Raw genomic sequence first — 57,671 nt, 5'->3', positions numbered from 1 at the left:
CCTCCGCGCAACGCTTCCTTATACACTTCATACACCTGCGCCGCTTACGCCATACCGGGCGTACCGCTCCCCGCTATCCCGTTCGGACCGCGTCATCCCGCCAACTGCACGTCCACGTTCACCGTCAGCGTCTGCTCCCCCGTGCCCCGGTATACGCCCTTGACCGGCACGATGTCCAGATAATCCCGGCCGTGCGCCAGCTTGACGTACCGCCAGTCCACGAGCCCGTTGTTGGTCGGATCGAAGCCCTGCCAGCCCATGCCGGGTACGTACACCTCGACCCAGGCGTGGGACGCCTGCTCGAAGTCCGCGTTGCGACCCTGCAGGTCGCCGACGAAGTGATACCCGCTCACGTACCGCGCGGGCACGCCGCGCATGCGGCAGATCGCGAGCAGCAGATGCGCGAAATCCTGGCAGACGCCCGAGCCGATGGCGATCATCTCGTCCGCCGTCGTGTGGACGGCCGTCGACAGCGGCTTGTACTCGAAGTCGCCGAAGATGCGGCCGGACGCGCATTGGACGAAGTCGAACACGCCGACCTGCCCCGCGCCGCATACCGCGTCGTTCGCGTACCCGGCCACCGTCGGATGGAAGGTCGCGAACGGCGTCGGCAGCAGGTACTCGGCGTTGGCGTCGCGGAACGCATCGGTGCGCAGCCGCGCCCACGACTCGGACGGCTCGGCCTCGGGCTTGCGCTTCATCTCCGAATCGCGCGTGACGACCGTCGACTGGGAGGTGATGACGAGCTCCCGGTGCGGATAGTTGGCCGTGAAGGCGTGCACGCGATTGCCGAAGTAATCTTCGTACGACATCAAGGAAACGTTGGGCTCGATGATCAGGCGGTGCTGGTAGCAGGCCTGGCGCTCGTCGGTGCGCGGGGCGAGGCGCAGCTCATTGACACTGTCCGTCACCGGCGCGCCGTACCGGTAAGTCGTGACGTGGGTAATGTCCAGCTTCATGCCGTAACCTCCCGTCCGGGGGAAAAAAACGCCTTCGCCATCGCTTCGCCGAGCTGCCTGTTCGTGACGAGCAGCTGCTGCAGAACGGCGTCCAGCGAATCGGCGTTAATGTCCGGACGTTCAAGCCAACCCAGATCGGAGCGCGCCTTGTCGGCGGTCCGGACGATCCTGTCCAGTCCGGAACCCGAACGGCTCGCGCCGGCCCGCAGCGTCTTGAGATGGTCCGAGAAGCTCGCGAGCGCATAGTGGACCGAGCGCGGGAACTGTTCTTGCGCCAGCAGAAACGCCGCCACCTCCTCCATGCTCAGCTCCTCGACGCCCAGCCTGCGGAAGGCTTCGTATCCGCCGACCGACTTGAGCACGGCCATCAGGTAGGCGTAGGAGGAGCTTCCCGTCTCTGCCGTGTACCTGAGTACGGATTGAAGCAGCCGTACGATATTTTCGGAGCGCTCGAGATGCCTGCCGCTCTCCATCATGCTGTACGCGTCGTCGCGCAGCGCGATCGACACCGCCGTTCCCTGGAACGCCGCCAGGCCCTCCTTGATGCGCTGGTAGAACCGGTGAGGCGAATCGCCGAGCACCTCGGCCGTGTCGCAGCTTTTCAGCCACAGGTAAAAGCCGTTAAGCAGATTCCACAGCTCGGAAGGGAGCCGGTCCCGAATCTTCCTCAGGTTGTCGCGCGCCTGGGCGACGCAGACGACAAGCGAGTTGGCCTGCGTCGCGTCCAGCGTCAGGAAGTGGATGACGTCGCGTTCGCCGTAGGCGGCATGCTTCTCCTCGTAAGCCGAGATATCTCCGATCGCGCCTACGATGCGGCGCCACACCTGTTCATCCGGCCCCTGCTCGTCCTCGCGAAGGTGGTAGTACACGTCGATGAGCCGCGCGTGGTTCTCCGCCCTCTCCGTATAGCGTCCGATCCAGAACAACGATTCCGCGATGCGGTCCAGCATAGCGTTCCCTCCTCGTCAACGAATCAAGCTAATACCCAAGTATCCTTGCAGCCGCCCCCCTGGGACGAATTGACGACCAGCGAGCCTTCCTTCATGGCGACGCGGGTGAGCCCGCCGGGCAGCACATGCACTTGATTGCCGTTCATGAGCGCGAATACGCGAAGATCGATATGCCGCGATACAAGACGTCCGTCCATGCAGACCGGCGCGGTGGACAGCTTGATCGTCGGCTGCGCGATATAGTTGTCGGGATCGGCCATGATCTTCTGCGCGAACGCCGCGCGCTCCCCTTCGGTCGACGAGGGACCGATCAGCATGCCGTAGCCGCCCGACAGCGACGTTTCCTTGACGACCATCTCGTCCAGCCGCTGCAGCACGTATTCCCTTTCCTCCGGTCGGCTCATCAGGTACGTAGGAACGTTGGAAAGGATCGGCGTCTCGTTCAGATAATAGCGGATCATGTCCGGCACGAAAGTATAGATCGCCTTGTCGTCGGCGACGCCCGTGCCCGGCGCGTTCGCGATCGCGATGTTGCCGAAGCGGTACGCGTTCATCAACCCGGCGACGCCGAGCATCGAGTCCGGCCGGAAGGCGAGCGGGTCGAGAAAGTCGTCGTCGATCCGCCGGTACAGGACGTCCACCCGTCTCTTGCGCCGGGAGCTGCGAATATAGATCTTGTGGTCCTCGCATACGAGGTCGCGCCCTTCCACCAGCTCGATGCCCATCTGCTGCGCCAGAAACGCATGCTCGAAATAAGCGGAGTTAAAGCTGCCCGGCGTCAGCAGCGCGATGACGGGATCGCTCTTGTCTGTCTGGGCCATGGCCCGCAGGGAGGACCGGAAGGCGTCGAGCGTACGGTCGATGCCGCGGACGGCGTGCGAGAAGTATAGCTCCGGGAAATCGTGGGTCATGATGGATCGGCCCTTGAAAATGTAAGAGAACCCCGAAGGCGAACGCAAATTGTCCTCCAGCACGAAGTAATCGCCCTTCTCGTCGCGGATCAGGTCGATGCCCGACGCCGTCACGTAGGCGCCGCCCGGCACGGACAGACGCATCATCTCGCCTCTGAAGTAGCGATTGCCGAGGACCATGCGTCTTGGAATCAGTCCGTCCTGGAAAATATGCTGTTCGTGGTAGACGTCCTTGAGGAACGCGTTCAAGGCGCGCACGCGCTGCGAGACGCCGCGCTCGATCTTCTCCCACTCGGCGCCCGGAATGATGCGGGGCACGAGATCGAACGGAATCGTGCGCTCCAGCGCCTCGGATTGGCCGGGCTGGGACAACGTGAAGGTGATGCCTTCCTCCAGCAGCCGGCGGTTCATCTGCCGCTGTCTCGCCGCGCGCTCGTCGATGCTGAGCCGCGAGAGAATGGCTTGAACTTTTTCGTAATGCCCCCTGACCTGCGTCCCCTCGAACATCTCGTCGTAAAATTTGGAGGCGGGAGGCGACAGCGAGGTGATCGCATTCCATAGTTCCATGACTGCGGCTCTTCTTCGCTCAGATGCGCGAAGGAGAGCCATTCCTCCCTTCGGGCGGGGTCCGGCGATAGGCGCTTGCCTGTCGGCAACCGTTGTTACATGAATCATATTCCCGCGCGCATTACATGTCAATGTTTTTTTACATAAAATAAACAATTTTAACGAATGATCTAACGCATATCTCCCTTAAAACGTTATAAATGAGTGGATTTTATACAACAAAACGAAACCTAAGCACGAATTTACGATCCGAAACCGAACTTTGTGTACATGATCTCACTTACATAACATAAACATAACACAAACTTGATCGCGATCCCGCCATTCAGCTTCATCCTCAATCGCAAATCGTTCCGAGCCTCCACCTGCCCGGGACGACTCTTTATTTTCGCGCCGGATTCGTCCCGGCACGCCTCCGATGCAAGCTTCGTTTTGCGAATTAGGCATGGCGCGCGGCGCTATGATAAAATATCGGAACAATGATCGGCAAAAGGAGCCATCGCCGTTGACCTCTAAAGCAAACGCAGGGCTGATCTCCATCTGGATCAGCCTTGTGAGCAATATCGCGCTCACCATCCTCAAGATCGTCGTCGGCCTGTTGTTCGCGAGCCCCGTCCTCGTCGCGGACGGCATCCACAACGCCGGCGACATCATCGCCACCGTGGCGGCGCTGACCTCGTCCATGGTGTCGAAGAAGCCTGCGGACGACGAGCACCCCTACGGACACGGCAAGGCGGAGGTCGTCGCCTCCGCGCTCGTCGCCGTCATCCTGGCGATCGCCGCGCTATGGATCGGCTATCACGCCGTCCTGACGCTTCGCGAGCCGCCGGAGAGCGTGAGCCTGCTACCGCTGACAGCCGCCGTCGTATCGCTCGTCTGGAAGCAGGCGCTTTACGTTTACACCATTCGCGTCGGGCGCGCGGTCAACAGCAAAAGCGTGCTCGCCACCGCCTACGATCATCTTGCGGACGTATACGCCTCGCTGGCCGCCGTGATCGGCCTCGGACTGGCTTATATCGGCGAACGGCTCGATTGGTCCTGGGCCGCTTACGGCGACCCCGTGGCGGGCATCGTCGTCTCGCTGCTCGTTCTCAAGCTGGCCTACGAGATGGGCACCGACGCCATCGACATCCTGATGGAGCGGAATGTCGCGCCCGGCAAGCTCGCGCTGTACGAGAAGGTGATCGCCGGCGAGTCCGAGATCCGCCGCATCGACCGCGTCCGCGCCCGCGAGCACGGCCACTATATCATAGTCGACGTGCGCGTGGGCATTCCGAGCCATTACACGATCCAGCAGGGCCACGATATCGGCCGCGCGCTCAAGCGCCGCATCATGGACAGCGATCCCGACGTCGTCGAGGTGCTCGTCCATATGAACCCGTGGAACGAGGGAGAATAGCGCGCAAGCGAACAGGCCCGACGCCGACTTAAGCGAAAAGCACAGACCCGCGAAATACGCTGGCGGCTGTGCTTTTTTCGTGCGCCGTTGCGTCTCCTCCGCCGGATCGGGCGTTCGCAAAACATTGCGATAATATTCGTCTACTATAATAAAGCCGGCCCACACGCCAACCTTTATGCGGATAAGGGAGAACGCGCCATGAACTGGAAACACGGAATTCGCTCCCTCTTCGCCAGCTGGAAGCTGCTGCTCTTCATCCTGATCTCGCTGTTCCTGCTGTTCCTGACTTCCTTGCAAGGCTATATCGTCAGCAGGCAGTCGACCAGGACGATCGAGGACCAGTACGCCAAGCTGATCGCCGAGAACATGGATTCGGTATCGGTCAACTTGTCCAACTACCTGAATTATATCGACGACTTTGCCAGGACGCTCTCGAACCATCCCGCGCTGATCGAATCGCTGCGGTCCGACGCGAAATCGAATACGGAGCGGCAGCTGAGCGCGTTCGCGGAATATTACCACCTCCGGCTGCCCGTCAACATCCAAGTGTTCGACAGCCGGCAGCGCGTCTACGCCTATCCCGCGGTCAATGCGGAGGAAGAACAGCAGCTCCTTCGCACCGTATCGAATTTCCCCTGGTTCGAAAACCGCGTCGCCCTCGACAACAACTTTCTTCACTGGAACGTCTCTTCCGACTACCACATCGCCTCGCACGCCGAAGCCGCCCTGTACGTCAGCAAAAACATCATTCAAAACAACCGTTCGCTCGGCCTGCTCGTGATCGAACTGAACGGCACGCTTATCGAACGTCTGCTGGACCGGGCGCAGATCAATGCGGACAATCCGATATTCCTGTTCTCCGGCGACGAAGAGACGACGCTCTTCCACAGCGAGCGGCTGACGGGCGATATCGCCGCTCGTCCCTCTTCCCTTCGTGACATCTACCGGACGATCAAAGACACCCGCGCGGACGAAGGAACCGTCGATATCCGCCTATCCGGACGCCCGTATCGCCTGCTGTACATGCAGGTCGCCTCGACGCCCTGGACGATGGCTTCGCTTCTCCCGCCGAACGCGCTCCATGCGAGCAGCGTCGGCACCTGGCGCATCACGGCGCTCACGACGGGCGTCTCGATCCTGTTCATCGCCGTCTTCTTCGCCGTCCTGCACAGGAAGGTGACGATGCCGATCCGCCGGCTGTCCCGAATCGTCGAGCAATCGGACGGCGATGGCATGCAGCCCGATATTTACCGCTATCACGGCTTTAAGGAGATCGAGACGCTGAACAGCGGCATTCACCGGTTTCTCGGGAAAATCCGGGAGCAGGTCGAGACGATCCGGCGCGGCGAAACGGAAAAAAGGATGCTGGAGCTGCAGCGGCTGCAGGAGCAGATGCGCCCCCACTTCTGGCACAACTCGCTGAACGCGCTGCGGTTCATGGCGATGCTGCGCGGCGACCCGACGATGGCCGAAGCGCTCCTCTCCCTGACGCGGATGCTCGACTATACGCTGCGCAACACCGACGTGCTGTACAGTACGCTCGAGGATGAGATCGAATATGCGATGAGCTTCGTTAAATTCCAGGAGATCCGCGCCATGCGGACGTATCGCGTCGAGCTGGACGTCGATGCGGCCGCGCTGCGCGCGGAGATCCCGAAGTTTACGGTGCAGCCGCTCTTAGAAAATGCGATCGTGCACGGGTTTGCCGCGCCGTTCGAGGGCGAGCCGCTGCTGCGGATCGAGGCGCGCGTCCGCGGAGGCGACCTCGCGCTCATTATCGCGGACAACGGCAAAGGCATCGGCCCCGCAGCTCTCGCCGGCGCCCGCGGCCCGGGAAGGCGAGGCGGGCGCGGGAGCCCGGGCGGGCTGAGCCTCGCCAACCTGCGGCAGCGGCTTGCGGCTGGAATACGGTTCGCCATACGGCCTTGAGATCGACAGCGCGCCCGGCGCATACACAACAGTGAAGCTCTCCCTGCCCTATCGGCCGGCCGAGCAGAAGATGGAGGGAATGCCGTCATGAAAGTCATGATCGCCGAAGACGAAATTCTGGTCAGGCTAGGCCTGCGCAAAACGATCCCGTGGGCCAAGCTCGGCATGGATCTCGTCTGCGAGGCGCAGGACGGAGAAGAAGCCTACGAGCAGTTCCAGCGCCATCTGCCCGATATCGTGCTGGTGGATATCGAGATGCCGAAGATGGACGGCCTTCAGTTCGTGCGCTACGCCAAAGGAAAGCGGGCGGACGCACGGTTCGTCATGCTGACGTGCCATCAGGACATGAAGTATATGCGAGAAGCGATCCAGCTTCAGGTGCACGACTTCATCCTGAAGTCCACGCTGGATATGGACGAGCTATGCGGGATTCTGCAAAGCCTGGCGCTCGACCTGGCGCGTGAAAAGGAAGCCGCCGCCGCGCTTGCGGGACGGACCGCGATCGAGGCGCCTGCGCCGGACGCGGCCCCTGCGCGGGAAGCGGCGGAGCGCGCGTTTTACGGCGCGCCGGAGGGGACGGGCGACGCGGCGACGCTCGAGGCGCTGCCGGAAGCGGCGCTGAAGCGGCGCAAGCCGCTGGCCGCCAGCCTGGAGTCGCTGCGCTTCGCCGATGCCAGGCGGCAGCTCCGGGAGCTCGAGGAAGCGCTTCGCGAGCCGCCGTTGGCGCACCCCCATGTCGTCAAAAACATGATGACCGAGCTCTTGTTCCGCTCCTGGTCCGCCTGCGACGAGCTGCTCGCCGGCCAACAGGCGGCGGATCATCTGCTCGTCGACCGGATCTATGCGTCCGAACGGCTGGAGGATGCCGCAGCGCTGCTGGCCGCGGAGCTGGAACGGCTGGAACAAGCGCTCGCGCTGACGAACTCGGACGGCGACAAAGCCAAGATCGTTTTGCTGATCAAGCAATATATCAAAACCCACCTGGACCGGGACATCACGCTTGCGGAGATCGCGAACGCCTTTTACATCAACAGCAGCTACTTAAGCAGACTGTTCAAAGAAGTCAGCAGCATGAGCTTCACCGAGTTCGTCGTGCACGAGAAAACGGAGCAAGCCATCGTCATGATGAGAAACGGGAAAACCCTGACCGAAATCTCCGAAAAGCTCGGTTATCTGAACCTGAGCTCATTCACCCGCATGTTCAAAAAAGCGCGCGGCACCTCTCCCTCCCGCTACCTCAAAGGATAAACGAAAAGGCATGTCCGGATAAACGGCGCGACGTTCTTTAACCCCCCGTTGACATTCGCCTTACAGGCGCTTAATGCGCGGCGATAGCCGCACGCCGAAGATAAACGACCTCGTCATATGCTGTAGTCCTCGAAAGGCGCCCCGCCTCCTATGATGAAGATAGCAAAATATCATCAATGCGGGAGGAATGGATATGACAGTCGGCAATACCGCCGCGCGGCCGGTTCGCCGTCTCGCGGCAGCGGCCCTGGCGGTCGCCCTGATCGGGGCGGGACCTGCGGGCTCCGCGCTGGCAACCCCTGCGCAAGCCTCCGACATCAAGGGCAATTGGGCGGAGAGCACGCTGGAAAGCTGGGCGCAAAGCGGGCTGCTGAAAGGGGACGCGAGCGGCAAGCTGGAGCCGAATCGCCCCGTCACCCGGGCGGAATGGATGGCGCTGGCGAATCGGGCGCTCGGCTATGCCGATGCAGGCGAGGCGAGCTTCACCGACTTGTCTCCGGCCAATTGGGCATACAAGGATGTCCGAATCGCGGTCAAGGCCGGCTACATTTCGGGTTACGAGGACGGCACGATTCGCAGCAAAAACACGGTCAGCAGGCAGGAAGCGGCGGTCATGCTCGCCCGCATATTCGGGCTGGACACCGCCTCCGGCGCGAGCGTCGCGCTCCCGTTCACGGACAAAGCCTCCATCGCCGGCTGGAGCCGCGGAGCCGTGGGCGCCCTCGTCAAGCTTCGTCTCATCGGCGGCTATGCCGACGGCTCGTTCAAGCCCCTCGCTTCCCTCACACGAGCAGAAGCGGTCGTCCTGCTTGAAAAAGCCAGGATGGAAAAAGGAACGCACAACGGCTCTAACCCGGGAGGTTCGACGCCGGGGAACGGCGGATCGACGCCAGGCGGCTCGGGCAGCAACGGGGGGATCGAACGGCAATGGATCTAATGGCAACGGGTCGAACGGCAATGGATCGAACGGCAACGGATCGAACGGCGGCGGCAACACTCCTGACGCCGAGCCGCTTCTGACGTTCCCCGTCGTGAGCGATACGCATGTCGGGATCGAAGACGTCTCCGTGGACGGAGCCGGCAAGTTCGAGCAGGCGCTTCAGACGTACCGGTCGCTCGGCGGCTATGACGCGATCGTCGTCGACGGCGATATGACGGATGCGGGCACGATTGCCCAATACGACAGCGCGATGCGCATCCTGAACGCCAACAAGCCGAAGGGCGCCAAAGCGATCATCGCCCCCGGCAATCACGAATATTATGCGGCGGGCGACGAGCTCGGCGGCGACAAATACGCCGCAGCCAAACGTTTTTACGAGAAGACAGGCATGGACGCGAACGGAAATATCGTGGAAAACGTCGACAAGGCGACTGAAAATGCAGGCGTCTTTTACGATACATGGGTTAAGGGCTACCACTTCATCGTCGTCGACCACGACCGGAGCGCGATGTCGGACGCCAAGTACGCGTGGCTCAAAAAAAGAGATCGCGACGGACGAAAAGGGAAATCCGGCGGACCCCAAAAAACCGGTCTTCGTCCTGATGCACTATCCGTACAAAAACACCACGTACGGCAGCGAAGGCGCGGGCTGGAACAATCCGGCCGAATACGCCAAATTCAAAGCCGTCATGGCCGCCTATCCGAACGCCATGCTCTTTACCGGCCACACGCATTACACGCTGGAGCATCCGAACACGATTAACGCGGACGACGGGTTCATTCGGGTGAACGACGGCTCCACCGCCTTCGTCCAGGCCGGCGGCTACGGCAACGACAGCGACATTTACTTGGATAAGACCGTATCCCAGGGCTTGCTGGTCAAAGTTTACGACGACAAGGTCGTCATCGAGCGAAGAGAATTGGACAAGCAGGGCGCGGTCATCGGCACGCCGTACGCGATCGATCTGGCTTCGCCGGTTCAATCCGCGCGGAAATATTCGACGGATACGGCGACGCCCGCATTCGCCTCCGGCGCGAAGCTGAATGTCTCTTCCGTCGGCGCCTCTTCAGCCACGCTGACCTGGCCCAAGGCAGCCGACGACACCAAGGTCGATTCGTATATCGTCACGGTGAACGGCAAGCTCCTCGGCGCGCCTTCGGTCATCTCGCCGTACGAAGAGGCCTCGACGCACGCCTTCTCGGCGAAGGGTCTCAAGCCGAACACCGACTACACGGTATCGGTCAAAGCGCTGGACGCTTACGGAAAGGAATCCGCAGCGCTCGTCTCCACATTCAAGACGGCAAGCGCAGGAACCGGATACGACGCAAGCGCCCCGGACGTGCTGAACATCGACTTTACGGATGTGGCCGGCACGTCCGTCAAGGATAGCACGCTGAACAAAAACGATGCCGTACTGGAAAACCACGCCAAGGTGCAAAGCGACTCCCTGTTCGGCAAGCAGGCGCTCGTGCTGGACGGCGACGGTTCGAGAGGCAAGCCAAGCTCGGTGGCGCGCGTCGGATACAACAGCAGCCTGTTCACGCAGGATGCCTTGACGATCGAAGCCGCGGTCTCGATCTCGAATGACAGCGACTTGTCCAAGGACGAGTACCACATCCTGGGCACGTACGAGGATGGCGGCTACGCCCTCTACTATTCGGCCGAGGACCGCAAATTCGTGTTCGACACCCAAAATTCGAAGGACCCGGCGGAATCGGGCGCGATGGCCGATGTCAAAGGCAAGCTCGTCTATCTCACTGCCGTCTACGAAGGGGACGCGGCGCACGACTATGCCGGCGGCACGATCAAGCTCTACGTTAACGGGACGGCCGCGGGCAGCAACGCGACTTCCGGGCCGCTGCCGATCAACGAAGACAACGACCTGATCATCGGCGGCGATATCGAAGCTTACGGCGACGTGATCCACGACTTCGAGGGCACGATCGGCGAAGTCAAGATCTACTCCCGCGCACTCGGCGCAAGCGAGGTCGCCGCGCACTACCAGGCGTTCCAAAAAACGCTGCCGATCGGAACCGTCAAGTTCTACGACACGACCGACGCCACGGTGCCGCAAGCGCTGCGGGAGTATGCGCAGGTACTGGCCGGCACGAAGACGGTCGACTATACGTACGGCTATCAGCCATCCGCGCTGGCCCTCGCCGGAACGAGCGGCAGCGTCAACCTTTTCGACGCGGCGGGGTACATGTGGACAGCCTCCGGCACGACGCTGAAGCGGTTCGACGTATACGCTTCGGACGCGAGCCAGACGCAGATTTATGCGGAGGACAAGTACTTCAAGGGTACGATCCGGGCGCTGCTGGCTTCCGATCGCGAGCTGTGGGTACTGACGGACCAAGGCGTCTCCAGCATTCGCTATCAGTAACAATCAACCGACAGGAGGATGGAACCGTTGCGCGTGAAAAAGTATGCCGGAAGCTTAAAAGCCATTCCCGCCGTTCTGCTGTTCGCCCTGGTCTCTCCGCTGCAGGCGCTCGCCGGCAGCGGCGGCCCGCCGCCGACCGCTGCCTACACGGCCGCCGTCATCGGCGATACGTATCAGAAGCAGATGGACTATTACAGCTTCGCCGAATTCAATGCGACGACCGACTTGAACGACACGCAGCGGGCGGCGGTGCTGAGCGGCCTGGATGCCTCGCTCGCGATTCCCGACCAGCTTGAGATCGTCAAGACGATCGGCGCGGACAACGTGACCGCGTTCGCCCGGGACGGCGATACGCTGTGGATCGGCACGAAAAAGGGATTGCAGCGCATCAATGTCAAGGAGCGCGACAGCCGGGACTACACGCAATACTTCACCGGCCCCCGCTACCTTTATGGAGGCGACGATCAGGTCGCCGGCTTGTATGCGGACGGCGACCACGGCGTCTGGGTACGCAACGGCAAGGGCATCGTGCATATCCGGATGACGATGCGTTCGCTCAAGGACAAGGCGGATACGTACGAGCAGTGGACCAAGGCAGTGAACGACCGCTACGGCATGATCGGCGAGGACGTCGCGTTTACCCGCAGCGGCCGGACGTATACCGGCTCACCGACGACCAACGACAACGACGGCTTGTGGACGAGCGAGTACGCGATCGGCGAGATCTATCGGTATTTGACCGCCAAGCAGCTGGGCGACGCGGCCGAGACGGCTGCGGCCAAGGCGGACGCGACGCGCGCGGCGAAGGCCGTCATGCTGCTCGCGCAAGTCTCCGGACGCGGCGACGGCTTCATCGCCCGCTCCTATATCATGGAGGGCAATGCGCAGCCGAACGGCTTCTGGTTCAAAAAGGAGTCGGTGAACGGCGCCGTTTACGGCATCGCCGTCGACACGTCGGACGCCCAGAAAAAAGACGAGCTTGAAATTACCGATCCGGCACTCGTCGCCGAAGCCAAGGCGGCGTACCTGGCCGCCACGGGCCGCGCCTACGACGCCGACTACGGCGACAAGGGCACCTTCCCGGTCATCAAGAGCAAAAGCGACGGCAGCGTCGTCTGGCGGCTGAAGTCGCCGATCGTCGAGGAGGTCGACCCGGCGCTTGCGGAGCTGTACGGCGGCAACCAGAACGACTACAAGGTCATCTACAAGGCGGACACATCCTCCGACGAAGTGAACGGACAGATGGCGCTGCTCTACTTCGCCGCGAACTATCTGTTCGACGGCACCGGCGCCGAGGACGATCATCTCAAGGCGCTGGCGATCAAGTTCGCCGACCGGATCGTCAAGGGCATCGTGACGCACGGCTTCGCGATGATCGACGCGACCGGCAATCCGACGACCTGGGCGCGGTGGAACGCCACTTATTTCGCCCCGCAGATCGACTACACCCTCAACACCGAAGGCGTACCGCCCGGCGAATACGAAGGCGGGTACGAGAGCGACGTCAATGCGGACGAGATCGTGAGCTTCGTCAAGACGGCGATCCATCTGACCTCGCTCGATCCGGCGAACTACGGCGCAGACAACGCGCTGTTCCAGGAAGTCTACCGCAAGCTGTGGGAGCCGCGCGCCGACGGCGGCAGCTACGACAACAACGACGCCAGCTACTTCGACGCGACGAACGGCATCGGCTACGTCGATATCATGAAGCAGTACATCGAGCGCAAGAAAAACGTGCTGTCGAGCGACTTCGACGATTACCCGGACATCAACAGCGCCATCCATGCGAGCGGGAACTGGAGACTAGCCGTCAACTTTTCCGACGAGAATCTGTTCGCGATGGCGTACCTGCCGCTCATCGACATCGAGATGAACGAGGATCCGAACTCCGATCGGGTCAAGACGCTCCGCGAAGTGTTCGATCAATGGTGGGCGAACATGAAGGACGAGCAGAATCCGTTTTACATCTATCTGTATCAGAAAACGTATCCGGAGCGGACGGACGCACAGCTGGATACGGCCGCGTGGGCGCTCTCCCGCATGCCGCAATACCCGATCAATTTCCCGGTCAACAACAGTATGCGCGCCGATGCGCTCCTCGTCCAGTACTTCAACTATCGCGACTATACGAAAATCAGCGGGGACCGCAAAGGGGTCGTATCGACGAACCGCCCGCTGCCGCCGGACGAGCGCCAAGTTCACAAATTCAATTCGAGTCCGTTCGCGGCATTCACGAATTACACGAACGCGACCGTGCTGAACAACGACTACGTCGACTACACCAAGGTGCAGTACAATCCGGTCAGCTATGCGTCCGGCTCGGCGCTGAGCGGCACGTGGTTCCTGCTCCCTTACTGGATGGGACGCTACTACGGCATGCTGGAGCAACAACAATAAGCAGATAAGGGGCGAAAACAGAACCATGCAGAGCAATCAACGCAAGGCGCTGGCGCTGCTGCTGGCCGGCAGCCTCGCGCTGCTGTCCGCTTGCGGCAGCAACGACGCGAACGGCTCGAACGGCACAGGCAGCGCAAGCGCCAGCGGCGGGACCGCTTCGGCTTCGTCGGCTTCGGCAGGTGCAAGTACCGGGGAGAAAACCAAGCTCGTCTTCTGGAACACGTCCTATCCGACGATCGACGAGAACGACAAGACGAAGAAGAAGGAAGACTTCTACATCTATAAAGCGATCGCGCGCTATGAGGCCGCCAACCCGAACGTCGAGATCGTTATCCAGGACATTCCCGACGGCACGAACGCGATGACGAAGTTCCAGACGGCGGGCATCGCCAACAACGGTCCCGACGTCACCAATCTCTGGTCCGGCAACTATACGATGGACTTGAAGTCGTTCATCCAGCCGCTCAACGACTACTTGAAGCCGTCGGATATCGACGCGATGACGGGCTGGAATGCCGTTACCGAGAACTTCGCCGATAAGGGTACGATTTACGGCGTCCCCGACGGCAGCGACGGCACGATCGGCATTTTGTACAACAAGAAGCTGTTCGCGGCCGCGGGCCTCGATCCGGAGCAGAACCCTCCGGCCACCTACGACGACTTCGTGGCGATGCTGCAGAAGCTGAAGGACAGCGGCGTCACGCCGATCGGCTCCGAGCAGGACGGCGACTTCGTCTACTTCCTTGACTACTGGTTCGCCCAGACGGTCGGCACGCCCGGCATCAACGATATCGTCAACGGGAAGATGAACTTCAACAACCCGAAGCTGCTCCAGGTGATGCAAGGCTATGTCCAGCTGTACAAGAACGGCTTCGTCACGAACGACCAGCCGCAGACGCAATTCTACAACCGCAAGGTCGCGCTGATCTTCGGCGGCTACGGCTACCTGAACGACGCCCGCGCCGCGCTCGGCGACGACCTGGGCATGATGAAGATCCCCGACTTCAACGCCGAGGTCCTCGTGAAAAACGGAGGCATCGGAGGCACGGGAGCGGACTTCGTCGTCTCGAAGTCGTCCAAGCATCCGGAGGAAGCGGTGAAATTCATCCTCTTCCTCGTGAGCAAGGAAGAGCAGGTCGCGCGGTTCAAGGACGGCTACGGCAAGCTGCTGAACCTGAAGAACGTCGACCCGGGCGAATTCACGAACGACCCGTACGTCGTCAAGCAGCAGGAGTGGGCCGGCGAACCGTCCACCATCTTCTGGCCAGACAACATCTACCCGTCGGAGCTGTCCGATTATATCAGCTCGATGAACGAGCTTGTCGTCAAGCAGCAGCTGGACGTTCGCGATTTTCTCGTCAAGCTTGACCAGAAGCGAGACGAGATCAACAAACAAAGATAGGCTTGCCGTCCGCTCTGCCCAGGCCTTCATTCCTTTCCGTGAAGGCCTCATTTTTTTATAAAGCGAGGCTTGCCGCCGATGCATTTTCGCACCAAAGAGTCCATGACAGGCTACCTGTCGCTGCTGCCGGCTTTTGCGGCACTGGCCGCGATCGTGTTTTACCCGATGGTCAATACGTTCTTCCACAGCTTCACGAAATGGAACGGGGCCGAGTCGCATTGGATTGGCCTACGCAATTATACGTTTATATTCACCAATGGCGAGCTATGGACGCTGCTGCGGAACAACGCCGTATTCCTGCTGTCGATTCCCGGCATCCTGCTCTTGTCGCTCGTCGTCTCGGTGCTGCTGTTCGAGGAAGTCCGCGGCTGGCGCTTTTTCCGCTCGCTCTACTATATCCCGACGATTCTGTCGTCCGTCGTCGTCGGCATGCTGATGAAGATGATGTTCGCCCAATCCGGCGTCGTCAATCAGCTCTTGCATGCGCTCGGGCTGACCGACGGCAAGACGGAATGGCTGACCCAGGTGCCGACCGCCTTTATGGTGCTCATCTTCTGCTTCTACTGGCAGACGCTCGGGCAAGGCGCGCTCATCTTTTTATCAGGCCTGTCCGCCATCTCGCACGAGATCTTCGAATCGGCCGATCTGGACGGCGCCGGCTGGTGGCAGCGTCTGTTCCACATCACGATACCGTCGCTCGTGCCGACCATCGTTTATTTTACCGTGACCAACGCGATCTACTGCTTCATCGGCCTCTTCTCGCTCGTTTATGCCGTCACGCAAGGCGGCCCCGGACGCGAGACGACGCCGATCGATTACATGATTTATATCAAGGCGTTTCAAACGCCCGACCAACTGGGCTATGCCAGCGCGCTGTCGATCGTGCTGTTCGCCATCGCGCTATTGGCGTCATGGGTGCAAATCCGGTTGTCGAACCGTTATCAAGACTAGCCAGACAGGAGCGGTTAGCGATGGCCAGCCGAAAAGCTTTACCCGTTCGTTTGATCGTATACGCCGTTCTCGTCGCGATCGCGATCGTCGACTTTTATCCGATCGTCTATATGGCCGTGAACAGCTCGCGGACCTCGGTCGACTTTTTCCAAAATCCCGGCGGGCTGCCCGACGCGTGGCACCTCGACAACTTCAAAGCGCTGTACTACCGCTTCGACGTCCTTCGCCTGTTCGGCAATACGCTGCTGGACGCGCTGCTCGCGTTCGCCGTGACGATCGTGCTGTCCGTCCCCGCATCCTTCGCCTTCGCGAAGCTGCGGTTCCCCTATCGGTCCGGTCTGTACATGATCGTCATCGCGACGATGGCGATACCGGGCATCACGTTCGTCATCCCGAACTTCGTGCTCATGTCCCGGCTCGGGCTCGTCGACCACCCGGGATCCGTCATCCTCATCTGGGCCGTGACCGCCGTCCCCTCGAACATCTTCCTGCTTGTCGCGCTCATGCGCGGCATTCCGAACGAAGTGCTGGAGGCAGGCAAAATCGACGGCATCTCCTATGTCCAGACGCTCGCGCGGATCGTGATGCCGCTGTCGGTTCCCGGAATCGTCACGCTGGCCATTTTCAATACGACAGGCTGGTGGAACGATCTGTTCACGCCGCTGATTTTCCTGCAGTCCGACGACCTGAAGACGATGACGGTCGCGGTGGCAACGATTCTGAAGCGGTTCGACACGGACTATCCGCTGCTGCTCGCCGGGCTGTTCATGACCTCGATCCCGCCGATCGCCATCTATGTCGCGCTGCAGAGCCATATCAAAAAAGGACTCGTCATCGGGTCCGTCAAATAAGGAACGGAGGCTGTAACGATGGATGCGAAGCCATTGCGCCTGGGCATCGTGGGCGGCAACCGGGGCGGCAGATTCAAGGCGACGATCGAGGCGCTGTCGCACCTCGTCCGGCTGTCCGCCATCTGCGATCTGCGGGAAGACACGGTACGCTTGTGGCAGGCCGAATATCCCGAACTGAAGGGGTATACGGATTATGATAGGCTGCTGGAGGATCCCGATGTCGACGCCGTATTGCTCGCAAGCCCGATGCTGCTGCACGCTCGCCAGGCGGTACGGGCGCTGCGGGCCGGCAAGCACGTGCTGAGCGAAGTGACCGCCGCGCACACGCTGGAGGATGCGTGGGAGCTGGTCGAGACGGTGGAGTCGACCGGATTGACGTACATGATGTCCGAAAATTATTGCTTCGAGCGCGCCAGCATGACGGTCCAGCGCATGGCGGAGGCCGGCGTCTTCGGCGAGATCACGTACCTGGAGGGCGGATACATTCACGACCTGCGCCATGCCGTCCATACGGAGGACGGCTCGCTGACCTGGCGGGGCGAGCTTCATCGCGATTACGACGGGCTGAATTACCCGACGCATTCGATCGGCCCGCTCGCCAAATGGCTGTGGCTCGGACGCGAAGGCGGGGACAGGCTCGCGAGCTTGTCCGCCTTCACTTCTAATTCGCGCGCGCTGCAGCACTATTTTCGCGACAAATTCGGCGCCGATCATCCGGCTGCGCAGGACGGCTACTGGAAGCAAGGCGATTCGGCCGTCGCTCACCTGACGACGGAGGCCGGCGTGCTCATCGCCCTTCGGGTCGACTGGACGTCGCCGCGCCCGCATAATATGCACAGCTACTCGCTGCAAGGCACGAGAGGCGCATACGCGTCGCGCCGTCACGACAACGAAGAGGACCTCGTCTGGCTTGAAGGCCGCTCCCCCGATGCGGACGCCCTCTTGGGGCGGCGCGCCGGAGGGCGTATGGGAGCCGCTCGGCAGCTATGCGGTCGCGTTCGATCCGCCAGCCTGGGTCCGTCTCGACCGCGAAGCCGCCGAGAGCGGCCTCGCTGGCCACGGCGGCTCCAACCATCTCGCGCTGGAAGAATTCGCGTTGGCCGTCCGGGACCGCAGGCAGCCCCTCATCGACGTGTACGACGCGGTCGAATGGAGCGCCGTCTTCCCGTTGTCCGTGCAGTCCCGCGCCAGAGGCGGCGAGCCGGTGGCGATGCCCGATTTTCGCAAGTTTCGCAAGCATATGAAGCCGACGAGGAGACCGTAACGATGACGCAACAGAGACAGCTTCCGCAGCTTGTGATGCGCAGGGCGAGCTTGGCCGATCTGCCCCCTTTCCGGCTGCCGGAAGGATATACCTGCCGCAGCTTTCAGCCGGGCGACGAGGCGCATTGGGAGCGGATCGTCAAGCTCGCGTTCGGCTGGGAGCGCAGCTTCCGCGAACGTATTCAATCGCATTTTTATTACCGGCCGGGCAGGGTGCTGTTCCTGTGCCGCGATGGAGTCCCCGTGGCGACCGCCTGCGCCTGGCAGGAACCGGAATGGGGCGAGGACTGGGGCTACTTGCATATGGTCGGCGTCGATCCCGCGTTTGCCGGGCAAGGACTCGGGTACGCGGTGAGCCTGGCGGCGCTGAACCGGATGAAGGAGGATGGCAAGGAACGCGCCATGCTCGAGACGGACGACTTCCGCCTGCCGGCCATCCTTACGTACCTGAAGCTCGACTTCCGGCCGGACGTTCCCGACGAGGCGCTGCTGAACCGGTGGAAGCAGGCGTACCGGGAGCTGGGCTTGCCCTACGGCGTGAAGGTCATGTCCGCGACCCGCCCGGGCAGCGCCGCTTCGGCGAACGAGGACGCGCTCGTCGTCGATCCGGAAGCCCATGTGTACGGCGTCGTGGACGGCGTGTCCGCGATGCTCCCATACGAGGATGAAGCGGGCTTTACGGGCGGCCGCATCGCCGCCGCGCTGCTCGTCGAAGCGCTGGGCGCTGGTACCGGCGCTGACGCCGATTCTGGCGCTGGTGCTGGTGCTTGCGCTGACGTTGGTGCTGGCGCTGGCGCTGACACTGACGCTGGCTCTGGCGCCGGTGCTGGTGCTCTCGGGGCAGATTTCGATCTGGCCGAAGCCGTCCTGCGCGCTAATGCGTCGCTGATGCAGCGCATGCTCGCCGCGGGCGTCGACGTCGCCGCCAAGTGGAAGCGCTGGGGCGCGGTGTTCGCGATCGTCCGATGGCGGCACACGCACCTCGAATACGTGCAGGCCGGAGACTGCATGCTGCTCGCGCGATACAGCGACGGAAGCGTCCGGACGCTGACCCGCAATCAAGTGGCGGCGTTCGACCTGAAGGCGCTGCAAGCCAAGCAGCAGCTGCTCAAGAACGGCACGCCGGCGGAGAAGGTATCGCATCGGCTGAAACCCGTGTTCAAGTGCAATCGCGACAAAGCCAACGCGCCGGACGGCTACGCCGTTATGAACGGGGACCCGGCGCTCGCATATACGATGGAATACGGGCGCATCTCGTGCGCCAACGTCGTCCGGATTTACGCGATAACCGACGGCATGTTCCACTTCATCGAGAATGACGAAGATTCCCGCAAATGGGAAAAGCTCGCCGACGCGCTCGACGAACGCGGCATCGACTCTTACATGGACGAGCTTGAACGCGAGGAGGCGCTCGATCCCGACTGCGAACGGCATCCGCGCCACAAGAAATCCGACGACAAGTCGGCCGTCATTGTGGAGCTGCCGAGCGGGCCGGAGACGGATCTCGCAAGATCATGAACGTCCCGTCCCGAAGTACCTGCAGCCCTGTTTCTATGGCTTGCGGCACGCTCCGGCGCCCTTGTCGCTTCAGTAACGTTGCTTTTATCGCATGCAGCGCCGGCTTGCTCCAGCAGCCATATTTTCCCGCCGCCCCCCTCAACCCCCCCGCCTTATCGGTTTCAGGAAGACCGTCGTGGTGATCGCAGATCGCCCTGACGGTCCTTTTCAAATCGGCGGATCTTAGAAATTCAGTTAACGCACACAACGCCTGTCGGCGGCTCATCCGCCAGCCGTTCCGACGGGCCCGCCTATCGCCCCCTTTCGTAACGCCTTCGCTATAATGCCTGCAAATATACATCTATTTCGACCGATATCTGCCTTTTTTATATAAAATAGCTGCATATGCGCAGTTATTTTCCTTCATTGGCTCCATTTCCGGCTTATAACTAAAATATACCTTCATATTTGCAGGCTTTACATCGAGTGTCGCTGGTCAGCAGATCATGCATGCACATATGCAGGTTTTTCGACCACCGCAGCTTCCGAGAGGCTCCGGCCCTGCGAACAAACGGTTCCTTTCCACAAATCGCCGTCGGCCAGGATCGCATGCAAAGAGAGAGCAGCCCGTCGGGCTGCTCTCTCAATAGCTATGCGTGTGTTTCATTTCCCGCAAAGGGGATCAATGCGCCACCATATTGTACTTCATGATCCAGATGGAGCCCGCGACGATCGTCACGACGATGACGAGGCCGAGCAGCAGCGTCATCAGGTTGTAGCGCGGCTTCTTCTCTTCCTTCAAGTGCATGAAGAAGAACAGCTGCACGACGAACTGCAGGACGGCCGTTACGAGCAGGACGACGTCGGCGGCATTGCCGGTGACGATATCGTTCAGCACGAGGATCAGCGGGATCGCCGTCAGAACGAGCGACAGAACGAAGCCTAGCACGTAGGACTTGAGCGAGCCGTGGGACTCGTGCGCGTCGGCGCCGTGCGAGGCGTGCGTGTCATGATGCTGCGCCATCTTACCTCACCCCCATCATGTACACGATCGTGAAGACGAAAATCCAGACAACGTCGAGAAAGTGCCAGTACAAGCTGATATTGCCGATCTTGCGCTTGGTCACCGGCGTGATGCCGCGCTTCGCTACCTGCAGCATGAGCGCGACCATCCAGATGAGGCCGATGGAGACGTGAAGACCGTGCGTCCCGACGAGCGTGTAGAAGGCGGACAGGAAGGCGCTGGTCGAGATCTTGGCACCCTCGTCGATCATCTTCAGAAACTCGGTCACTTCGAGCGTGATAAAGGATGCGCCCAGCAGCGCGGTGACGATCAGCCAGCCGATCAGGCCCTTCTTGTCTCCGCGGTTCATGGACAATACGGCCAGACCGCTGGTGAAGCTGCTGGTCAGCAGGATAAACGTCTCGGCGATGACGCCCGGCATCTCGAACAGGTCGGCGCCGGTCGGACCGCCCGCCGTGCTGTTCATGAGTACGGCATACGTCGCGAACAGCGTGCCGAAGATAATACAGTCGGTAATGATGAAAATCCAGAAGCCCATCGTCCGAAGCGCCTCGAGGTCGTGATGGCCGTCATGGCCGTGATCGTGGTCGTGCGATGATTGGTTAGCCGCGACATGCGCCATTAGACAACCCTCCCCCGCTTTGGCTTCGGTCTTTCTAACCTCTTCGGCCGTTACGTAATAATCCGTGTCATAGTTAAACGAGTGATACAGCATGGTGGCCGCGATCCCGATCGCGCCCGGCACGATCAGCCACAGCCAGTCGAAGACGAAACCGAAGCCGAGGATGAACCAGAAGAGCGACATGACGATCGGCGTCCCCGAGTTTTTCGGCATGTGGATCGGCTCGTACTTCGGCGGCGGATCCTGGACGCCCTTGGCGGCCAGCTCCTTGCGGCGCCACCAGTCGTCTCTGCCTTCGACCTTCGGCGTGATCGCGAAGTTGTAGAACGGCGCCGGCGAAGGAATCGACCATTCGAGCGTGCGGCCGCCCCACGGATCGCCCTTGACGCGCTCCATGAACTTGATGCTGTGCAGAATCTGCCACACCTGGAACAGGAAACCGATCCCCATCAGGAAGCCGCCGATCGTGGAGACGAAGTTCCAGCTCCACCAGCCCGTGTCCCAGCTGTACGAGCTGACGCGGCGCGTCATGCCCATCAGGCCGAGCACGTACTGCGGCATGAAGCAGACGTAGAAGCCGATGTTCCACAGCCAGAACGCCCATTTCCCGAGCTTGTCGTTCAGCTTGAAGCCGAACACCTTCGGCCACCAATAATACAGACCTGCGAAGTAACCGAACACGACGCCCCCGATGAGCACCTGGTGGAAGTGAGCGATCAGGAAGTAGCTGTTGTGGAACTGGAAATCGGCCGGCGCGACGGACAGCATGACGCCGGTCATGCCGCCGACGATGAAACAAGGAATAAAGGCCATCGTCCAGAGCATCGGCAGCTCGAACGTAATTTTCCCCTTGTACATCGTAAACAGCCAGTTGAATATTTTGACCCCAGTCGGGATCGCGATGATCATCGTCGTGACGGCGAAAAACGCGTTGACGTTCGCGCCCGAACCCATCGTGAAGAAGTGGTGGGCCCAGGTGAAGAACGAGAAAATGCTGATGCTCATCAGCGCGAATACCATGGAGCCGTAGCCGAACAGCCGCTTTTTGGAGAAGGTGGCCACGATCTCCGAGAAGATGCCGAACGCCGGCAGTACGACGATATATACTTCGGGGTGCCCCCACATCCAGATGAGGTTGATGTACATCATCGGATTGCCGCCCATGTCGAGCGTGAAGAAGTGGGCGCCGAAGTACCGGTCGATGAAAAGCAGCGCCAGCGTCACCGTCAGGATCGGGAACGCCAGGATGATCGTCACGCAGCTCGAGAGCACCGACCAGGTGAACATCGGCATCTTCATAAGCTTCATGCCCGGCGCGCGCATCTTCAGAATCGTGACGATAAAGTTGATGCCGGTCATCAGCGAGCCGATACCCGAGATCTGAATGCCCCAGATATAGAAGTCCTGTCCGACGCCCGGACTGAACATCTTCTCGGAGAGCGGCGGATAAGCCAGCCATCCGGCCTCCGGCGAACCGCCGATGACGAAGGAGACGTTGAACAGCATCGCGCCCATGAAAAACAGCCAGAAGCTGAGGGAGTTCAGCAGCGGGAACGCAACGTCGCGCGCGCCGATCTGCAGCGGCACGGTCAAGTTGAACAGGCCGAACATGAGCGGCATCGCCATGAACAAAATCATAATGACGCCGTGCGTGGTGAAAATATCGTTATAGTGATCGGGCTTCAAAAACTCCATGCTGTCCGGCAGCGCCAGCTGCGTCCGCATGAGCAGCGCGTCGACGCCCCCGCGGAACAGCATGAGCAGCGAAGCGATGACGTACATGATGCCGATCCGCTTGTGGTCGACGGTCGTCAGCCACTCGCGCCACAGCCATCCCCAACGCTTGAACGCGGTGAGCGCGACGACGATGGCGACCATCGTCAGTCCGATCGCGACGTCGGCGCCGTAGATGAGCGGGTCCCCAGTCACGAAGAAGTCGGATAGCTTGGTAATCTTCAATCGGGTCCCCTCCTTAATGTTGATGCGCGGCGCCGCTAACGCCCGCGTCGGACATGTCCATGCCGCTCATGTCCAGCTCGCCGTTCGTATCTTGGCCGCTCGCGGCTGCGGCCGCGCCGTCTTTGGACGATGCCGCTTCGCCGCCGTGATGGTGGCCGGAGCCGTCTACGACATACTTGTTGACGATCTTGTCGAACAAACCGGCAGGGAAAGCGGAGAACGAACGCACCAGCGAGGTTGCCGGCTGCGCGAGCTCGTTGTAGCCGTCCTGGCCCATCGCCGGATACGATTGCTTGACGTCCTGAACCCACTTGTCGAAGTCGGCTTGCGACGTCGCCTTCGCGTTGAAGGTCATCTTGCCGAAGTATTCGCCGCTGAAGTTCGCGCCCGTACCGAAGTAATCCCCCCGGTTCGTCCGCGATCAGATGCAGCTTCATCGCCATGCCGGACATCGTGTAGATCTGTCCGCCGAGCTGCGGGATCCAGAACGAGTTCATCGGCGCGTCGGCGGTCAGCTGGAATTGAACGGGAACCTTCTCCGGGAACTGTACGTAGTTAACCGTGGCGATGCCCTGCTCCGGATAAAGGAAGAGCCACTTCCAGTCCAGCGCCACGACCTGGATCGTGATCGGCTTGTTCTCCGAAGCGATCGCCTTGGACGGCTCCAACTTATAGCTGTACTGCACGGTGACGATCGCGATCAGCAGGATGATCAGGATCGGGATGCCCCACCAGATGGTCTCCAGCTTCGTGCTGTGATCCCACTCCGGCTGGTAAGCCTCCTTCTTCTTGCTCTTCGCCCGGTACTTCCAGGCGATCCAGAACGTCAATATAAGGACGGGCACGATAATAATGAGACAAAGTCCCGTCGTAATATAGATGAGATCGAGCTGGTGCTTGCCGATCTCCCCTTTGGGATCAAGGACGACCACGTCGGCGCAGCCCGACAGCAGGAACGTCATCAGCGCCAGCGGCAGCAGCGCCGCCGCCCGCAGGAACCACCCTTTGTACTTCATTTGCTCACACTCCTTGATTGCGGCTTGGCGCCGGACCTGCGGCAGCTCTCGTCAGATGCTCCGCGCTATGACACTAACATATCAAAAACCGGAGGCCGCGGCGCTGCTGTTAACAAATGCGTCAATGTTTGTTTGATATTTAGCAATAAATTGTTCACCAATTCGACCTTTGTTCAAACAAATGCAACAAAAAAACTGCCTCGCGCGGAGAAGTCTCTCTGCGCAGGCAGTCTTTGGCGATTCATGCCCTTCAGGCGCGCCGGATCAGGCGAGGTCTTCGACCTTGTCGAGGCCTTCGGGCTCGAGATCCGACTTCTTCATCATCAGCGGCGCGGCGACGCCGAACAGCAGAATCTGCAGGCCGCCGACGAGGAAGCCGATGCCGATCATCAGTCCCAGGTTGCCGTCGTTGAATTCGTTCATATTCAATGCGCTGCAAATGACGCCGAATGCAATAATAACCGCCGCCGTCCATTTCAACGCGATCGTCATGTCTTTTCTCATTTTGCGAACAGCTCCCTTCGCTGGAAACGCTATCTGTGAACATTCTATCACAGAATTGTGACAAAATATAGTCTAAACCCGCCCAATTTAAAATTCTGCTGCGCAGAACGGCTTCGATTCAACTTTCAAGCTGCATCTACAAGCTTGCCCTTCCCTTTACCCGGCCGAAAAGGCGCCCAAACGATCCTTATGCCCTTAATATCCGGATCCAGGATCGTCCTGGACCTCAGACGGAGCCTCCTTCCAACCGGCGTCTGTTCCCCTAACGCTTGCTTTCCATTTATAATGTAGCGGCAGGCCTGGAATGATGCAGGCTGCTTAACGCGAAGAAATGGGGAACGAACGTGAACGACAACAAATCGGCCAACCCGGCGGCGATCGTGCTGCTCTCGCTGCTCGGTCTCTGCGCCATACCGCTCGGGCTCGCGCTTTGGGCCGTATTGTCCGCCCTGGCCGCGGCCAATATCGCGCTCATCGCCGCTCCGGCTGTGGCTCTGCTGGATTGGGCGCTCAGCGGCGAGCGATACCCGGCGACCCTGTTCGCCAGCTTGGCGGCGACGGGCTTCGGCATGCTCGCCGCGCTCGGCACGATCGCCGCCTTCAAGGCAGGCATTCGCTGGACGGCCGGCGCGCTGGCCTGGTCCGGCCGCATTCGGAAAGGTAGGGCATGATCATGAGAAAAGTATCCTGGGTAACGATCGCGATCGGACTCATCCTTATCGGTTTGGGCGGGGCGGCCTATTACAAATTCCACTTCTCCGACCCGCTGACGGCGCATTCGCAAACGTGGACGTTCGGCGAAGGAGAGCTTCGGACGCTCGAGATCGGCGGCGAAGCGAAAAGTCTGGACGTCCGCTTCGTCGAGAGCGCGGACGGCAAAAACACCGTCACGCTGGACGGCGAAGAAGAGAAAGAGGTCATCAACCGGCTGTCAGACGTGACCGTGCAGGACGGCAAGCTTAAGCTCGATCTGGATGCGAAGAACAAATGGTTTAGCCTGAACTTCGACTTCAGCAGCCACAAACAGACGATCGTGGTCGCGCTAAGCGGGTCCGGCAAGCTGGACGAAGTGACGGTGAGGTCGGATTCGGGTTCCGTGACCGTGGACGGTACGCAAGCGCAGATGGTCGAGATTCGCTCGGACTCCGGCTCGCTGCGGGCGTCGAACATCGAAGCAGGAACGGTCGATCTGAAGTCCGACTCCGGTTCGGTGAAGCTCAGCGCCGTTCAAGCGGAGCAGTTGAAGGTGAAGACCGATTCGGGCAGCATCCAGGCCGACGGCGTGACGGCCGATACGACGGCTTCGTCGGACTCCGGCTCGGTCCGTTTCGCCGCCTTGAAGGGCCCGGCTGCGATCAAGACCGATTCCGGCAGCGTCCGGCTTTTCAAGACCGACACGTCCTCCGCCGACGTCTCCACCGACTCGGGCAGCGTGCGCGTCGAAGTGCCCGCGGATTTCGCCGGCCACTACGACCTTCGCTCCGACTCCGGCTCGATCCGCTCGCCGGACTCGCCCGGCCGTACGAACGACACGATCAAGGTGCGTACGGACAGCGGCAGCATCAGGGTACAAACCGTCGAATAACGCATGAACAAGGAAAAGCTGCTCTCCGTCGCCACGATGACGAGAAGAGCAGCTTTTTTTGCGGATTTGCGGATTGGCGGATAATGTGTGCGTGTCGGGCTAACCGGCACGATCACGCCGTATGCGGCCGCGACGGCGAAGGCAACGGCGCGGAAGCCAGCGCTTCCTCGGTAATCTTGCGGATGTCGACGGGCGACATCGATTCCTCGCTCACGAGGTCGGGCAGGATGCTGTCGAAGAAGTAATCCACGCATTTGAGCGGTATGCTGCGGATCTTCAGAAGCGCATGCCGGTACATCGACACGAATTCCTTTTCCGTGTTGCCCCGCTGCAGCTCGGAGAACGCCTCGTAAACCTGATCGAGCTTGTCGGCCGCCTCCAGGATCAGCCCTTCGGTGGACTGGTCTTTTCCCTCCCGCAGCTGCTCCTGGAAGATCGCCTTGAACTCGCGCGGAATATGCTCTTCGATAAAATTATGGATCATGCCCTCCTCGACGCGCTGCAGCAGCGTGCGCAGCTGCATGGAGGAATGCTTGACCGGCGTTTTGATGTCCCCGATAAAAATTTCTCCGTAATCATGGCTGCTCGTGATCCGGTACAGCTTCTTCCAGTCAATGACAGCGCCCTGCTGCTCCTCGATATCCGCGAACGTTTTCGCGTATTGAACGACCTTCCAGGAGTGCGCCGCGACGCTGTGTTCCTCGAATTTGAATTTGCCCGGGCAGCGGATGATCCGGTCGAGCACGTCCAGCGATCTGAAGTAGGCGTGAATTCCCATGGCGGGCTCTCCTTTATTGATCGGGATTGTCCGGCTTTGCGTAAAATTACGGCGGGCCGCAGCTCCATTGTAGCCTGACAATGTAAAGCCTGAATGATCGGCGCGTTAAATCGCCGGCCCGTTTATAAACGCAGCGCCACGGGATGTCGGAAAAACGCAAAAAAAAACCGCGATGCGTCGTCGCACTTCGCGGCAGGCTCGGAAGATCGTGCGGCGTCGCTCCCGTCAACGGGACGGGCGACGCGCTCCCGGGGTTCATTGCATGGCCGATTGGTGGCTCTCGCCCCATTCCTTCAGCATCAGGATGACGGGCACGAGCGTGCGGCCGTAGTCGGTAAGCCGATAGCCGATCTTGGGCGGCGTCTCCTGGTAGACGACGCGTTGGACGAGTCCCTCGCGCTCGAGATCCCGGAGCTGCAGCACCAGCATGCGCTGCGTAATGCCGGGAATCAACCGGCGAAGCTGATTGAACCGCGCTTCCTGCTGGATCAGCTGGTAGAGAATGACGCCCTTCCACTTGCCTCCGATAACGCTCATCGCCGTGCCGACGGGGTTGGTTGACGCTTCGCTCGCTTCGAATTTAATGGTTTGCAACATAAAGGTGCCTCCTTGTTTGGTGCTCGGCCGTTTACATACTCTTTTTTTATATCACTTGTTACTGAACAAATTCTGAAAAAGCCTGCGGATGCGAAGATTGGGTTGGTTGCATACTATTGTCAGCGACCGCAGACAAGGAGGAGGCGATACCGTCATGCTCAAACGCCTGGTAAGGGCCTGGCTCCGGCACGCGCTCAAGGAACGCCACTCCGAACCCGGCGGCCTCGCCTTAGGTACCCGGGCAGCCGCCAGAGGCGGCGCACGCGCGTCTTCCGACGAACCGCTGTCCGCCGTCTTAAAGGCATTCAAGCATGTGGAGGATCTCGTATGCCAGCCGATCTCGGCAGGCGGCGTGTCTTGCACGCTCGTGTACTTCGAGACGATCGTGGATAAGAACACGCTGTTCGCGCATCTGATCCGCCCTCTCCGGGAGCAGCCGCTCCTCGAGGCGCAGACGCTGCTGGACGGCCTGCTGGGCGGCGCGCTCGTCTCCGTGCAGACAACGCATTGCAACGACGAAGAACAAGCCGTCTCGGCGCTGCTGGAGGGGCAGGCCGCGCTGTTCATCGAAGCCGGCCGAATGGGCATTTGCCTTTTTCCCGTTACGCAATACAACGACCGCGCCGTGACGGAATCCCAGCACGAGACGGTCATCGTCGGTCCGCAGGAAGCGTTCGTGGAGAACGTCCGCACCAATCTCGCGCTCGTTCGCCACAAGCTGAAGCATCCCGATTTTAAAATAGAAAAGTATGCGTTCGGGCGGTTCACCAAAACGGAGACTTACCTCTTATACATCGAAGGGGTGTGCAACGCGGACGTCCTCCGCGAGGTAAAAGAAAAGCTCGCCGCCACGGACGTGAGCAGCGTGCTCGGCGCCAGCTATCTCGCGGAGCGGATGCAGGACATGCCGTTATCCCCCTTCCCGACGGTTCAGTATTCGGAGCGTCCCGACACGCTGGCGGCCGCCCTTATGGAAGGAAGAATCGGCATGATGATCGACGGCACGCCGCAATCGCTGATCGTGCCCGTCACCTTTTTTTCGCTCATGCAGTCGGCGGAAGACTACTACCAGAACTTCATGGCATCGACCTGGATCAGGTGGATTCGCCTGTTTTTCGTCGCCATGTCCTTTCTCGTACCCTCGGTATACGTGGCCGTCACGACCTTCCATCCGGAGATCGTGCCCGCCAACCTGCTGCAGACGATCACGGCCGCCAGAGAGAACATTCCGTTCCCCGCGCTCGCGGAGGTGCTCATCATGGAGCTGATCTTCGAAGGTCTGCGGGAAGCCGGCATCCGGATTCCGAGACCGCTCGGGCAGACCGTATCGATCATCGGCGCGATCGTCATCGGACAAGCCACCGTGCAGGCGGGCATCGTATCCGCGCCGACCGTCATCGTCGTATCGATCACGGGCATCGCCTCCTTCGTCATTCCGCACTTCGAGCTGGGCCTCGCGTTTCGCCTGCTCCGGTTTCCGCTGCTGCTGCTCGGCGGACTGCTCGGCATGGCGGGACTCGTGACGGGGCTGTTCCTTCTTTTCTGGCACCTGGTATCGCTGTCCTCGTTCGGCGTACCGTACATGCATCCCGTCGCGCCGCTGTCCCTGCGGGACTGGAAGGATACGTTCATCCGCATCAACTGGACGCGAATGAAGTCCCGACCCGAAGCGTATCGCAGCCTGGATGCCGCTGAGAGACTGCCCCATGAGTAGATTCCCGCTCGCGGCGCTCGCCGCCTCCCTGCTCGTCCTGCCGCTCTCCGGCTGCTGGTCCAAAGTCGAGCTCAACGATCGCAGCTTCATCACGAGCGCCTACATCGATCTGGGCGAGGGCCCGGACGAGATCGTCCTGACGATCGACTCGCCGCTGCCCAACCGCATGGGCGCGATCGGCAATACCGATACGGCCCCCCAACGAGGCAGGTCCTATACTTCCAACACCGCCGCCGGCGCCACGATTCCGGAGGCGCTCGACAAGATCCAGAACGACCTGACGCGTCAGCTCACCTGGGGGCAGACCCGCGCCGTCGTCGTCAGCGCGGACTTCGCCGCGCAAAGGGGGACTGAAGGACGTGCTGGAATGGGCGTCGCGCAACCCCTTTTTCCCGTTTCGAACGTTCGTGTACGTGTCCGAAGGTCCAGCCAAGGAAGTCATGGATCTGACGCCGGTCTACGAGAGAGCGCCGTCCGAAGTGCTGCGCAAGTACGGCAACCGCAAGTTCGTCGGACAAGCGACGATCAAGGACTTGGCCGTGCATAGCGCCGCCGGCGTCGGCACGACCGTTCCGCTCCTGAAGACCGGACGTAAACCGCTCACCAGCGAAAACGACAAGGTCAGCCCCTGGACCGGCATCGCGGGCACCGCCATGATTCAGGACATGCGCATGAAAGGCAGGCTGGATATGGATGAAGCCAAGGCCGTCAGTTGGGCGGAGGGCAATCTCTCGGCGCCGGTGTACGACTTGCTCACCGGCAAGGGGGAAGTTCGATTATAAGCTCAACCATCTCAAAGCCAAAATAACGCCCCTCGTCTCTCCGGAAGGCGATATCTTCTGCAAGGTGATGCTCGGCGCAGAGGCCACGCTGGAATCCGCATTAAGCGGAGAAGATATCTCCACTCCCGCCGCGCTGCATCGGCTGGAGCGTGAGATGAACGAGGCGATCGGTTCCGATTTGAAAAGCGCGCTTGAAAAGTCCCAAGCGGCCGGCGCGGATATTTTGGAGCTGGGGCAGCGGCTGGAATGGCGTTATCCCCGCCTGTGGGCGCGTCTGAAAAACAAATGGATGCAAGTATACGGCAAGGAAGTCCGTTTCAAGGTGAAAACCGACATTCGCGTGACTCATATGGAGGGGGGAGCATAAGCCGCTCTGGTCGATTCTGGAGGAGAAACCCGAATGAAGGCGGCATGGCTGATCATGGCCGGAATCGCGGCATTCCAGCTATACCGGCTTCGCACGCAGGACAAGCGAGTTCGCCTGATGGCGTTGACCGCATGGCTGCTTAGCATCGGCTACGCGGGAACCGCGTCATTCGCCGAATGGCTCCCGCTGCCGATTTGGATCATTCAAGTTCTGTTCGGCTGGGCGGACGCGCTCTTGCGGTCTTAGCCAAGCTAAGGAGTAGGGAGTCGAACGAAACATGCGACCATTAAAATTCGTTCATTTATGGCGGATATACGCGCTTCATCTGATCGCCGCGCCGATCGTGTTCATGCTCAGCCCGATGTACGCGATAGGCGGATATTTGGGCTGGCTCGCCATTCCCTGCGGGGGGCGTGGCCAGCATCGTTTTCGCCTATTTCTCCATCCGCGTCGCCTATGCGTTCAAAGGGCGGGAGTGGGCCGAATACGGGCGAGGCATCGTCGGCCGCTGGCCTCACCTATTCTTTTCCTCGCTCGTGCTGCTGTACTGCCTGACGGTCGCGACGCTGTGCGCCTCGGCCTACTCGGACCTGTTCATCTCGGTCTATCTGGAGGGGACGCCCACGCCGGTCATGCTGGGCTGCTTTCTGCTGTGCGCCGCGCTGGCCGCCCGCTCGGGCATCCGCTCGATCGCGCTGCTCAGCGACGGCTTTTTCCTCTCGGTGTTCGCGACGATCGTGCCCGTCCTGTTCGTGCTGCTGTTTAAAATGAAATACAACATGATCGTCGCGCTCTTTACGCATTTATCGGCATCCAAGCTGGCTTCGTCGACTTTTTTCGCCGCCGGCTGGCTGAACGATCTGTCGCTGATCTTCCTGCTCGCGCCGTACTTCGAAACCGAGCGGAAGCCCCTCCGCAAGCTGGCTTCCATGCAGGCCCTGATCGTCGCCGTTCTGGTCGCCTACTGGCTGACCAGCCTGCTGCTGTTCGGCCCGAAGCTGGCGGGCAACATGGCCTATCCGCTGCTCGAGACCGTCCGCTTCGTCTCCTTCGGAGAGGTATTGGAAAATCTCGATCCGCTCCTGATCGGCATCTGGTCCGCCACCCTTCTCATCAAGACGGCCGTCCTGCTGTTCATGGCGGGCCGGATCGCGATGCGGTGGGCGGGCATCCGTTCCCATCGTCCGCTGACGTTCGCCTTGACGTCTTTCGTGTTCGCCTGCGCTTATCAGTTCTCCCGCTTCCCCGCGGAATTCAGGTCGCTCACGATGGCGCCCTCTTTTCAAATCTTTACCTGGCTCGTCTTTTTTGACGCCGACGATCTACTGGACGGTGGCCAAGCTCAGAGGGCTGCCCGGAACGGAACAAGCAGAAGGGAGCGGCGCCCGGGGAGGGCGGCGCGAAAAGGAGAAGCCGGGACGGGACGCCCGCGGCTGAAAAACGCCCCCGCCGGCCGCTTGCTTGCGGCTTGGCAGGGGCGTTTAGGGATGGAAAAGGCAGCAGGGCTAGTGTAGCCGGCGTAAATCATCAATTCATTAAAAATGCAGGAATTTCACCTCAAACACGTTCTACAGCCTCGCGGACCGGTCCATATGTTGCTGTAGAGGTAGAAAGTTACTCTTCAGCTTCGCGAACCGGTCCAACAGGTGCTGTATGGGCAAAAAGTTACTCTACAGCTTCGCGAACCGGTCCATAAGTTGCTGTAAGGGCAAAAAGTTACTCTATAGCCTCGCGAACCGGTCCATAAGTTGCTGTAAGGGCAAAAAGTTACTCTACAGCCTCGCGAACCGGTCCATAAGTTGCTGTAAGGGCAAAAAGTTACTCTGCAGCCTCACGGTCCGATCCAGCAGGTGCTTCATACCAAACTTCTTATTTAAATAGCTCGATGATTTAAGCATGCATGTACTAGTCGCGTTCGAGCTTCAGCTTGCCGAGCGCTTCGGCGGCACGAGAGCGCGCCTCAAGCACGGTGTCCGCGGCTGCCAAGGCTACGGCCATACGGCGGCCGGGCTTGGTCACCGGCTTGCCGAAGACGCGCAGCTGCGTGTCCGGCACGGCAAGCGCCTCCGCGGCTCCCGAGAGGCGGTAGTCGTCCCAAGCCTCCAGCGCCTTGAGCGGGCGGCTCGCGCCCGGCGAAGCCAGCTTGATCTCGGGGATCGGCAGACCGAGGATCGCCCGCACGTGCAGCGCGAACTCCGACAGATTCTGGCTGACGAGGGTGACGAGGCCCGTGTCGTGCGGACGCGGAGACACTTCGCTGAAATAGACCTTGTCCTCGGCGAGGAACAGCTCGACGCCGAACAAGCCGACGCCGCCGAGCGCGTCCGTGATCGCGAGCGCGATGCGCCGCGACTCCTCCAGCTGCGAGGCGGTCATCTCGTGGGGCTGCCAAGATTCGATGTAGTCGCCGCCCTGCTGGATGTGACCGATCGGCGGGCAGAACTGCGTCCCCTGGGCGGTGCGGACGGTCAGCAGCGTGATCTCCGATTCGAAACGGATGAATTCCTCCACGATGACCCGTCCCTGCTGTACCCGGCCGCCTTCCATGGCGATCCGCCAGCTCTCCGCCAGGTCGGCCTCGGAGCGGCAGACGCTCTGTCCTTTGCCGGAGGAGCTCATCAGCGGCTTGACCACGCAAGGGAAGCCCATCGCGCGGGCGGCCTCGGCGAATTCGTCGTACGTGTCGGCGAACCGGTACTTCGCGGTCGGCAGGCCGAGCGTCTCGGCTGCCAGCCGGCGGATGCCCTCTCGGTCCATCGTCAGCTGCGCGGCGCGCGCCGTCGGGATGATCGTGAAGCCTTCCTCCTCCAGCTTCACCAGCTCGGCCGTCGCGATCGCTTCGATCTCCGGCACGATCAGGTCAGGCTTCTCGCGCACGATCAGCGCCCGAAGCGCCTGCTTGTCCAGCATGTCGATGACATAGCTGCGGTCGGCCACATGCATGGCCGGCGCGTCCGCGTACCGGTCGACGGCGATCGTCTCGACGCCGAGGCGCTGCGCCTCCAGAATGACCTCTTTGCCCAGTTCGCCCGAACCGAGCAGCAGCAGCTTTTTCGTATGAAACATGTTCTTCATCCAGCTCCTCGCACCCTCAGATGTGCCCATTATACAACAAAACGAAGGACGGGATGAACGCGCGGGCCGGCGTCTTACGCCGGCTGCGCATACCGCTGGCGCTCGTCGGTCACGCTCGTGCCCAATTCGGCGCGTTCGCGCATCAAACCTCGTCGAACCTGCGCAGCACGATCACTGCGTTGTGTCCGCCGAAGCCGAAGGAGTTGGACAAACCGATCTTCAGGTCCCGGCCCCGGCGCGCCTCGTTCGGCACGTAGTCCAGGTCGCAGGCGGGATCCGCGCGCTCGAGGTTGATCGTCGGCGGAATGACGCCTTCGCGCAGCGTCTGTACGAGCGCGATCGCCTGCGCGCCGCCGGAGGCGCCCAGCATGTGCCCGGTCATCGACTTGTTGGCCGTGACGGGCACTTCGCGGGCGCGTTCGCCGAGCGCCTGCTTGATCGCGAGCGTCTCCGTCGCATCGCCGAGCTCGGTGCTCGTCGCGTGCGCGCTGACGACGTCGACGTCGGCAGGCGCGACGCCCGCGCTGCGGAGCGCCGCGCGCATGGCCAGGATCGCTCCGCGCCCTTCGGGATGCGTGGCGACCTGGTGATAGGCGTCCGAGCTCGCGCCGTAGCCGATCACCTCGGCGAGCGGCCGCGCGCCGCGCGCCAGCGCGTGCTCGAGCGACTCGAGCACGACGATGCCCGCGCCCTCGGCGAGCACGAACCCGTCGCGGTCCGCGTCGAACGGGCGGCTCGCCCGGGCCGGCTCGTCGTTGCGGCGCGACAGCGCAGTCGCGTTGCCGAAGCTGGCGAGCGACAGCTCCGTCACGGCCGCTTCGGCGCCGCCGGCGATGACGACGTCCGCCTCGCCGTCGCGAATGAGCCGGAAAGCCTCGCCGATCGCCGTATTGCCGATCGAGCAGGCCGTCACCGGCGACATCGTCGGTCCGTACGTGCCGTACCGGATGCTGATCTGCGCGGCCGCCATGTTGGCGATCATCATCGGCACGAGCAGCGGACTGACCCGGTCGGGCCCGCGCTCGCGCAGCAGCGACTCGTTGTCGCTCAGCGTGCGGAGCCCCCCCCGTGCCCGAGCCGACGTAGACCGCGACGCGCTCGCGATCCGTTTTCTCCATGTTCAGTCCCGCCTGGCTGACCGCTTGATCCGCCGCGGCGAGCGCGAACTGGGTGAAGCGGTCCATCCGCCTCGCTTCCTTGCGCCCGAACATCGCCTCCGCGTCGAAGTCCTGCACGAGTCCCGCGATCCGCGTCTTATAGCCCGATACGTCCATATGTTCAATCGTCCGAACGCCGGAGCGGCCTTCGACGAGCCCTTGCCAAAAAGCTTCCACGTCCGATCCCAGCGGCGATACGACGCCCATTCCCGTGATGACCGCTCTTGCCATGCCGATCTCCTCCATCCTGTATGCGTTCCTATGTGCGTTGCATGTGTTGCATGTGTTGCGGTAGCCCTATCATTCCACACACCGCTATCCTAGTACAAGTTATAGGTTATACTGGTATAATGAGCACCTGAATATCAGCCGCCGTCGGCGGCGCCGAATGCACGATTGCACACGATCGCAGAAGCTAAAGAGGACGGTGCGAAATGAACAAACAGGCGCGTTTGCAGGCGTTGTCGGCCTTTTTTGAAGGCGCGGCGGGCCAAACTGTCTCCGGGCGAAGTCGGACTGCCGGATATCGGCAGGCGGCGGACGCCGGGACTGCGGCGGGAAGAAGTGGCGCAGCTGGCGGGCGTGAGCAGCACGTGGTATACCTGGCTGGAGCAGGGACGGGACATCCAGGCGTCGCACGCCGTGCTGGAGTGCGTGGCCGAAGCGCTGCGGCTCACGGCCGACGAGCGCAGATACTTTTACTCGCTGGCCGAGAACGGCGGCGCTTCCGGCGCGGTCGATTACGAACGGGAAGCCTCTCCCGCCATGACGCCCTCGCTGTCGCGCGTCGTGGACGAGCTGCGGCAGTGCCCGACGATCGTGTCGGACAGGCGCTGCCAGATCGTCGGCTGGAATGAGGCCGCCGCCCGCGTCTTCGCCGACTTCGGCCGGATCGCCCCCGAGGATCGCAATATGATCCGGCTCGTCTTTACGCGCAAAGAGTTCAGAAGGCTGGCCGTCAACTGGGCGTCGTTCGCGAGCGGCTTTCTCGCGATTTTCCGGGCGTATTACGGGCAGTACGTGGAGGACGAGTGGTACGAGGCGTTTCTGGCGGAAATGAAAGGCGCGCACCCCGACTTCGAACGTCTCTGGAACGACAGCCGCGTCAGCAGCGCGCCCGAGGTCGCCCTCGAATTCAGGCATGCCAAAGCGGGCAAGATGCTGTTCCATCTCACCTCGCTCCAGGCGCACGGCAGCGCCGATCTTCGATTGAGCGTGTACACGCCCGCCGCGGACTCGCGCACCGAGGAGAAGCTGCGGAAGCTGCTGGATGGGTAGGGACGGAGCACCTGCGCATCCTCGCCGAATAAACAAAGGACCGTCAGGGGCACGCCCTGACGATCCTGCTGTTGCTGCAAACCGATGCAGCCCTTCTTGCCCATAATAGCGATATGGCGAATGCTTATTCGGGCTGAGAGCGATCCCCTTCGCGAGATAACGATGCGCCACATCCTTATTTCGGCTAAATGCGTCCACGGTCCCCGAATAACGATGCGGCACATCCTTATTCCGGTCAGAAACACTCCCCGACACCGAATAACGCTGCGAAACATCCTTATTCCAACTAGACACATTTCCCGTCGCGCATAACGCTGCGGCACATCCTTATGCGCGACGGTTTTCTTTCGTTCAGCCGATCGTATACAGCCGGCTCGTCTCTTCCCAGATCTCGCCGGGCGACAGGGCGAACAGGCCCGCCTGCTCCTTCTCCTCCTCCGCCAGCGCGATGTTCGGCGCATTGACGAGGTTCACCTGCGGCTCGGGGCAGAAGTACCCGCCTTTGGCGCCGTCGTTCCAGATCATCCACTGCTTGTAGCCAGCGCCCACGTCGTAGACGAGCTTGACGCCCGCGCGGTTGTCGGTCAGCTCCATGCGGTTGCGGCCGTTCTGCGGAACAGCCGTATAGTGATTGTCCAGCGATTCGAAAAACGGCGATTGCGTGCCGTCGCGCATGCGCGCCTCCGCATCCGTCAGCGGCAGCTTGCGCTTCGTCGGCAGCATCCGGCCGTCGGCGCCCATTTCCCAGCGTTCGCCGACCGTCAGCTTGAACGTGCAGTCGTCCGTCGAGCTGCCCGGCACGAACGGCGCGTTGACCGCCGTGTGGAACGCGAGCAGGCACGGCATCGTGCCGTCGCCGTCGTTGCGCACGCTGACGCGCTGGTGAAGACCCTCGCCGCTCAGCGTATATTCCAGGCGGACGGTGAACGCGAACGGAAATTGCGCGTACACCGCATCTCCTTTTTCCACCTTCACGCTGAATACCGCGCGCGCGCCGAGCGCGTCGGCGCTGAAGCCGTCGACCTGCCAAGGAATGTTATAAAGGAAGCCGTGCAGATGATTGTTGCGGTCGGTCTCGTTGACGGGCAGCTCAAGCACGCGCCCTTCCCATGGGAACTTGCCGTCCTCGAAGCGGTTCGGCGGAAAAAGAACCGGGATGCCGTGCACCATCGGACGCTCCGTGAACGCTTGCAGCTCGTCCGCGGCCGGCTCCCGCAAGAAAGCATATCCCCGCTCCGCGTCCCGAAACGCGATCAGGTTCGCGCCGATCTCCGGCAGCACCGCCGCCTCGTACGGCCCCGCCTTCAGCCATACTGCCTTCAAACCCTGGTATTGCCCTTCGTAAGCTTGCGCGTTCGCTGTCATCTTATCCTCCTAGACCTGTATCATGGCTTGTACGTACATTTATCCTAGCATATCATACACGCCGCGGCGGGGAATAGAAGCAGAAAGCGATTCAAGCCTGAGCCCCCCCGTTAAAAAACGTCCATTTGGAACCGCGCGGGCAAGCCATTATAATGGAAGACGTGATGTTAAAAACGGCTTCGCGGTCCGCTCCGGCGAACGCGGCCGCTTTTATCGAAAGTCGGTTCGCCCGAAGCAGCGGAAGTTGTCGCGCCCGGACGGATCGCATAACTCATAAGGGCGCAGGAGGAGAATCAGCAATGGAATTCCGGATTGAACGCGATACGATGGGCGAGATTCAGGTGCCTTCTACCGCTATGTGGGGCGCGCAGACAGAGCGCAGCCGCCAGCACTTCAAGATCGGCACGGAGCGGATGCCGAAGGAACTGATCACGGCGTTCGCCCAACTGAAGAAGGCGGCCGCGCAGGTCAACCACAAGCTGGGCAAGCTCGACGCCGACAAGAAGGACGCGATCGCTACCGCAGCCGACGAGATCGTAGCGGGAGAGTGGGACGCCGAATTCCCGCTCGTCGTCTGGCAGACGGGCAGCGGCACGCAGTCCAACATGAACGTCAACGAGGTCATCGCGCGGCGCGCCAATCAGCTGCTTGAAGCGAAGGGCTCGGACAAGCGCGTTCACCCGAACGACGACGTGAACAAGTCGCAGAGCTCCAACGACACGTTCCCGACCGCGATGCACGTCGCGAGCGTGGTCGCGGTCGACGAACTGCTCCTCCCGGCGCTCGCCGAGCTGAAGGAGACGCTGCGTGCCAAATCCGAAGCGTTCATGGATATCGTCAAGATCGGCCGTACCCACCTGCAGGACGCGACGCCGATCACGCTCGGCCAGGAGATCAGCGGCTGGCATGCGATGCTGGAGAAGACCGAGCAAATGATCCGCAGCAGCGCGCAGACGCTGAAGGAGCTCGCGATCGGCGGCACCGCGGTCGGCACCGGCATCAACGCGCACCCGGCGTTCGGCGACGGCGTCGCCCAGGCGCTCAGCGAAGCGACCGGAGGCAAAGGCTTCGTGAGCGCGCCGAACAAGTTTCACGCGCTGACCAGCCACGACCAATCCGTCTTCGCCCACGGCGCGCTGAAGGCGCTCGCGGCCGATCTGATGAAGATCGCCAACGACGTGCGCTGGCTCGCGAGCGGTCCTCGCAGCGGCATCGGCGAGATCACGATCCCCGAGAACGAGCCGGGCAGCTCCATCATGCCCGGCAAGGTCAACCCGACCCAAGCCGAAGCGATCACGATGATCGCCTGCCAGGTGATGGGCAACGACGCGACGATCGGTTTCGCGGCTTCCCAGGGCAACTTTGAGCTGAACGTGTTCAAGCCGGTCATCCTGAACGCGTTCCTTCAGTCGGTCCGCCTGCTCGCGGACGGCATGCGCTCCTTCAACGAGCACTGTGCGGTCGGCATCGAGCCGAACCGCGAGGTACTGAGCCGCAACCTGGAGCAATCGCTCATGCTCGTCACGGCGCTCAACCCGTACATCGGCTACGAGAACGCCGCCAAGATCGCCAAGCTGGCGCACAAGGAAGGCCTCACGCTCCGCGAAGCCGCCCTCAAGACCGGCCTGCTGACGGACGAGCAGTTCACCGAGTACGTGAAGCCGGAAGACATGATTCATCCGAAGGAATAGGCTGGACGATGGCGCTCCCGCCCGTCATTCGACGGACGGGGGCGTTTTTTGCACCATCGCATCGTGACCGCACGCAGCCGCCACCCGCTCGCCCTTCATGCACATTTTCTGTGCACCATCGCATCTTGACCGCACGCGGCCGCCCCCCCGCTCGCCCTTCATGCACATTTTCTGTGCACCATCGCATCGTGACCGCACGCAGCCGCCCCTCGCTCGCCTTTCATGCACATTTTCTGTGCACCATCGCATCGCGACCGCACGCAGCCCGCCACCTGCTCGCCTTTCATGCACATTTTCTGTGCACCATCGCATCGTGACCGCACGCAGCCGCCACCCGCTCGCCCTTCATGCACATTTTCTGTGCACCATCGCATCTTGACCGCACGCGGCCGCCCCCCCGCTCGCCCTTCATGCACATTTTCTGTGCACCATCGCATCTTGACCGCACGCGGCCGCCCCCCCGCTCGCCCTTCATGCACATTTTCTGTGCACCATCGCATCGTGACCGCACGCAGCCGCCACCCTCCTTCGTATCGCCGATACGCCGACTGTTGCGGACACACCGTCCGTTATTTCTCCCTATGTGGCAGCCTTCAGGCGGTTTGCGGACTGAGGATCTCTTATTTACTCCAAAGTCCGCGATAAACAAGGCAGCAAGGCGGGATAACGGAACTGTGGTCCGCAACTTAGCCTATTCGCCTTCTTTGACGAGAATAGCGGATTTCCTGTCCAAAAACTCGCAAGCAGCATGGGCAGATCAGGCGCGCACTCCCCCCTCCATATAAAATGAAAGAAGCCCCGTCGCCGGAGCTTCCTTCGATCATTAGCGCAGCTTATATTTAATCGACCTAAACCTCAAGCCTCGTGCGACATCCGGCCGACGGCGCTGTCGCCGCCCGCGCCGGACCGCCGCCCCATGAACGGCCACCAGTTCGCCTCGCCGAACGTGCGCACCATGACCGGCACGAACAGCGGCAGCACGATGACCGCGTACAGGAACAGTCCGCACAGCACCATCGTCGCGATCTGCAGCAGCGACATCACGCCCGACGGCAGCATCGCCGCGAACGTGCCGCCCAGGATAAGCGCGGCGGACAGGATGACGGTGCCCATGTTCCGCATCGCCTTCAGGATCGCTTCCTGCGGCGGCAGGTCCCGGTACTCGCGGAACCGGTCCATCAGGAAGATGCTGTAGTCGACGCCGAGCGCGATCAGCAGCACGAAGCCGAAGAACGGCACCGTCCAGCTCGTGCCCGAATGCCCGAGCATCCGCACGAAGATCAACTCGGTGATCGCGAGCGACGTGTAATACGTGCCGATCAGCGAGACGACCAGATAAATCGGGATCACGATCGAACGGAACATGAAGATCAGAATCAGGCCGATGCCGATCAGCATGAGCACGACCGTCCGCGCGTAGTCGGCGGAGGAGATCTCGTTCAGGTCGTTGTTGGCGCTGGTGACGCCGCCGATCTCGTGGGTCGAGCCTGCCGCATAGGCAGTCCCCTTCAATCCGCGATCGGCCGCTTCCTGCAGCGGCTCGATCAGCTTCATCGTCTCGAGCTCGTACGGGTTGCCGGAGAAAATGACGTCGAACGTCGTAATCTTGCGGTCCTTAGAGGCGTAGACGTCCAGCGCCTGCTGGAAGTCCGCCCGCTGAATCGCGTCGGCCGGGATGAACCAGCCGCTCAGGTCGCTGTCCGATGCCGACGACAGCTCGCCGATGTAGTCTTGAGCCGACTTCAGGCCGCCCGACACCTGGTCGAGGCCGTTCACGCTTTTATCAAGACCGCTTGTCAGCTCGCCCAGTTGATCGTTCAGCTGCGCGAAGCCCTCGCCCAACTGCCGCTGGCCGTCGGCCAGCTTGTCGAGCCCGCCGGTCACGCCGGGCAGCTGCCCGATGATCTGCCCTTGGCCGTCGACGGCCTGATCGAGCCCGCTCTGCAGCGAACCGATGCCGGAAGCCAGCTTCGCCAGTCCAGCCGACAGCTGCGCCTGCCCGTCCGCCGCTTGGGCCAGACCGGCATTTGCCTGCTTCAAGCCTGCCGTAGCGCCGTCCAGCTTGGCGTTCAACTGCGACAGTCCGCCCGCCAACTGCGAAGCGCTCGACTGCAGCTGGCCGAGCGAGGCGACCGCGCGCTGGTAATCCGCATCGGACGCCAGCTCCGGATATTTGTCGCCGAGGCCTCCGATCCCCTTGCCCAGGTCGGCGAGGCCGTCCGCCAGCGCCTTCTGCTTGGCGGCGATATCGCCGTAGCCAGCGCCGAGCTGTTCGAGCCCGCTCGCCAGCTGCTTGTAGCTCGCTTCCAGCTTGCGGCTCGCCGCCAGCAGCTGATCCGCGCTCTTCTTCGCCTGCGCCGCGCCTTCGCGCAGCTCGCCGGCGCCTGCCGTGCCGCTTTTCAGCCCGTTCTGCACCACCTTGAGGCCGCTCTCCAGCTGCGCGATGCCGCTCTTGAGCGACTGCGTGCCGGCCACGAGCTCGTCGGCGCCTTCGGCCGCCCCGCTAAGCTTGGATGCGTTGGCGCTGAGCGACTTGCTCGCGTCGGCAAGCCCCTTGGACACCTGGCCGATGCCTTCCGCCCCCTGATCCAACCCGCTGCCGAGCGTGTCGACCTGCTGCGTCACCTGAAAGTCCTTCGGCGCCTCGCCCGTCGGCCGCGTCGCGCTCCGCACGGCTTTGACGCCGTCGACGCCTGCCAGCTCGCGGCTCACCCGCTCGATCATCGCGAGGCCTTCCGACGTGTCGATCGCCTTGTCGGTCTTGAGCACGACCGTCGTCGTCAGCGACTCGCCCGGACCGAAGCTGTCCGCGATCAAGTTAAAGCCTTTGACCGAATCGTAGCGTTCGCCGATCTCGTCGAGCGAGTTGAAGGAGATCGCGCCTTTATAGATGGAGAGGAACGGCGCCAGCACGACCGCCAGCACGAGCAGCGACAGGAGCGGCCGCTTCAGGGAGAAGCTGCCCATCGCGCCCCAGAACCGGCTCGGCTTGTGCTCGAGCGAGCCGCGCGTCGGCCAGAAGATGGCTTTGCCCAGCACCGCCATGAAAAACGGAACGAGCGTCACAAGCGCGATCAGCAGCACCCCGACGCCGACCGCGACCGCGACGGCCGATTGGTACAGGCTGAACGCGGAAAACCCGATGCAGGCGAAGCCTACGAGCACCGCGAGGCCGGCATACATGACGGTTTTCCCCGCGGTCCGGTAAGTCGTCAGAATGGCATCGACCTTGTCGCCGCCGTTGTGCGCGAGCTCCTCCTTGAATCGGCTGATGAGCAGGATGCAGTAGTCCGTGCCGATGCCGAACATGACCGCGACCATGAAGATCTGCGTGAAGTTCGACAATGGGAAATCGAGATATTTGACCAAATAAGACACGACCGATTGTGCCGCGATATAGCTGATCCCGACCGTCACGAGCGGGATGAACGGCGCGATCGCGGATCTGAACACGAGGAACAATATCGCGAGAATAAAAATGACGGTGATGTACTCCGTCTTGTGCAGCCCCTCTTGAGAGCTCTCGACGACATCCTCCTGGATGATCCAGTTGCCCGTATAATAGTGGTCGACCTTGACGTCCGACAGCGCGTCCGTCAGACCTTCCCGCACCTCGGACAGCTCGCGTCCGCCCGTATTCACGGTGAGGAGCGCCAGCACGGTCTTGCCGTCCTTGGACACCATCTGATCCTTCAGCTCCGGCGTGTCGAAGTGGGTCGTCACCGAGCCGATGCCAAGCTTCGCCTTCTCCGCCTTCAATTTGTCGATGCCCGCCTTGATCTCGGACATTTGCGCGTCGGCGAGCGCGGCGTCGCCGTGGAAGACAAGCACGGTCGCGTTGCCGCGCCCGCCCCCCTCCTCGTCGCCGGCGCGCTGCGCATCCCGCTCGTGCAGGAGCTCGCCCGCGTTGGTCGACGTATAGCCGTCCGGCACGGTGATCTGCCCCTTCTCGCGCACGAGGTCCGCCATGTTCGGCGCCGTGAGCACCAGGCCGGCCACGACGGCGAGCCAGAGCGCCAGTACCGCCCACCTGAATTTGACGATGCTCTTCATGAAATCCCGCCACTCCTCTCCCCCGGAAGCTTCTCCGCCGCCCTGCATGATGACGCGCGCCAGCTTCTCGTAGGTGTCTATAAATTGATCCGCTTCTGCCTCGTCGAACGCCGATACGTACGCCCCGAGCAGAGAGCCGATCCGCTCGTTGAGGTCGGCTCCCATCCGTTCGCCCGCCTCCGTCAACCGCAGATACAGCACCCGCCGGTCCTTGCCGTCCGGGCTGCGCACGATCAAGCCTTTGTCCACCAGACGCGTTACGATCGCCGTAATCGAGCTCTTGCCCACGCAAAATACGTCGGCCAGCTCGGTCGACGTGCAATCGTCGCGCGTCCCTACGTATTGAATGATCGCGAACTGGTCGAGCGTCAGGTCTCCGGGCATCTCGTCCCGAAGCAGCGCGGTCATCCGCCTATTCACGGTGAACATGGCCGCCTTGTAGCGTTCGATAAGATCGTGAAGCTTCGGTCCTTCCAACAATGGTATCACCCTCTAATCATTCGATGATCGAATTGTTTTATAGTCGAACTATATCAGAGGCGCCGGAATGCGTCAACTTGCCCCCGCATTCGTCTCCCGGTCGCAAGGGCGTCCCATTTACCAAAATGTTTAACATTACGAAACCCGAGGTTTCATCTAAAATATGAATGATAAGACTTGAGTAGGTATATCGGATTATTTTTCAATCTATTTTTTACATCTATAATCTTATACGACTATTTATTCGACACAAATATACATTTTTGGAGTATTTCCATAAATTTTTATGTCGAATCCTTTACATTTTGTCGAATTCTGAAAAGATGAGCCCGAATGCCGTCGCAAAATCGGGGCAGGCGTGGTAATTATTGAACAAACCGTGCGACCAATCGTGTCAAGACAGGAGCGTAGCGACAAATGACTCTTAGACTCATCGCCGTCCTGGCTGCGTGCGCCGCCTTCCTTGCGGGGTGCGCACCGCGCGCGACGACAACGGAAGACGACGTCGCGCGCCTCCTGCCCGCGACCAGGTACGGCGCCTCGTCGTCTTACGACGAAGGCCGCGCCGCGCTGGAGCGCTTCATCCAGAACCGTTTGACGGGACCGGACGGCGTCTACACGAACCTGGTCGATACGGCGCAAAACGGCGCTTCCGCCAGCGGGCACGAAGTCTTGAGCGAGTCGGCCGGTCTTTCGATGCGTTACTACGCGCTCAGCGGGGAACGAGAAGCTTTCGAATCGGTTTGGAGCCGGGCTCGCGCCGTCTTTGACATGAACGCGTCGTTCAGCTACCGGTACAGCCCGCTGTCGGGCAAACGCTATCCGGTCAACGCGGCCGTCGACGATCTGCGGATCATACGCGCCTTATACGAGGCTGGCGACGCATTCAAGGCCCCCGCCTATACGTCGGAAGCGGACGAATACGGCAAGCGTTTCTATGCCTACAACGTCAAGGAAGGACGGCTCTACGACTTTTACGACGAGACGTACAAGACGACCAACGACTTCGCGACCTTATGTTATATCGATTTAAAGACGCTCGGTCTGCTGAAGCTGCCGGACGACGGCAAAAAGCGCCTGCTCGACCATGCCAGGCGGACGGTCGAAGGCGGGTATCTCGGCGACGCGTTTCCTTTTTTACGAGACGCGCTACGATTACGGCAAGGATAAGTACGCTTCTCCCCAGGACATTCGGACCGTCGAATCGCTGGTGACGATTTTGCACCTGTCCGAGGCCGGGCTTGCGCATCCCGAGAGCATCGCGTACATCAGGAAGCAGGTTGACGCCGGTACGCTTTTCGGCACGTACAGCCGGACCGGCGTGCCCAAGGACGACGTCCGCTCGACCGCGATCTATGCGCTCGCCGCCATGATCGGGTCCGCCGCCGGCGACAAGGCGCTGTATGAACGGGCGATCGCGCGAATGAACGAGCTGCGGACGACCGGAACCGGCGGGCCGCTGGACGGCGGCTTCGGCGACCCGGCGACGGGACAGGCCTACTCGTTCGACAATCTGACTGCGCTGCTTGCTTACGCTTACTAGACACAGCCTGCGGGCCGGGAAGGAGTGGAGAAGATGAGCCGATCGGAAACGTCGGGCACGGGGACAATCGCCGCCGGTTGGAAACGCCTTTTCATAGCGGCGACTCGCTATGCCTCCCCCTCTTTACTCGCCGCAGCCGCGGTGCTCGCGATCTCGGCGGCCGCCTTGTTCGTCAAGCCATACATCGGCATGGCGGACAACGGCGACTATTTCCGCATCCTGTACAGCAACGGCATTTATTTCAGCGCGCCGGATTACGCCGAGCAGTATTTCGGTTATTTCGTCAAGCATTACGGCATCTTCCAATACTTCAACGAAAACGGCGCCACGCTCACTTCGTCCCAGTCCCTGTTCATCCGCATCGCGCTGCAGTTGAACATTTGGTTGCTGGATGCCCGTACGTTCGACATTCGCGTCCAGGCGGCGATTTATTTGCTCCTTTACACCGTCGCCGTCTATATGCTGGTCGAGGCGCTGACCTGGAGAACGTCAGCCAAGCGAGGGTATATCATCGCCGCGGCCGCGGTTTTTATTTTCGGCGATACGGCCTATACCGCATATTTCAACTCTTTTTACAGCGAGGCCTTGATGCTCGTCATGTCGCTGTTCACGCTCTCCTCCGGCCTGCTGATTTACCGCGGGAGGTTCAACGATTACGCCATGCTGGCCGTATTCGTCGTCAGCTCGCTGCTCCTCGTCACGAGCAAACAGCAAAATGCGCCGCTCGGCATTCTGATCGCCCTGTTCGGCATCTGGGTGCTGCTGGCGCGAAGCGGCCGACGCTACAGGCTTAGCGCGGCCGGCGGATTGACGCTGCTGCTCGTCGTCAGCATCGCTTCCTACGTGCTCATTCCGCAGGAATTCGTCAATATTAACAAATACCATGCCATGACCCGGGGCGTGCTGCCGGATTCGAGCGATCCCGAGAAGTCCCTCGAGCGCATGGGGATCGACGGACAGTATTCGCTGCTCAGCGGCACGATCTACTACGAGCCCTATACGACGATCGACGTCAACTCCAATAAAATGCTGACCGAGTTCTACGGCAAATTCGGCTTCGGCAAGGTGCTCGCCTATTACGCGGCGCACCCGGACCAAGCGGGGCGTATGCTGAACCTCGCGGCCAAGGACGCGTTCACGACGCGACCCGAGGCGATGGGCAACTTCGAGAAGTCGGAAGGCCATGCCTACGGCGCGCAAACGAACTTCTTTTCCTTATACAGCACGCTCAAGAAGCTGCTGACGCCTAAAACGTTCGGCTTCCTCTTCTTGTGGACGATCATCGTCGTCGGGCTGTACATGCCCTCGTTCGTCTCCGCCGTGCGAACCAAAAACAGAAGGCAGGCCGTCAGGCTGCCTCTGCTGCTCATGATGATCCTTATGGGGCTGGCCGGGATCGCGATCTCCATCGTCGGCGCCGGCGACGCCGATCTGGCCAAGCACGAATTCATGTTCACGATCGCCTTCGACCTCGTGACCTTCGTCACGATATCCGACGCCCTGCTCGGACGCCTCTGGCGCAATGTGCCGCTGCGTCCGGACACGGCCCCCGCGGCGACGACAGCCGCTTAAGCGACCCATCAAGCGAGGAGGAAGGCCCATGCGAAAAAGATCAGGGATGCCGGGCACCGCAGCGCTGCTCGTTCTGGCGTTCGCGCTCGCATGCTCGTGCGTCTCAGCCGGCCCCGCCTCCGCCGCGAACGCTTCCGGCGCGTCAGACGCCCCCGTGCTGCTCCTTTACGACAGTCTCGGCTTGTCGACGCCCCGGGAGGGCAACGTGGAGACGCTCGAGCGGCTGTTCGCCGCCTACGGCGTCCCGGTCGCCGCGATGCCCGTCGACCGCTACGCAGAAGGAACCTTGAAGTCTTACAAACGCGTCGCGGTCGTGCGCAACGCCTCCGATCTCTCCATCGCAGGCAGCGCGCTTGCGTCGGATCTGGCGTCCTATGACGGAGCCTACCTGCAGATCGGGGGACGGGAGCTCCCCCGGGCGCGTACAAACCACGCTCGGCGCGAAGCTTCAAGCCGCGCCGCTCGACTCGGTTCGCCTCGAGGCCGGAGACTACAGCCAGACGCTGTCGGCCGTCGAGGATCTGGACTACATCGCGGACGCTTCTGCCGATGCCAAGCGCTACGGCACGCTGACGTTCACGAGCGACGGGAAGCGCTCGCCCTATGCGGTATCCGCCGGGAACTGCGCCTACGCGGACTACCTGTCGGCAGGCGGCTTGACCGAGCTGGCCCTGGCTTACGTCTTGAAGGATTGGCTGCATGTCGACGAACCATTCGGCGCCTACATGCTGATCAAGGAAATTTATCCGTTCTCCGACCTCGAGCTGCTGAAGAAGCTCGCCGACCGGCTCTATGACGCAGGCGTGCCCTTCGCGGCCAGCGTGAAGCCCGTTTTTTACAACACGGACTATCCGGCGATGCAGCGGTATCTCCAGGCGCTGCAGTACGTGCAGGCCCGCAACGGCAGCATCGTCGTAGACGCGCCGGCCGTCGCGGCCACTTCGACGGCCGGGGACGGCTCGCTTCGCGGCAAGATGAGCGGCTTTATCGAACTGCTCGCGGACAACGGCATCGCGCCGCTCGGCATGGGCGCAAGCCTGTTCTGGACCTACGACAAGGTTTACGCTTCGCAGGGCATGTCCTTTTTCGATTCGGTCTTCCTGGCGCCCAATGCGGACGGCCGGCATGTTTGGACGCCAGAAGCGTCCAAATCCTTCGCCTTCTCGCCGTACGTCATCCCGTTCGCGCAGCTGCAGGAGTTCGAGCGGCGCGGCACGGCGCCGAGAACGCCGCTGCCGCTGAATCTGGCCCTCTCCTTCGACCTGTTCCCGAACGAGGCCGCTATGGACGAGGCGGTCGACGCGATCTCCCGCAGCTGGATTCCGTTCGCGGATCTGAAAAACGGGACGCATAAGGTACTTACGGACCGGCTGACCGTCCAATCCTCCGGGGGCAGTCTGCTGATCGACGGCAAGCCGCTGGACATCGGCAAGCGCGAACGCGCGGTGGACGAACACTATGCTTACACGGCTTGCCGCGCAGACCAGCTTTGCCAGGCTGTTCGGCATTCAGAACCAGATTTTGATGGTCGTCATCGGCTCGTCCCTTGCCGTATTCGGCCTCTTCCTGTTCATCGGTTATCGACGCTACAAACGAAAATTCCTGTATCCCGGAGGCCGCCATGACTCCTTTTGACATTCTGATGCTCATATCGGTCATCTGCATTTGGTCGCTGCTGCTCGTGAACGTCGCGCTCATCGTCGCCGGCTATCTGTTTTATTTGCAGACGGACCGTTTGCCCGTGCCTCCGCTGCCGCAGACGCCGCCGTTCGTCTCGATCATGGTGCCCGCCCACAACGAAGGCATGGTCATCGTCAAAACCGTGGAGTCGCTGCTCGCGCTGGATTACCCGCACGACCGGTACGAGATCATCGTCATCAACGACAACTCCTCGGACAACAGCAGCGAGCTGCTCTCCGGCCTCCAGCGCCGGCACGCCGGCAGGAACCTGATCGTCATCAACACCGACAAGGCGACCGGCGGCAAAGGCAAGTCCAACGCGCTCAACATCGGCTTCGCGCAAAGCAAGGGGGGAGCTCATCGCCATCTACGACGCGGACAACACGCCCGAGAAAACCGCGCTCACCTATCTTGTCGCCGAGATCATGGCGGACGCCAAGCTCGGCGCCGTCATCGGCAAGTTCCGAACGCGCAACCGCAACGCGAGCCTGCTCACGCGTTTCATCAACATCGAGACGCTCTCGTTCCAGTGGATGGCCCAGGCCGGCAGGTGGAAGCTGTTCAAGCTCTGCACGATTCCGGGTACGAACTTCATTATGCGCAGGCACATCGTCGAAGAGATCGGAGGCTGGGACGTTAAGGCGATCGCCGAAGATACGGAGATCAGCTTCCGGATCTATATGATGGGATATCGGATCAAATTCCAGCCCAAATCCGTCACCTGGGAGCAGGAGCCGCAGACGGTCAAGGTGTGGTTCAAGCAGCGGTCGCGCTGGGCGAAAGGCAACGTGTACGTTATCGTCAAAAATTTCCCGCTGCTCTTCAACCGAAAAGCGGCCCGCATTCGCTTCGATATTCTGTACTTCGTCGCCATCTACTTCCTGCTGGTCAGCTCGCTGATCATGTCCGATCTGCTGCTCGTCCTGCACGCGCTAGGCTACGTGAAGACGACCATCGCCGGGTTCAGCTCGTTTTTGTGGATGCTGGCCATTACGCTTTTCGTGGTCGGCACGTACATCACGCTGACGACGGAGAAGGGCGAGATGAAGCTGTCGAATCTGTGGCTCATCATGCTGATGTACGTTACCTATTGCCAGATGTGGATGGTCGTCGCCGCGTATGGGCTTTACAACTATTTCAAGGACCAGATCTTCAAACGCGAGGTTAAATGGTACAAAACCGAAAGATTCTAAGCGAGGAGGAAGCCGTGTGAAAAAAGGGCTCATATTGTTCATGCTGCTGTGCCTCGCCGCTGCCGCCTCGGCCCCCTATGCGGCCATGGCCGCGGAGCCGGGCGTCAATGCCGGCGTCAATTCGGGCGCCACGTCCTACACGACGCCGATCTCCGATACGGATATCACGCTGGACGGCAACGTTTCGTACAAGCAGCAGTTTTTCCAGGTGCCCGCCTATTGGAAGGTCGGACAGGTCAAGGTCGCCTTGGACTACAAGGCCTCGCCTCTGGCGCAGGACAAGCTGTCCAGCGTCACGGTCAGCGTCAACGGGACCGCCGTCACGTCGTTCCGTCCGGTCGCGAGCGAGAGCGCCCGGCAGCGGATGGTCGTCGAAGTCCCCGTCTCGGCATTGATCGAGGGCACGAACACGCTGACGGTTCAGGGCCATATCGCATCGGGGGACGAGCAGGTGCAAATCTGCACGCCCACCTACCAAGCGGATAAATGGCTCCAGATTTACAAAAGCTCCGGCATCATCGTCGGCTATACGCCGCTGCCGCTCGCAAGCGCCATCTCGGACTTCGCCGTCCGGTTCACGGGGCTCGACACGCTTGCGCGGCAGGACAACGCGATCGCCGTCCCCAAGGATGCCGATGCTTCGGAGCTCGAAGCGGCCGTCTATGCGCTCTCGGGCCTGGCCAAATCGGGCGGCGCCGGCGCGAAGGGCGTTCCGCTGCTTGCCTACGGCATCGACGACGGCGAGATCGCGGCCAAAAAAGCTGGTCGTGGCCGTCGCCAAACGCGACCGGCTCCCGGCAAATCTCCGGGCGCTGATCCCCGATGCCTCGCTCGGCGACAAGGCGGTCATTCGGCTGGTTGACGCGAACGGACAGCCGTCGCTGGTCGTCACCTCGGACAACGCCGAATTGCTCGTCAAAGCGGGCAAGCTGATCGGCAACGCCGCGCTGCTCGCGCAGCTCTCAGGTCCCGTCAAGGAAGTGACGGAAAACACGGAGGTCGCTTCGCCCGCGCCAAGCATCACGAAGCTGATCAGTCTCACTGACGCAGGCGACCAGATCACGGGCGTCAACCACCGGACCAAAGATTATTTCATTGCGCTGCCGGCCAATCGCTCGGTCGCCGAAGCCAGCAAGCTGAGCCTGCGTTTCCGGTACGCCAAAAACCTGGACTTCGACCGGTCGCTGGTCACCGTTCTGGTCAACGGCAAGCCGATCGGCAGCAAGAAGCTGACCGAGGCGCTCGCGGACGGGGACAGCCTGAACCTGACGATCCCGAAAAACATGAATCTGTCCGGCAACTTCACGATCACGGCCGCATTCGACCTAGAATTGAAAAACGACTCCTGCATGTTGCCGCAGGATCAGATGCCGTGGGCGTTCATTGACGCCGACACGATGCTGCAGCTGAATACGAAGGACCGCACCGAGCTGCTGTTCAACAACTATCCGTACCCGTTCCTCCGGGACGGCATCTACAATCAAGTCGGCGTCGTGCTGCCGAAGACCCGCGACGGCAATACGTACCGGACGATCGGCAACCTGTTCAACCTGCTCGGGCAATACGCGGAAGGCAACGCCGGCGAAGTCCGCTTCTTCGGCGCCGATGTGACCGCCGACCAGCTTAAAGACCGCAACGTCATCGCGATCGGCTCCTATGCGGACAATCCGGTCATCCGGGACGCGAACAAAAACCTTTATTTTAAATACGATGCCGCCGGTACCGGGTTCGTATCGAACGAGAAGATGAGCATCGACGAGGAATACGGCAAGCGGATCGGATCGCTGCAGCTGATCGTCTCTCCCTACGAATCCGGACACGGGCTGCTGGCGGTTACAGGCGCCGAATCCCGGTATGCGTATCTGGCCTCCAAGCTTATCGCGAGCGAATCGACGCTCTGGAAGGTTTACGGCGACGGCGCCGTGACGGACATGGACGGAGAGATCCACGCTTACCGCTTCAAGATCGAAGCGGCGCCCGATCAGCCTTCCGCCGTGGCCGACATTCTGGATCGCGGCGACGTGCTCGCCTTTACCGTCGCGGCCGTCTCCGTGCTGCTGCTCGTCCTGCTGTCCCTGATTTTGTTGATTCGCAAGCACCGCCGGAAAAGGAGAGATGTCAAATGAGACGCGACCAGAGCAGCCTGTTGTCGGACGGCGCCTATTTGCTTCTTTTTATCTTCTCCTTCGTCGCCATCGTCTACATGGCGGGCGACCCGGACCGTTATATGTACAACATCATCTTCTTGAACGCCGCTTTTCTGATCGCGATCATCACCTACTTCACCAACGTCACCGCAGGCTTGATCCTGAATATCCTGTTCATCTTCGGCTACGGGACGTTCACGCTGTACCGGACGGTCGTCGAAGGGGCGACGGTCAGCGCCCAGAACTACGTCTGGCTGTTGTTGACGCCGATGCTGACGCTCATCACCTGGATGGTCACGATGGCGAACCGGCGGCTGCAGGAGGACAACGCACGGCTCCAAAAGCTGAATCAGTCGCTCGCGACCATGGACGAGCATACCGACCTGAAAAACAGCCTGTCGTTCCAGAAAGACGCGACGGTATTCATGGCGCTGTCCCAGCGCTACAAAATGCCGCTCACCCTGCTCGTCGTCAGCGTCAAGTATTGGGACGAAATCAAGCGCATGATCAGCCGGGACCAGATGACCCAGACGATCTACAACGTAAGCCAGCTTAGCCAAACCAGCATTCGGACCAACGATTCGCTATACATGCTTAACGCCGACAATCCGACCTGGGGCATGCTGCTGTTCACGGATCGCGAAGGCGCCAACGTCGTCATCGACAGACTGCGGCAGCGCGCCAGGGAGTTGAACGAGACGGCGGCCGGCACCCGCCTCAAAGTCGAGCTGATCCTGAAGATCGGCGCCGTGGAGTTCAGTCCGGAGGAGACGTCCACGCCGCTTGAATTCATCGCGCAGGCGCGCAGGCAGCTCGAATACGACGTCTAAGCTTCTCGGGGAGACGTCATCCGTACGGTCTCGGGGCTCAGGTTCCGCGCGAGAAACGAGAGCACCTCGCCTTTATAAGCCTCCGGGTCGGTCGTATACGCGGTACCGTGCTGCGCGCCAGGCACGATCAGCAGCGGCTTGTCCGCCGTCGCGGCGGCTTCGTGCAGCTTGTGGACCATCGCCGTCGGCACGAAGCTGTCGCTCCCGCCGTGGATGAACAGGATCGGTCGTTCGGCCTTTGACACCTGCCGCACGACCGACCCTTCGCCGAAAAAGTAACCTGCGCGGAGCCGGCAGACCAGGCTGGTGAGCGGCAGAAGAGGAAACGGAGGCAGCTTGTACATGCGCCGCAGCTGATACGCGAGGATCTCCCTGACGGAGCTGTACGCGCAGTCGGAGACGATGCACTTGACCTGAGGCGGCAGCGATTCGCCGCTCGTCATCAGCACCGTCGCGCCGCCCATGGAGATGCCGTGCAGCACGATCTGCGCGTCCGGGCCCATCCGCCGCACGAGCTCGTCGATCCAGCGCGCGTAGTCTTTGCGCTCGTGCCAGCCGAAGCCGATATAGCGGCCTTCGCTGTGCCCGTGTCCGCGGGCGTCCGGCATGAGGACGTGGTAGCCCGCCGCATGGTACTCGCGCGCGAAGGCGGCCATGTCCTCGCCCTGGCCGTTGTAGCCGTGCGCCAGGACGACGGCGCGATGGGACGGCACGTCCGCGGGCAGGTAATGCCCGCGCAGGCGGAGCCCGTCGAACGAAGCGATCTCGACCAGCTCGAACGGCTGGCTGCCGTACCAGGCGGCAGCGGAATGCCAGCTGGACGCTTCGTTTTCGGGCAGGCTGGGATCCGCGCCCAGGAACGCTTTGCTGTTGCGCGCGATGGCCACCCGATAAAGGTACAAGCAAACCAGTGCCAGCGTCAGCGCGAGCACGGCGCAGACGGCGGCGACGGACCAGAGAACGACATGGTTCATGCGGGCGCACGGCTCCTTTCCGGTTGCGGATATAGCGGGCCAGATAAATAGAGCCTCGTCTCCGAAGAGACGAGACCGGCGTCGGCGAGCCGAGCGCGCGCGGCAGGGGGGCGCTCGGCTCGGACGTTTCCAAATATAAAATAAGGGCTTACAGCTTTAAGGTGCGCGCGCGCCCGAATAAACATACATGTCGGCCGCGCACCTGTTCATCGAGTTATGCCTCGATCCAGCGCGTCTTGTCCGCCACAGAAATCCGGGCTGCGGCAGGCGCCGCCATGTCCGGGTAGCCCACATAAACGAAGCCGACGATCTCCTCGTTCCCCGTCAGCTCGAACGTCTTCGCCATCTCGGGATTCCCGAGGCCGTCGCCGGTACGCCACACGGCGCCCAGGCCGGCAGCATGCGCGGCCAGCAAAAGATTTTGCACGGCGGCGTGCGCGGCCGCCCGCTCCTCCCACAGCACCGCGCGGGGATGGTCGACGGCCGGCGAGCTCACGGCGACGATGACGACGGGCGAGCGAAGCGCTTTGGCTTCCTCGCGCGCGAGGCGGTCCGCGCGGTCTTGCTCGTTCATGCCCGCGACCGCGGACTCGGCCATCGCCGCATAAGCGCGGCCGAGCGCGCGTCTGCCTTCGCCGCTCATCACGACGAATCGCCAAGGTTCGGTCTTATGATGGCTGGGCGCCCAGGTCGCCGCCTCGATGACTTGCTCGATCAATTCGCGAGCGACGGGCTCGTCTTTTACTTTGCCGATGCTGCGGCGTCCTTTAATCGCTTCCATTAGTTCCATATGTGCGATATGCTCCTTTGCGTTCCATGCGATGGAATCCATGTTATTTAGGCCACCTTGATCATAACCCGCGGCGCGCCTTCGCTTCAAATCGCTTTCCCATCCGTCTTATAATTAGGTCCGCCCGTCCTTTTGTTGTAAAATGGAAAAAGACCCGCGGTATCGGAACGAACGGAGCGGAGTCGGGAGGATGGAGATCGATGACCATGCCGGAGCAACCGTCCGGGCTGTCCAAGGAGGAACTGGCAGGCTTGCTCGGCGCAGTCCGCAAGCAGTCCGACCGCGCTCGGGATCGCAACGACCCGGAGCCGGAGACCGCGCCCGATGCGCCGAGCTCGCCCCAAACAACGACGTCATCGCCGACAGCCGCCGCGTCCGAAGGCGCGCGCGCCGAAGAAGGCCGGCCCGACGATCTGCAGATGGTGCTCGGCCACTGGGAACGAACGGTCGCAAGCCTTCAACGGGAGCTGATCGAGCTGCGGAGCCGCGTGGCCCGCCTGGAGCAGCAGCTCGGCGAACAGCCGGCGCGACAGACGCCGCCCTCCTCCCCGGCCGTTGCGGGACGCGCCGGGGAGGGCGAGAAGCCGAAGGCAGGCGCCTCGCATCCGGAGGACGCGCCGGCCACGCTATCCCGCGTGCGTACGTACCGCTCCAAACGCGGCTGGTTCTAGCCTGCGCAGCCAGCGCAAGCTAGGCGAGCCACGCTCCGGCCCTTTTCCGCCCATGATATTCGCGCCAACCGCTTCCGCCGCTCCACTTCACAAACGCCTGAACTTGCTGAACGCGCTTAAGTCGCGCTCAGCGCGCTGCGCGCCGCCAGGATGAACCTGGCCTGGTCCAGCGGGTTCACGCCAGAGCGCTTGCGCTCGGCCGCCACGCCGGCCGGCGCCTCCTGATAGCCCGCGAACGAAGCGGACAACACGCCGCGTCCCTTGGTCATCGAACCGAGCCGCGCCGGGAAATCCAGCGAGTCGGCCACGGGCAGGCGGCCTTCGATCTCCATCCGCTCGCCGGCAGGGACGGGCGCTCCGATGTCCGCCCGCATCAGCAGGAGCTCGTTCATCAGCTTGCCGGCGAATTCCGCGGGGACGGACAGCTTGAACTTGAGCACGGGCTCGAGCAGCCGCGTGCCCGTGCGCGCCAGGCCGTCCATAATGCCCATCGGCGTCGCGATGACGAAGTCGAGCGGGTGCGTGTGCCAGACATGGTGCTCTCCCTCGACCAGCGTCACCTTGAGATCCGTTACCTCCCAACCCAGCAAGCCTTGGCGCAGCGCTTCGGGCACGCGCCGGGCCACTTCGTTCTGATAGCTGTCCGCCAGACGCTCGCCGCGCTCCTTCGATTCATAGACGAGCCCGCTGCCGCGTGGAAGCGGCTCGACGAGGAAGCGCAGGATCGCCCAGCACGGCTTGGGCGCCAAGTACGCGACATAGCCCTCTCCTGCGCTGGCGGGCGTTTCCTTATAAATAACGGACGGCGGGCCGAACGTCACCGTCAGGCCGAACCGGCTCTGCAGCACGCTGGCCAGCACCTCCGTCTGGATCGGCCCCATCACCTTCAGGTGCAGCTCGCGCTCGTCCTGCATCCACTGGAGCGCGAGCGCGGGATCCTCGTCCGCCAGCTCCTGGCAGGCCGCGACCACGGCGGGATACTCCGCCTCGGATCGCCAGAACGCCTGCACCGTCAGCAGCGGCACCGCGAGCTGCCGCACGCCGGGCACGCCTTCGGCCGAGCCGACGACATCCCCGATCCTGGCCCGGCCCCAGCCGCATACGGCCGCGATATCTCCGGCTTCCAGCACGCCGACGTCCTCCCAGCGTTTGCCGTCCGCCTTGCGGATCTGCGTGATCTTGTCGCTTGTCCCCTCGGCGCCGCCCGGTATGACGTCGCGGTTCGCGATCGTCCCGCCGTAGAGACGTACATAAGCGATTCGCCCCATGACGGGATCCCGTTCGAGCTTGAACACAACGCCGGATACGTCTCCCGCGGGATCGCCCGCGGGCAGCGGCAGCAGCTCGACCATCGCGTCCATCAGCTCCCGCACGCCGATGCCCCGCGCCGACGCCCCGAACAGCACGGGGAACAGTTCGCCGCGGCGGGCCCCCCTCGCCTAAAGAAGCCTTCATATCCTCGGCGGGCAAGCTCCCTTCCTCCAAGTAACGCAGGAGCAGCGCCTCGTCGCGTTCCGCGGCCGCCTCCGCCAGCAGTCGGCCGAACGTTTCGGCCCATTCGGAGCCCTCGCCGTCGCCGCCCGCCGTCGCCCGCAGATCGACCGCTCCGGCGAAACGGTCCTCGGCGCCGACGGGAGCCTGAACCGGCACCGCCGCCGGCGACAGCAGCCGCCTGATCTGGCGAAGCACGCCCTCCGGATCTGCACCCACCCTGTCCATCTTGTTGACGTACAGAATCGTCGGCAGCTTCATCTCCCGCAGCGCTTGCCAGACGACTTCGGTCTGCGCCTGGACGCCTTCGGCGGCCGACACGATCAAGATCGCTCCGTCCATCACCCGCAGCGCGCGCTCGACCTCCGCCAAAAAATCGACATGTCCCGGCGTATCCACCAGATTCACGTCGATGCCCCGCCAGGCGAAGCGCGTAACCGCGGCGCGGACCGAGATGCCGCGCGCCCGTTCGACCTCCAGCGAATCCGTCTGCGCCGTTCCGTCGTCCACGCTGCCCGCCGCGCGAATGCGGCCGCTCGCGAACAGCATCTGCTCGGTCGTCGTCGTCTTGCCTGCGTCGACATGCGCGAAGATGCCGATATTGCGTCGGCCGCCGGCTTGCTTTTCTATCGTTCTTGCTGTCATGACCCGCAGCTCCTCCGCCGTCTCTTGCCTTCATTGTACCGCATTCGGCAAGCGCGTCGCAGCACGGCCTCCTCCACGAGATCGGGAATCGCCCGGATCTTGCGCGTATACGGCATAAACGATTCGCTTCCGGATGACGGATGACAGGCGTGCCGGATAGGAATATTAGTACTTGTTTGCCGGAAAGGAGAATTCGCGCATGAAACCCGTCTTTTCCATCTATCTCCGCGATCTCCGCCGCGCGTTCACGAATCCGGCGGCCGCGGTCATCCTCCTCGGACTCGTCGGCTTGCCCTCCCTCTACGCCTGGTTCAACATCGAAGCGTCCTGGGACCCGTATGCGCAGACCGGCGGCATCGCGATCGCGGTCGCGAACGAAGACAAGGGCACGACGATCCGCGGCACACCCGTCAACGTCGGCAAGGAGATCGCCGCCAAGC

42 protein-coding genes and 7 pseudogenes (1 of these 49 only partly in view) are annotated in these 57,671 nt (G+C 61.7%); 31 read left to right on the top strand and 18 right to left on the bottom strand.

Going from position 1 to position 57,671, the window contains the following annotated elements; translation table 11 throughout:
- Window positions 1-92 precede the first annotated feature (92 nt).
- From OMP40_RS21740 to OMP40_RS21730, 3 genes are read right to left on the bottom strand one after another with little or no spacing between them, the layout of a single operon-like run.
- Complete coding sequence (locus OMP40_RS21740) at window positions 93-959, bottom strand: transglutaminase family protein (RefSeq protein ID WP_277534490.1); 867 nt, start codon at window positions 957-959, stop codon at window positions 93-95.
- A complete protein-coding gene (locus tag OMP40_RS21735) occupies window positions 956-1,909 on the bottom strand; it encodes an alpha-E domain-containing protein (protein WP_277534488.1) in 954 nt (317 codons plus the stop codon). The genes OMP40_RS21740 and OMP40_RS21735 overlap by 4 nt, the downstream gene beginning before the upstream one ends.
- Before the next feature lie 23 nt (window positions 1,910-1,932).
- Window positions 1,933-3,387, bottom strand: coding sequence for a circularly permuted type 2 ATP-grasp protein (locus OMP40_RS21730; protein ID WP_277534487.1), 1,455 nt, complete (start codon window positions 3,385-3,387; stop codon window positions 1,933-1,935).
- 505 nt (window positions 3,388-3,892) lie between these two features.
- On the opposite strand from OMP40_RS21730, the gene OMP40_RS21725 reads away from it, so the two are divergent.
- The 11 genes from OMP40_RS21725 to OMP40_RS21675 all read left to right on the top strand — a co-directional run bounded on the left by OMP40_RS21725 (window position 3,893) and on the right by OMP40_RS21675 (window position 19,669).
- A complete protein-coding gene (locus OMP40_RS21725; protein ID WP_277534486.1) occupies window positions 3,893-4,786 on the top strand; it encodes a cation diffusion facilitator family transporter in 894 nt (297 codons plus the stop codon).
- A gap of 198 nt (window positions 4,787-4,984) precedes the next feature.
- Window positions 4,985-6,715: a sensor histidine kinase gene (locus OMP40_RS21720; protein WP_277534484.1), complete on the top strand. Its 1,731-nt coding sequence runs from the start codon at window positions 4,985-4,987 to the stop codon at window positions 6,713-6,715.
- Window positions 6,716-6,802: 87 nt separating this feature from the next.
- Window positions 6,803-7,963, top strand: a complete 1,161-nt coding sequence (locus OMP40_RS21715) for a response regulator transcription factor (protein WP_277534483.1) — start codon at window positions 6,803-6,805, stop codon at window positions 7,961-7,963.
- 193 nt (window positions 7,964-8,156) lie between these two features.
- Window positions 8,157-8,900, top strand: a complete 744-nt coding sequence (locus tag OMP40_RS21710; RefSeq protein ID WP_277534481.1) for an S-layer homology domain-containing protein — start codon at window positions 8,157-8,159, stop codon at window positions 8,898-8,900.
- Window positions 8,901-8,994: 94 nt separating this feature from the next.
- Window positions 8,995-9,666 (top strand): metallophosphoesterase family protein, encoded by a 672-nt coding sequence (locus tag OMP40_RS21705; protein WP_277534480.1) that lies wholly within the window; start codon window positions 8,995-8,997, stop codon window positions 9,664-9,666.
- Window positions 9,593-11,287, top strand: a complete 1,695-nt coding sequence (locus OMP40_RS21700; protein ID WP_338131221.1) for a LamG-like jellyroll fold domain-containing protein — start codon at window positions 9,593-9,595, stop codon at window positions 11,285-11,287. Before OMP40_RS21705 ends, OMP40_RS21700 begins: the two co-directional genes overlap by 74 nt.
- 27 nt (window positions 11,288-11,314) lie before the next feature.
- On the top strand, window positions 11,315-13,684 hold the full coding sequence (locus tag OMP40_RS21695) for a hypothetical protein (protein WP_277534478.1): 2,370 nt from the start codon (window positions 11,315-11,317) through the stop codon (window positions 13,682-13,684).
- Window positions 13,685-13,709: 25 nt separating this feature from the next.
- Window positions 13,710-15,086: an ABC transporter substrate-binding protein gene (locus OMP40_RS21690; RefSeq protein WP_277534477.1), complete on the top strand. Its 1,377-nt coding sequence runs from the start codon at window positions 13,710-13,712 to the stop codon at window positions 15,084-15,086.
- Between the two features lie 78 nt (window positions 15,087-15,164).
- Window positions 15,165-16,037 (top strand): carbohydrate ABC transporter permease, encoded by an 873-nt coding sequence (locus OMP40_RS21685; protein ID WP_277534475.1) that lies wholly within the window; start codon window positions 15,165-15,167, stop codon window positions 16,035-16,037.
- Between the two features lie 20 nt (window positions 16,038-16,057).
- A complete protein-coding gene (locus OMP40_RS21680; RefSeq protein ID WP_277534473.1) occupies window positions 16,058-16,888 on the top strand; it encodes a carbohydrate ABC transporter permease in 831 nt (276 codons plus the stop codon).
- A gap of 18 nt (window positions 16,889-16,906) precedes the next feature.
- Window positions 16,907-19,669 carry a GNAT family N-acetyltransferase gene (locus OMP40_RS21675; RefSeq protein ID WP_277534471.1) on the top strand — a complete coding sequence of 921 codons (2,763 nt, stop codon included), beginning with the start codon at window positions 16,907-16,909 and terminating at the stop codon, window positions 19,667-19,669.
- 661 nt (window positions 19,670-20,330) lie between these two features.
- Here OMP40_RS21675 and cyoD read toward each other — a convergent pair.
- From cyoD to OMP40_RS21650, 5 genes and pseudogenes are all read right to left on the bottom strand, one after another.
- Window positions 20,331-20,672, bottom strand: coding sequence for a cytochrome o ubiquinol oxidase subunit IV (gene cyoD, locus OMP40_RS21670; protein ID WP_277534469.1), 342 nt, complete (start codon window positions 20,670-20,672; stop codon window positions 20,331-20,333).
- A gap of 1 nt (window position 20,673) precedes the next feature.
- Complete coding sequence (gene cyoC / locus OMP40_RS21665) at window positions 20,674-21,294, bottom strand: cytochrome o ubiquinol oxidase subunit III (RefSeq protein WP_277534941.1); 621 nt, start codon at window positions 21,292-21,294, stop codon at window positions 20,674-20,676.
- 15 nt (window positions 21,295-21,309) lie between these two features.
- Window positions 21,310-23,253, bottom strand: a pseudogene (locus OMP40_RS21660) (cbb3-type cytochrome c oxidase subunit I); the annotation flags it as partial.
- A 13-nt stretch (window positions 23,254-23,266) separates the two neighbouring features.
- A pseudogene (cyoA, locus tag OMP40_RS21655) lies at window positions 23,267-24,269 on the bottom strand (ubiquinol oxidase subunit II).
- Window positions 24,270-24,533: 264 nt separating this feature from the next.
- Window positions 24,534-24,773, bottom strand: a complete 240-nt coding sequence (locus OMP40_RS21650) for a hypothetical protein (RefSeq protein ID WP_090116116.1) — start codon at window positions 24,771-24,773, stop codon at window positions 24,534-24,536.
- 344 nt (window positions 24,774-25,117) lie between these two features.
- Here OMP40_RS21650 and OMP40_RS21645 point away from each other — a divergent pair, with 344 nt between their 5' ends.
- Window positions 25,118-25,444 (top strand): hypothetical protein, encoded by a 327-nt coding sequence (locus OMP40_RS21645; RefSeq protein ID WP_277534467.1) that lies wholly within the window; start codon window positions 25,118-25,120, stop codon window positions 25,442-25,444.
- Complete coding sequence (locus OMP40_RS21640) at window positions 25,441-26,358, top strand: DUF4097 family beta strand repeat-containing protein (RefSeq protein WP_277534466.1); 918 nt, start codon at window positions 25,441-25,443, stop codon at window positions 26,356-26,358. Before OMP40_RS21645 ends, OMP40_RS21640 begins: the two co-directional genes overlap by 4 nt.
- Window positions 26,359-26,470: 112 nt before the next feature.
- Here OMP40_RS21640 and OMP40_RS21635 read toward each other — a convergent pair whose 3' ends face one another.
- Entirely contained in the window at window positions 26,471-27,136 is a 666-nt protein-coding gene (locus tag OMP40_RS21635) for a YfbR-like 5'-deoxynucleotidase (RefSeq protein ID WP_277534465.1), read from the bottom strand.
- 255 nt (window positions 27,137-27,391) lie between these two features.
- Window positions 27,392-27,733 (bottom strand): winged helix-turn-helix transcriptional regulator, encoded by a 342-nt coding sequence (locus OMP40_RS21630; RefSeq protein WP_277534464.1) that lies wholly within the window; start codon window positions 27,731-27,733, stop codon window positions 27,392-27,394.
- A 154-nt stretch (window positions 27,734-27,887) separates the two neighbouring features.
- Between OMP40_RS21630 and OMP40_RS21625 the strand changes: the two genes are divergently transcribed.
- From OMP40_RS21625 to OMP40_RS21600, 6 genes and pseudogenes are all read left to right on the top strand, one after another.
- Window positions 27,888-29,447 carry a spore germination protein gene (locus OMP40_RS21625; protein WP_277534463.1) on the top strand — a complete coding sequence of 520 codons (1,560 nt, stop codon included), beginning with the start codon at window positions 27,888-27,890 and terminating at the stop codon, window positions 29,445-29,447.
- Window positions 29,419-29,778 (top strand): annotated as a pseudogene (locus tag OMP40_RS43155) (Ger(x)C family spore germination protein); the annotation flags it as partial. The gene OMP40_RS21625 and the pseudogene OMP40_RS43155, both read left to right, overlap by 29 nt.
- 28 nt (window positions 29,779-29,806) lie before the next feature.
- Entirely contained in the window at window positions 29,807-30,229 is a 423-nt protein-coding gene (locus OMP40_RS21615; RefSeq protein WP_459076921.1) for a Ger(x)C family spore germination protein, read from the top strand.
- Window positions 30,141-30,596: a Ger(x)C family spore germination C-terminal domain-containing protein gene (locus tag OMP40_RS21610; RefSeq protein WP_277534458.1), complete on the top strand. Its 456-nt coding sequence runs from the start codon at window positions 30,141-30,143 to the stop codon at window positions 30,594-30,596. Before OMP40_RS21615 ends, OMP40_RS21610 begins: the two co-directional genes overlap by 89 nt.
- Before the next feature lie 33 nt (window positions 30,597-30,629).
- A complete protein-coding gene (locus OMP40_RS21605; RefSeq protein WP_277534456.1) occupies window positions 30,630-30,842 on the top strand; it encodes a hypothetical protein in 213 nt (70 codons plus the stop codon).
- 167 nt (window positions 30,843-31,009) lie between these two features.
- Window positions 31,010-32,110, top strand: a complete 1,101-nt coding sequence (locus OMP40_RS21600; RefSeq protein WP_277534453.1) for a GerAB/ArcD/ProY family transporter — start codon at window positions 31,010-31,012, stop codon at window positions 32,108-32,110.
- Between the two features lie 391 nt (window positions 32,111-32,501).
- On the opposite strand, the gene purT is transcribed toward OMP40_RS21600, so the two are convergent.
- Together purT and fabF are read right to left on the bottom strand one after the other, a co-directional pair.
- Window positions 32,502-33,662, bottom strand: a complete 1,161-nt coding sequence (gene purT, locus OMP40_RS21595) for a formate-dependent phosphoribosylglycinamide formyltransferase (protein ID WP_277534452.1) — start codon at window positions 33,660-33,662, stop codon at window positions 32,502-32,504.
- A gap of 151 nt (window positions 33,663-33,813) precedes the next feature.
- A pseudogene (gene fabF / locus OMP40_RS21590) lies at window positions 33,814-35,059 on the bottom strand (beta-ketoacyl-ACP synthase II).
- 203 nt (window positions 35,060-35,262) lie between these two features.
- Here fabF and OMP40_RS21585 point away from each other — a divergent pair.
- Window positions 35,263-36,106, top strand: a pseudogene (locus tag OMP40_RS21585) (helix-turn-helix transcriptional regulator).
- Window positions 36,107-36,457: 351 nt separating this feature from the next.
- Here the strand turns inward: OMP40_RS21585 and OMP40_RS21580 are convergent.
- Complete coding sequence (locus OMP40_RS21580; protein WP_277534450.1) at window positions 36,458-37,471, bottom strand: aldose 1-epimerase; 1,014 nt, start codon at window positions 37,469-37,471, stop codon at window positions 36,458-36,460.
- Window positions 37,472-37,770: 299 nt separating this feature from the next.
- Between OMP40_RS21580 and fumC the strand changes: the two genes are divergently transcribed.
- Window positions 37,771-39,162 (top strand): class II fumarate hydratase, encoded by a 1,392-nt coding sequence (gene fumC, locus OMP40_RS21575; RefSeq protein ID WP_277534448.1) that lies wholly within the window; start codon window positions 37,771-37,773, stop codon window positions 39,160-39,162.
- 855 nt (window positions 39,163-40,017) lie between these two features.
- Here fumC and OMP40_RS21570 read toward each other — a convergent pair.
- Entirely contained in the window at window positions 40,018-43,704 is a 3,687-nt protein-coding gene (locus tag OMP40_RS21570; RefSeq protein WP_277534446.1) for an efflux RND transporter permease subunit, read from the bottom strand.
- 408 nt (window positions 43,705-44,112) lie between these two features.
- Between OMP40_RS21570 and OMP40_RS21565 the strand changes: the two genes are divergently transcribed.
- From OMP40_RS21565 to OMP40_RS21530, 8 genes and pseudogenes are all read left to right on the top strand, one after another.
- Window positions 44,113-44,865 carry a glycosyl hydrolase family 8 gene (locus OMP40_RS21565; RefSeq protein WP_277534444.1) on the top strand — a complete coding sequence of 251 codons (753 nt, stop codon included), beginning with the start codon at window positions 44,113-44,115 and terminating at the stop codon, window positions 44,863-44,865.
- On the top strand, window positions 44,783-45,238 hold the full coding sequence (locus OMP40_RS21560; protein ID WP_277534991.1) for a hypothetical protein: 456 nt from the start codon (window positions 44,783-44,785) through the stop codon (window positions 45,236-45,238). Before OMP40_RS21565 ends, OMP40_RS21560 begins: the two co-directional genes overlap by 83 nt.
- A gap of 33 nt (window positions 45,239-45,271) precedes the next feature.
- Entirely contained in the window at window positions 45,272-46,810 is a 1,539-nt protein-coding gene (gene wsfD, locus OMP40_RS21555) for a glycan biosynthesis hexose transferase WsfD (RefSeq protein WP_277534443.1), read from the top strand.
- Between the two features lie 374 nt (window positions 46,811-47,184).
- Complete coding sequence (locus tag OMP40_RS21550; protein WP_277534440.1) at window positions 47,185-48,435, top strand: hypothetical protein; 1,251 nt, start codon at window positions 47,185-47,187, stop codon at window positions 48,433-48,435.
- A pseudogene (locus tag OMP40_RS21545) lies at window positions 48,432-49,683 on the top strand (glycosyltransferase family 2 protein). The gene OMP40_RS21550 and the pseudogene OMP40_RS21545 overlap by 4 nt, the downstream one beginning before the upstream one ends.
- A gap of 16 nt (window positions 49,684-49,699) precedes the next feature.
- Window positions 49,700-50,545: a cellulose biosynthesis cyclic di-GMP-binding regulatory protein BcsB gene (locus OMP40_RS21540; protein ID WP_277534438.1), complete on the top strand. Its 846-nt coding sequence runs from the start codon at window positions 49,700-49,702 to the stop codon at window positions 50,543-50,545.
- The gene (locus tag OMP40_RS21535; RefSeq protein WP_277534939.1) at window positions 50,451-51,809 is read left to right on the top strand and encodes a cellulose biosynthesis cyclic di-GMP-binding regulatory protein BcsB; all 1,359 of its coding nucleotides are present in this window, start codon (window positions 50,451-50,453) and stop codon (window positions 51,807-51,809) included. Before OMP40_RS21540 ends, OMP40_RS21535 begins: the two co-directional genes overlap by 95 nt.
- Entirely contained in the window at window positions 51,806-52,660 is an 855-nt protein-coding gene (locus OMP40_RS21530; protein ID WP_277534436.1) for a diguanylate cyclase domain-containing protein, read from the top strand. The genes OMP40_RS21535 and OMP40_RS21530 overlap by 4 nt, the downstream gene beginning before the upstream one ends.
- Here the strand turns inward: OMP40_RS21530 and OMP40_RS21525 are convergent.
- Both OMP40_RS21525 and OMP40_RS21520 read right to left on the bottom strand, forming a co-directional pair.
- On the bottom strand, window positions 52,657-53,634 hold the full coding sequence (locus tag OMP40_RS21525; RefSeq protein ID WP_277534435.1) for an alpha/beta hydrolase: 978 nt from the start codon (window positions 53,632-53,634) through the stop codon (window positions 52,657-52,659). The genes OMP40_RS21530 and OMP40_RS21525 overlap by 4 nt on opposite strands.
- Before the next feature lie 214 nt (window positions 53,635-53,848).
- Window positions 53,849-54,424: a nitroreductase family protein gene (locus OMP40_RS21520; protein WP_277534433.1), complete on the bottom strand. Its 576-nt coding sequence runs from the start codon at window positions 54,422-54,424 to the stop codon at window positions 53,849-53,851.
- 200 nt (window positions 54,425-54,624) lie between these two features.
- On the opposite strand from OMP40_RS21520, the gene OMP40_RS21515 reads away from it, so the two are divergent.
- Complete coding sequence (locus OMP40_RS21515; RefSeq protein WP_277534431.1) at window positions 54,625-55,095, top strand: hypothetical protein; 471 nt, start codon at window positions 54,625-54,627, stop codon at window positions 55,093-55,095.
- 116 nt (window positions 55,096-55,211) lie between these two features.
- Here OMP40_RS21515 and OMP40_RS21510 read toward each other — a convergent pair whose 3' ends face one another.
- A complete protein-coding gene (locus OMP40_RS21510) occupies window positions 55,212-56,501 on the bottom strand; it encodes a translation factor GTPase family protein (RefSeq protein WP_277534429.1) in 1,290 nt (429 codons plus the stop codon).
- Between the two features lie 301 nt (window positions 56,502-56,802).
- Window positions 56,803-57,135, bottom strand: a pseudogene (locus OMP40_RS21505) (GTP-binding protein); the annotation flags it as partial.
- 295 nt (window positions 57,136-57,430) lie between these two features.
- Here OMP40_RS21505 and OMP40_RS21500 point away from each other — a divergent pair.
- Window positions 57,431-57,671 carry the start of a YhgE/Pip domain-containing protein gene (locus OMP40_RS21500; protein ID WP_277534428.1) on the top strand. 1,910 nt of this gene lie beyond the right edge of the window, so the window shows 241 of its 2,151 coding nt (coding positions 1-241); its start codon is at window positions 57,431-57,433; its stop codon lies beyond the right edge, outside the window.

The sequence above is a fragment of the Cohnella rhizosphaerae genome, assembly GCF_029525575.1.
Classification (GTDB): Bacteria; Bacillota; Bacilli; order Paenibacillales; family Paenibacillaceae; genus Cohnella; species Cohnella rhizosphaerae.
This window is presented reverse-complemented; position numbering and strand designations above follow the sequence as displayed.

Excerpts from the sequence above, each read along its gene's own strand:
- OMP40_RS21740 (WP_277534490.1), bottom strand. The coding sequence starts at position 959 with ATGAAGCTGGACATTACCCACGTCACGACTTACCGGTACGGCGCGCCG.
- OMP40_RS21735 (WP_277534488.1), bottom strand. The coding sequence starts at position 1,909 with ATGCTGGACCGCATCGCGGAATCGTTGTTCTGGATCGGACGCTATACG.
- OMP40_RS21730 (WP_277534487.1), bottom strand. The coding sequence starts at position 3,387 with ATGGAACTATGGAATGCGATCACCTCGCTGTCGCCTCCCGCCTCCAAA.
- OMP40_RS21720 (WP_277534484.1), top strand. The coding sequence starts at position 4,985 with ATGAACTGGAAACACGGAATTCGCTCCCTCTTCGCCAGCTGGAAGCTG.
- OMP40_RS21715 (WP_277534483.1), top strand. The coding sequence starts at position 6,803 with ATGAAAGTCATGATCGCCGAAGACGAAATTCTGGTCAGGCTAGGCCTG.
- OMP40_RS21710 (WP_277534481.1), top strand. The coding sequence starts at position 8,157 with ATGACAGTCGGCAATACCGCCGCGCGGCCGGTTCGCCGTCTCGCGGCA.
- OMP40_RS21700 (WP_338131221.1), top strand. The coding sequence starts at position 9,593 with ATGGCCGCCTATCCGAACGCCATGCTCTTTACCGGCCACACGCATTAC.
- OMP40_RS21690 (WP_277534477.1), top strand. The coding sequence starts at position 13,710 with ATGCAGAGCAATCAACGCAAGGCGCTGGCGCTGCTGCTGGCCGGCAGC.
- OMP40_RS21685 (WP_277534475.1), top strand. The coding sequence starts at position 15,165 with ATGCATTTTCGCACCAAAGAGTCCATGACAGGCTACCTGTCGCTGCTG.
- OMP40_RS21680 (WP_277534473.1), top strand. The coding sequence starts at position 16,058 with ATGGCCAGCCGAAAAGCTTTACCCGTTCGTTTGATCGTATACGCCGTT.
- OMP40_RS21675 (WP_277534471.1), top strand. The coding sequence starts at position 16,907 with ATGGATGCGAAGCCATTGCGCCTGGGCATCGTGGGCGGCAACCGGGGC.
- cyoD (WP_277534469.1), bottom strand. The coding sequence starts at position 20,672 with ATGGCGCAGCATCATGACACGCACGCCTCGCACGGCGCCGACGCGCAC.
- cyoC (WP_277534941.1), bottom strand. The coding sequence starts at position 21,294 with ATGGCGCATGTCGCGGCTAACCAATCATCGCACGACCACGATCACGGC.
- OMP40_RS21650 (WP_090116116.1), bottom strand. The coding sequence starts at position 24,773 with ATGAGAAAAGACATGACGATCGCGTTGAAATGGACGGCGGCGGTTATT.
- OMP40_RS21640 (WP_277534466.1), top strand. The coding sequence starts at position 25,441 with ATGATCATGAGAAAAGTATCCTGGGTAACGATCGCGATCGGACTCATC.
- OMP40_RS21635 (WP_277534465.1), bottom strand. The coding sequence starts at position 27,136 with ATGGGAATTCACGCCTACTTCAGATCGCTGGACGTGCTCGACCGGATC.
- OMP40_RS21630 (WP_277534464.1), bottom strand. The coding sequence starts at position 27,733 with ATGTTGCAAACCATTAAATTCGAAGCGAGCGAAGCGTCAACCAACCCC.
- OMP40_RS21625 (WP_277534463.1), top strand. The coding sequence starts at position 27,888 with ATGCTCAAACGCCTGGTAAGGGCCTGGCTCCGGCACGCGCTCAAGGAA.
- OMP40_RS21610 (WP_277534458.1), top strand. The coding sequence starts at position 30,141 with ATGAAGCCAAGGCCGTCAGTTGGGCGGAGGGCAATCTCTCGGCGCCGG.
- OMP40_RS21605 (WP_277534456.1), top strand. The coding sequence starts at position 30,630 with ATGAAGGCGGCATGGCTGATCATGGCCGGAATCGCGGCATTCCAGCTA.
- purT (WP_277534452.1), bottom strand. The coding sequence starts at position 33,662 with ATGTTTCATACGAAAAAGCTGCTGCTGCTCGGTTCGGGCGAACTGGGC.
- OMP40_RS21580 (WP_277534450.1), bottom strand. The coding sequence starts at position 37,471 with ATGACAGCGAACGCGCAAGCTTACGAAGGGCAATACCAGGGTTTGAAG.
- fumC (WP_277534448.1), top strand. The coding sequence starts at position 37,771 with ATGGAATTCCGGATTGAACGCGATACGATGGGCGAGATTCAGGTGCCT.
- OMP40_RS21565 (WP_277534444.1), top strand. The coding sequence starts at position 44,113 with ATGACTCTTAGACTCATCGCCGTCCTGGCTGCGTGCGCCGCCTTCCTT.
- OMP40_RS21560 (WP_277534991.1), top strand. The coding sequence starts at position 44,783 with ATGCCAGGCGGACGGTCGAAGGCGGGTATCTCGGCGACGCGTTTCCTT.
- wsfD (WP_277534443.1), top strand. The coding sequence starts at position 45,272 with ATGAGCCGATCGGAAACGTCGGGCACGGGGACAATCGCCGCCGGTTGG.
- OMP40_RS21550 (WP_277534440.1), top strand. The coding sequence starts at position 47,185 with ATGACGGAGCCTACCTGCAGATCGGGGGACGGGAGCTCCCCCGGGCGC.
- OMP40_RS21530 (WP_277534436.1), top strand. The coding sequence starts at position 51,806 with ATGAGACGCGACCAGAGCAGCCTGTTGTCGGACGGCGCCTATTTGCTT.
- OMP40_RS21525 (WP_277534435.1), bottom strand. The coding sequence starts at position 53,634 with ATGAACCATGTCGTTCTCTGGTCCGTCGCCGCCGTCTGCGCCGTGCTC.
- OMP40_RS21520 (WP_277534433.1), bottom strand. The coding sequence starts at position 54,424 with ATGGAACTAATGGAAGCGATTAAAGGACGCCGCAGCATCGGCAAAGTA.
- OMP40_RS21515 (WP_277534431.1), top strand. The coding sequence starts at position 54,625 with ATGACCATGCCGGAGCAACCGTCCGGGCTGTCCAAGGAGGAACTGGCA.